General features: G+C 70.3%; 54 protein-coding genes and 5 pseudogenes (1 of these 59 only partly in view). 35 read left to right on the top strand and 24 right to left on the bottom strand.

Annotation, left to right across the window (positions count from 1 at the left end; all coding sequences use genetic code 11):
• On the top strand, positions 1 to 500 hold the 3' end of the coding sequence (locus ACPPVO_RS23980; protein WP_426513398.1) for a hypothetical protein. 526 nt of this gene lie to the left of the window's left edge; 500 of the gene's 1026 nt are visible here — the last part of the coding sequence; its start codon lies off the left edge, out of view; the stop codon is at positions 498 to 500.
• Here ACPPVO_RS23980 and ACPPVO_RS23975 read toward each other — a convergent pair.
• Positions 428 to 805 carry an ArsR/SmtB family transcription factor gene (locus ACPPVO_RS23975; protein WP_426513397.1) on the bottom strand — a complete coding sequence of 126 codons (378 nt, stop codon included), beginning with the start codon at positions 803 to 805 and terminating at the stop codon, positions 428 to 430. The two genes, ACPPVO_RS23980 and ACPPVO_RS23975, sit on opposite strands and share 73 nt — an antisense overlap.
• A gap of 92 nt (positions 806 to 897) precedes the next feature.
• On the opposite strand from ACPPVO_RS23975, the gene ACPPVO_RS23970 reads away from it, so the two are divergent.
• From ACPPVO_RS23970 to ACPPVO_RS23940, 7 genes are all read left to right on the top strand, one after another.
• Positions 898 to 1044: a hypothetical protein gene (locus ACPPVO_RS23970; RefSeq protein ID WP_426513396.1), complete on the top strand. Its 147-nt coding sequence runs from the start codon at positions 898 to 900 to the stop codon at positions 1042 to 1044.
• Positions 1045 to 1110: 66 nt separating this feature from the next.
• Positions 1111 to 1371, top strand: a complete 261-nt coding sequence (locus tag ACPPVO_RS23965; protein WP_426513395.1) for a hypothetical protein — start codon at positions 1111 to 1113, stop codon at positions 1369 to 1371.
• The gene (locus ACPPVO_RS23960) at positions 1368 to 2639 is read left to right on the top strand and encodes a M28 family metallopeptidase (protein ID WP_426513394.1); all 1272 of its coding nucleotides are present in this window, start codon (positions 1368 to 1370) and stop codon (positions 2637 to 2639) included. Before ACPPVO_RS23965 ends, ACPPVO_RS23960 begins: the two co-directional genes overlap by 4 nt.
• A gap of 30 nt (positions 2640 to 2669) precedes the next feature.
• Complete coding sequence (locus tag ACPPVO_RS23955; protein ID WP_426514682.1) at positions 2670 to 2999, top strand: ArsR/SmtB family transcription factor; 330 nt, start codon at positions 2670 to 2672, stop codon at positions 2997 to 2999.
• Complete coding sequence (locus ACPPVO_RS23950) at positions 2996 to 3520, top strand: N-acetyltransferase family protein (protein WP_426513393.1); 525 nt, start codon at positions 2996 to 2998, stop codon at positions 3518 to 3520. The genes ACPPVO_RS23955 and ACPPVO_RS23950 overlap by 4 nt, the downstream gene beginning before the upstream one ends.
• 88 nt (positions 3521 to 3608) lie before the next feature.
• Positions 3609 to 5021 (top strand): FAD-dependent oxidoreductase, encoded by a 1413-nt coding sequence (locus ACPPVO_RS23945; protein WP_426513392.1) that lies wholly within the window; start codon positions 3609 to 3611, stop codon positions 5019 to 5021.
• Between the two features lie 11 nt (positions 5022 to 5032).
• Positions 5033 to 6304, top strand: a complete 1272-nt coding sequence (locus tag ACPPVO_RS23940) for an MFS transporter (protein ID WP_426513391.1) — start codon at positions 5033 to 5035, stop codon at positions 6302 to 6304.
• On the opposite strand, the gene ACPPVO_RS23935 is transcribed toward ACPPVO_RS23940, so the two are convergent.
• Positions 6289 to 6546 (bottom strand): integrase, encoded by a 258-nt coding sequence (locus ACPPVO_RS23935; protein WP_426514681.1) that lies wholly within the window; start codon positions 6544 to 6546, stop codon positions 6289 to 6291. The genes ACPPVO_RS23940 and ACPPVO_RS23935 overlap by 16 nt on opposite strands.
• Here ACPPVO_RS23935 and ACPPVO_RS23930 point away from each other — a divergent pair.
• From ACPPVO_RS23930 to ACPPVO_RS23920, 3 genes are all read left to right on the top strand, one after another.
• A complete protein-coding gene (locus ACPPVO_RS23930; RefSeq protein WP_426514968.1) occupies positions 6478 to 7020 on the top strand; it encodes a hypothetical protein in 543 nt (180 codons plus the stop codon). The two genes, ACPPVO_RS23935 and ACPPVO_RS23930, sit on opposite strands and share 69 nt — an antisense overlap.
• Before the next feature lie 76 nt (positions 7021 to 7096).
• Complete coding sequence (locus ACPPVO_RS23925; RefSeq protein WP_426513390.1) at positions 7097 to 7420, top strand: hypothetical protein; 324 nt, start codon at positions 7097 to 7099, stop codon at positions 7418 to 7420.
• Between the two features lie 296 nt (positions 7421 to 7716).
• Positions 7717 to 7941: an integrase gene (locus ACPPVO_RS23920; protein WP_426513389.1), complete on the top strand. Its 225-nt coding sequence runs from the start codon at positions 7717 to 7719 to the stop codon at positions 7939 to 7941.
• Positions 7942 to 8118: 177 nt separating this feature from the next.
• Here ACPPVO_RS23920 and ACPPVO_RS23915 read toward each other — a convergent pair whose 3' ends face one another.
• On the bottom strand, positions 8119 to 11145 hold the full coding sequence (locus ACPPVO_RS23915; protein WP_426513388.1) for a S8 family serine peptidase: 3027 nt from the start codon (positions 11143 to 11145) through the stop codon (positions 8119 to 8121).
• 203 nt (positions 11146 to 11348) lie between these two features.
• On the opposite strand from ACPPVO_RS23915, the gene ACPPVO_RS23910 reads away from it, so the two are divergent.
• The 4 genes from ACPPVO_RS23910 to ACPPVO_RS23895 all read left to right on the top strand — a co-directional run bounded on the left by ACPPVO_RS23910 (position 11349) and on the right by ACPPVO_RS23895 (position 14204).
• Positions 11349 to 12356, top strand: a complete 1008-nt coding sequence (locus tag ACPPVO_RS23910) for a helix-turn-helix transcriptional regulator (protein ID WP_426513387.1) — start codon at positions 11349 to 11351, stop codon at positions 12354 to 12356.
• A gap of 156 nt (positions 12357 to 12512) precedes the next feature.
• Complete coding sequence (locus ACPPVO_RS23905) at positions 12513 to 12908, top strand: class I SAM-dependent methyltransferase (RefSeq protein ID WP_426513386.1); 396 nt, start codon at positions 12513 to 12515, stop codon at positions 12906 to 12908.
• A 349-nt stretch (positions 12909 to 13257) separates the two neighbouring features.
• The gene (locus ACPPVO_RS23900; protein ID WP_426513385.1) at positions 13258 to 13764 is read left to right on the top strand and encodes a GNAT family N-acetyltransferase; all 507 of its coding nucleotides are present in this window, start codon (positions 13258 to 13260) and stop codon (positions 13762 to 13764) included.
• 116 nt (positions 13765 to 13880) lie between these two features.
• Positions 13881 to 14204 carry a hypothetical protein gene (locus tag ACPPVO_RS23895; protein WP_426513384.1) on the top strand — a complete coding sequence of 108 codons (324 nt, stop codon included), beginning with the start codon at positions 13881 to 13883 and terminating at the stop codon, positions 14202 to 14204.
• A gap of 415 nt (positions 14205 to 14619) precedes the next feature.
• On the opposite strand, the gene ACPPVO_RS23890 is transcribed toward ACPPVO_RS23895, so the two are convergent.
• The 3 genes from ACPPVO_RS23890 to ACPPVO_RS23880 all read right to left on the bottom strand — a co-directional run bounded on the left by ACPPVO_RS23890 (position 14620) and on the right by ACPPVO_RS23880 (position 18987).
• On the bottom strand, positions 14620 to 16116 hold the full coding sequence (locus tag ACPPVO_RS23890; RefSeq protein ID WP_426513383.1) for an RICIN domain-containing protein: 1497 nt from the start codon (positions 16114 to 16116) through the stop codon (positions 14620 to 14622).
• A gap of 19 nt (positions 16117 to 16135) precedes the next feature.
• The gene (locus tag ACPPVO_RS23885; protein WP_426513382.1) at positions 16136 to 17296 is read right to left on the bottom strand and encodes a sugar-binding domain-containing protein; all 1161 of its coding nucleotides are present in this window, start codon (positions 17294 to 17296) and stop codon (positions 16136 to 16138) included.
• A 737-nt stretch (positions 17297 to 18033) separates the two neighbouring features.
• Entirely contained in the window at positions 18034 to 18987 is a 954-nt protein-coding gene (locus tag ACPPVO_RS23880; RefSeq protein WP_426513381.1) for an aldo/keto reductase, read from the bottom strand.
• A gap of 306 nt (positions 18988 to 19293) precedes the next feature.
• On the opposite strand from ACPPVO_RS23880, the gene ACPPVO_RS23875 reads away from it, so the two are divergent.
• The 8 genes from ACPPVO_RS23875 to ACPPVO_RS23840 all read left to right on the top strand — a co-directional run bounded on the left by ACPPVO_RS23875 (position 19294) and on the right by ACPPVO_RS23840 (position 27398).
• Positions 19294 to 20376 (top strand): LacI family DNA-binding transcriptional regulator, encoded by a 1083-nt coding sequence (locus tag ACPPVO_RS23875; protein ID WP_426513380.1) that lies wholly within the window; start codon positions 19294 to 19296, stop codon positions 20374 to 20376.
• A 240-nt stretch (positions 20377 to 20616) separates the two neighbouring features.
• The gene (locus tag ACPPVO_RS23870) at positions 20617 to 21924 is read left to right on the top strand and encodes an ABC transporter substrate-binding protein (protein ID WP_426513379.1); all 1308 of its coding nucleotides are present in this window, start codon (positions 20617 to 20619) and stop codon (positions 21922 to 21924) included.
• A gap of 66 nt (positions 21925 to 21990) precedes the next feature.
• Positions 21991 to 22878 (top strand): carbohydrate ABC transporter permease, encoded by an 888-nt coding sequence (locus ACPPVO_RS23865; protein ID WP_426513378.1) that lies wholly within the window; start codon positions 21991 to 21993, stop codon positions 22876 to 22878.
• The gene (locus ACPPVO_RS23860; RefSeq protein WP_426513377.1) at positions 22875 to 23804 is read left to right on the top strand and encodes a carbohydrate ABC transporter permease; all 930 of its coding nucleotides are present in this window, start codon (positions 22875 to 22877) and stop codon (positions 23802 to 23804) included. Before ACPPVO_RS23865 ends, ACPPVO_RS23860 begins: the two co-directional genes overlap by 4 nt.
• Before the next feature lie 29 nt (positions 23805 to 23833).
• Entirely contained in the window at positions 23834 to 25969 is a 2136-nt protein-coding gene (locus ACPPVO_RS23855; RefSeq protein ID WP_426513376.1) for a beta-galactosidase, read from the top strand.
• A gap of 99 nt (positions 25970 to 26068) precedes the next feature.
• The gene (locus ACPPVO_RS23850; RefSeq protein WP_426513375.1) at positions 26069 to 26308 is read left to right on the top strand and encodes a hypothetical protein; all 240 of its coding nucleotides are present in this window, start codon (positions 26069 to 26071) and stop codon (positions 26306 to 26308) included.
• A gap of 26 nt (positions 26309 to 26334) precedes the next feature.
• Positions 26335 to 26589: a hypothetical protein gene (locus ACPPVO_RS23845; RefSeq protein WP_426513374.1), complete on the top strand. Its 255-nt coding sequence runs from the start codon at positions 26335 to 26337 to the stop codon at positions 26587 to 26589.
• A 239-nt stretch (positions 26590 to 26828) separates the two neighbouring features.
• Positions 26829 to 27398 carry a dihydrofolate reductase family protein gene (locus tag ACPPVO_RS23840; RefSeq protein ID WP_426513373.1) on the top strand — a complete coding sequence of 190 codons (570 nt, stop codon included), beginning with the start codon at positions 26829 to 26831 and terminating at the stop codon, positions 27396 to 27398.
• A 162-nt stretch (positions 27399 to 27560) separates the two neighbouring features.
• Here ACPPVO_RS23840 and ACPPVO_RS23835 read toward each other — a convergent pair.
• The 3 genes and pseudogenes from ACPPVO_RS23835 to ACPPVO_RS23825 form a co-directional block, all read right to left on the bottom strand.
• Positions 27561 to 27722 (bottom strand): annotated as a pseudogene (locus ACPPVO_RS23835) (IS630 family transposase); the annotation flags it as partial.
• 28 nt (positions 27723 to 27750) lie between these two features.
• Positions 27751 to 27813: pseudogene (locus ACPPVO_RS23830) on the bottom strand (hypothetical protein); the annotation flags it as partial.
• 14 nt (positions 27814 to 27827) lie between these two features.
• Complete coding sequence (locus ACPPVO_RS23825) at positions 27828 to 28208, bottom strand: IS5 family transposase (protein ID WP_426513372.1); 381 nt, start codon at positions 28206 to 28208, stop codon at positions 27828 to 27830.
• A 97-nt stretch (positions 28209 to 28305) separates the two neighbouring features.
• On the opposite strand from ACPPVO_RS23825, the gene ACPPVO_RS23820 reads away from it, so the two are divergent.
• Complete coding sequence (locus tag ACPPVO_RS23820; RefSeq protein ID WP_426513371.1) at positions 28306 to 29247, top strand: IS110 family transposase; 942 nt, start codon at positions 28306 to 28308, stop codon at positions 29245 to 29247.
• Positions 29248 to 29747: 500 nt separating this feature from the next.
• On the opposite strand, the gene ACPPVO_RS23815 is transcribed toward ACPPVO_RS23820, so the two are convergent.
• The gene (locus ACPPVO_RS23815) at positions 29748 to 32816 is read right to left on the bottom strand and encodes a DUF4132 domain-containing protein (RefSeq protein ID WP_426513370.1); all 3069 of its coding nucleotides are present in this window, start codon (positions 32814 to 32816) and stop codon (positions 29748 to 29750) included.
• Between the two features lie 261 nt (positions 32817 to 33077).
• Entirely contained in the window at positions 33078 to 33263 is a 186-nt protein-coding gene (locus ACPPVO_RS23810) for a ferredoxin (protein WP_426513369.1), read from the bottom strand.
• Between the two features lie 89 nt (positions 33264 to 33352).
• Here ACPPVO_RS23810 and ACPPVO_RS23805 point away from each other — a divergent pair, with 89 nt between their 5' ends.
• Together ACPPVO_RS23805 and ACPPVO_RS23800 are read left to right on the top strand one after the other, a co-directional pair.
• Positions 33353 to 33883, top strand: coding sequence for an integrase core domain-containing protein (locus tag ACPPVO_RS23805; protein WP_426513368.1), 531 nt, complete (start codon positions 33353 to 33355; stop codon positions 33881 to 33883).
• Between the two features lie 137 nt (positions 33884 to 34020).
• Positions 34021 to 34302 (top strand): helix-turn-helix domain-containing protein, encoded by a 282-nt coding sequence (locus ACPPVO_RS23800; protein ID WP_426514680.1) that lies wholly within the window; start codon positions 34021 to 34023, stop codon positions 34300 to 34302.
• Positions 34303 to 34498: 196 nt separating this feature from the next.
• On the opposite strand, the pseudogene ACPPVO_RS23795 reads toward ACPPVO_RS23800, so the two are convergent.
• The 3 genes and pseudogenes from ACPPVO_RS23795 to ACPPVO_RS23785 all read right to left on the bottom strand — a co-directional run.
• Positions 34499 to 35221: pseudogene (locus tag ACPPVO_RS23795) on the bottom strand (RICIN domain-containing protein); the annotation flags it as partial.
• Between the two features lie 295 nt (positions 35222 to 35516).
• On the bottom strand, positions 35517 to 36335 hold the full coding sequence (locus ACPPVO_RS23790; protein WP_426513367.1) for an alpha/beta fold hydrolase: 819 nt from the start codon (positions 36333 to 36335) through the stop codon (positions 35517 to 35519).
• A gap of 2 nt (positions 36336 to 36337) precedes the next feature.
• Positions 36338 to 36640, bottom strand: coding sequence for a putative quinol monooxygenase (locus ACPPVO_RS23785; RefSeq protein WP_426513366.1), 303 nt, complete (start codon positions 36638 to 36640; stop codon positions 36338 to 36340).
• Positions 36641 to 36721: 81 nt separating this feature from the next.
• Here ACPPVO_RS23785 and ACPPVO_RS23780 point away from each other — a divergent pair, with 81 nt between their 5' ends.
• Positions 36722 to 37321 carry a TetR/AcrR family transcriptional regulator gene (locus ACPPVO_RS23780; protein ID WP_426513365.1) on the top strand — a complete coding sequence of 200 codons (600 nt, stop codon included), beginning with the start codon at positions 36722 to 36724 and terminating at the stop codon, positions 37319 to 37321.
• Positions 37322 to 38001: 680 nt separating this feature from the next.
• Here the strand turns inward: ACPPVO_RS23780 and ACPPVO_RS23775 are convergent.
• Both ACPPVO_RS23775 and ACPPVO_RS23770 read right to left on the bottom strand, forming a co-directional pair.
• Positions 38002 to 38235 carry a hypothetical protein gene (locus tag ACPPVO_RS23775; RefSeq protein WP_426513364.1) on the bottom strand — a complete coding sequence of 78 codons (234 nt, stop codon included), beginning with the start codon at positions 38233 to 38235 and terminating at the stop codon, positions 38002 to 38004.
• A gap of 405 nt (positions 38236 to 38640) precedes the next feature.
• Positions 38641 to 41127, bottom strand: coding sequence for an Hsp70 family protein (locus ACPPVO_RS23770; protein ID WP_426513363.1), 2487 nt, complete (start codon positions 41125 to 41127; stop codon positions 38641 to 38643).
• Positions 41128 to 41277: 150 nt separating this feature from the next.
• On the opposite strand from ACPPVO_RS23770, the gene ACPPVO_RS23765 reads away from it, so the two are divergent.
• Complete coding sequence (locus ACPPVO_RS23765) at positions 41278 to 42246, top strand: LuxR C-terminal-related transcriptional regulator (RefSeq protein ID WP_426513362.1); 969 nt, start codon at positions 41278 to 41280, stop codon at positions 42244 to 42246.
• Between the two features lie 314 nt (positions 42247 to 42560).
• Here the strand turns inward: ACPPVO_RS23765 and ACPPVO_RS23760 are convergent, their stop codons facing one another.
• Positions 42561 to 42746 (bottom strand): hypothetical protein, encoded by a 186-nt coding sequence (locus ACPPVO_RS23760; RefSeq protein ID WP_426513361.1) that lies wholly within the window; start codon positions 42744 to 42746, stop codon positions 42561 to 42563.
• Between the two features lie 337 nt (positions 42747 to 43083).
• Entirely contained in the window at positions 43084 to 43332 is a 249-nt protein-coding gene (locus ACPPVO_RS23755; protein WP_426513360.1) for a hypothetical protein, read from the bottom strand.
• 164 nt (positions 43333 to 43496) lie between these two features.
• On the opposite strand from ACPPVO_RS23755, the gene ACPPVO_RS23750 reads away from it, so the two are divergent.
• Positions 43497 to 43829, top strand: a complete 333-nt coding sequence (locus ACPPVO_RS23750; RefSeq protein ID WP_426513359.1) for a hypothetical protein — start codon at positions 43497 to 43499, stop codon at positions 43827 to 43829.
• 23 nt (positions 43830 to 43852) lie between these two features.
• Positions 43853 to 45958, top strand: coding sequence for a hypothetical protein (locus ACPPVO_RS23745; protein WP_426513358.1), 2106 nt, complete (start codon positions 43853 to 43855; stop codon positions 45956 to 45958).
• Between the two features lie 72 nt (positions 45959 to 46030).
• On the opposite strand, the gene ACPPVO_RS23740 is transcribed toward ACPPVO_RS23745, so the two are convergent.
• From ACPPVO_RS23740 to ACPPVO_RS23730, 3 genes are all read right to left on the bottom strand, one after another.
• A complete protein-coding gene (locus tag ACPPVO_RS23740) occupies positions 46031 to 46696 on the bottom strand; it encodes an ankyrin repeat domain-containing protein (protein ID WP_426513357.1) in 666 nt (221 codons plus the stop codon).
• 358 nt (positions 46697 to 47054) lie between these two features.
• On the bottom strand, positions 47055 to 47321 hold the full coding sequence (locus ACPPVO_RS23735) for a hypothetical protein (protein WP_426513356.1): 267 nt from the start codon (positions 47319 to 47321) through the stop codon (positions 47055 to 47057).
• 114 nt (positions 47322 to 47435) lie between these two features.
• On the bottom strand, positions 47436 to 48092 hold the full coding sequence (locus ACPPVO_RS23730) for a TetR/AcrR family transcriptional regulator (RefSeq protein ID WP_426513355.1): 657 nt from the start codon (positions 48090 to 48092) through the stop codon (positions 47436 to 47438).
• 58 nt (positions 48093 to 48150) lie between these two features.
• On the opposite strand from ACPPVO_RS23730, the gene ACPPVO_RS23725 reads away from it, so the two are divergent.
• From ACPPVO_RS23725 to ACPPVO_RS23715, 3 genes and pseudogenes are all read left to right on the top strand, one after another.
• The gene (locus ACPPVO_RS23725; RefSeq protein ID WP_426513354.1) at positions 48151 to 48981 is read left to right on the top strand and encodes an SDR family NAD(P)-dependent oxidoreductase; all 831 of its coding nucleotides are present in this window, start codon (positions 48151 to 48153) and stop codon (positions 48979 to 48981) included.
• A 120-nt stretch (positions 48982 to 49101) separates the two neighbouring features.
• On the top strand, positions 49102 to 49602 hold the full coding sequence (locus ACPPVO_RS23720; protein ID WP_426513353.1) for a nuclear transport factor 2 family protein: 501 nt from the start codon (positions 49102 to 49104) through the stop codon (positions 49600 to 49602).
• Positions 49603 to 49688: 86 nt separating this feature from the next.
• A pseudogene (locus ACPPVO_RS23715) lies at positions 49689 to 49982 on the top strand (VOC family protein); the annotation flags it as partial.
• Between the two features lie 3 nt (positions 49983 to 49985).
• Here ACPPVO_RS23715 and ACPPVO_RS23710 read toward each other — a convergent pair.
• The 3 genes and pseudogenes from ACPPVO_RS23710 to ACPPVO_RS23700 all read right to left on the bottom strand — a co-directional run.
• Positions 49986 to 50240, bottom strand: a pseudogene (locus tag ACPPVO_RS23710) (transposase); the annotation flags it as partial.
• A 99-nt stretch (positions 50241 to 50339) separates the two neighbouring features.
• Positions 50340 to 53240 (bottom strand): AAA family ATPase, encoded by a 2901-nt coding sequence (locus tag ACPPVO_RS23705; protein WP_426513352.1) that lies wholly within the window; start codon positions 53238 to 53240, stop codon positions 50340 to 50342.
• A 177-nt stretch (positions 53241 to 53417) separates the two neighbouring features.
• Positions 53418 to 54086 (bottom strand): adenylate kinase, encoded by a 669-nt coding sequence (locus tag ACPPVO_RS23700; protein ID WP_426513351.1) that lies wholly within the window; start codon positions 54084 to 54086, stop codon positions 53418 to 53420.
• A gap of 82 nt (positions 54087 to 54168) precedes the next feature.
• Between ACPPVO_RS23700 and ACPPVO_RS23695 the strand changes: the two genes are divergently transcribed.
• Both ACPPVO_RS23695 and ACPPVO_RS23690 read left to right on the top strand, forming a co-directional pair.
• A complete protein-coding gene (locus ACPPVO_RS23695) occupies positions 54169 to 54741 on the top strand; it encodes a hypothetical protein (protein ID WP_426513350.1) in 573 nt (190 codons plus the stop codon).
• Positions 54738 to 55193, top strand: coding sequence for a molybdopterin-dependent oxidoreductase (locus tag ACPPVO_RS23690; protein WP_426513349.1), 456 nt, complete (start codon positions 54738 to 54740; stop codon positions 55191 to 55193). The genes ACPPVO_RS23695 and ACPPVO_RS23690 overlap by 4 nt, the downstream gene beginning before the upstream one ends.
• Positions 55194 to 55547 lie beyond the last annotated feature (354 nt).

Genomic DNA, 55547 nt, shown 5'->3' with positions numbered 1-55547 from the left:
TCATCAACGCGCCGGACCCGCTGCAGGTGGTCGAAGACTGGCGGTATGACGGCCCCGCCGAGCACGGGCGGGTCCTGGTCCGGCTGAAGCTGCGCCGCCCCCACGGCCGCATCACGATCGAACCGATGCCGGTGTTCGCGCACCTGTTCACCGTGCAGATCAGCGACAACCCGGTCGAGCATCGCAGCCTGGGTAGCGTCATGGACGTCACCAAGGAGACCGTCTTGGGCGTCATCGTCGCGACCACCCACTTCCTCAGCGAAGCGATGCCCGACGTCGACGGGTTCGAGCTCGGCGCCCAGCACGAGCAGTACGCCGCCGAGTTCGGCGGCGCCCTCGCCAAGGTCCACGAAGCCGACGGCGCGGTGCATCGGTACCCCTGCCGATGCCCGGCCGCTGACGCCCCGCACCGGCGGGCGACAGCCAGTCAGGCGGCGGCCGGCTCGGTGACGGCGAGCAGCGCCGCCAGCTGGCGCATGATGCCGGGCCGAGCGCGGTAGTACACCCACGTCCCGCGCCGGTCCGCGTCGACCAGCCCCGCCTCGCGCAGCGTGCGCAGGTGATGCGAGATGGTCGGTCCGGACAGCTCGAACGCCGGGGTGAGATCACAGACGCAGATCTCGCCACCGTCGGCGGACGCGATCATTGACATGAGCTGTAGCCGGACCGGATCACCGAGCGCCTTGAACGCCGGGGCGAGCACCGCGGCGGACTCCGCTAGGAGTCGCTGCTGCGCGAGCGGGGTGCAGCACGGCTCGCCCGCGTTGAGGTCGGTGACGGTGAGCACCGCCGCCTGTTTCGACATACATCTAGGTTGACAGATCTCGAATCAACGTGCAACTGTCTGATTAGACAGACGTCGATACAGCCTCGGCGACGGGCTACCAGGAGGTCGTCATGTTCCGCACGCTGCGCCGTCCCCGGCCCGAGGCTGGGGTGAGGTTCTGCGACGGCTGCGCCACGGTGTCCACCGCCGAGCAGCGCGTCAGCGCCCGGGTCGAACGCGCCCGCACCCACCTCACGGCCCTGACCGGACCGCGCTGAACAGCCCAGCCACCGACCCGATTCGTTGACCATCTGCACCATCACCTTCAGCGAAGGAGCACGACCATGAGCGAGACCACCACCACGAGCACCGGCGCGGCCGCGACGACCGGCGGGTTCGCCGGCAACCCGGCCGCCGCGCTGAGCGTCGCGGGGACCGGCGGCTGCTGCGGCAACCCGCCCGCCGCCGCCCTCGCCCTGCCGGAGCCGGCCGCGACCGGGTCGCCGTGCTGCGGCACCCCGGCCGAGGCGACCGCGGAGGGTTCCTGCTGCGGTTCCGCGGCGAAGGCCGACGCGGTCGCCGCCGGCCAGGGCTGCTGCGGATGAGCACCCCGACCCGGCCACCGGCGTCGGCTGCGGTCGCCGCCGACCGGTTGCACGCCGCCCTCGGCCGGATCGCCGGTGGGCGGATGGCCGCGACGGTCGCGGCCCTCGCCGGCGACGCGTTCGCCGGGCGGCGGGTCGGCAGCGCGGGCGGCGCGGCCGCGCGCACCTGGCTGGCCCAGCACCTCGCCGACAACGGCGCCGCGGTGACCCTGGAGCCGTTCACGGTCCCGCACGTCCCCGAGGTCTACACCACACCGACCGTGCACTGGTCCAACGGCGGCGGCGCCGAGCACCGCCTGATGTTCGGGCGGCAGGTCGCCGTGCATCTCGCGTCGGCGGACGAGGCGCTGATCCGCCGCGGCGCGCTCGCCGTCGCCGGGGCCGGCGACCCGGTCGGGCGGTGGCTGGCCGTACCGGACGGGATGACACTGTCCGACGCCTACGCCTACGCCTACGGCCACGCGCACGGCGCCCTCGGGCTACTCCTGGGGCGCGGCGTCGACGCGGACGGCTGGCAGTACACGATGCTCGCCGGGCCGAACCCCGGCCCGCTACCGATCCTCACCCTCGACACCGCCACCCACACCGCCGTCCTCGACGCCGCGAGCGCCGGCACTGGTTGGTTCGCCGGGAACACACCGATCCGGCGCCTGGAGGTGCCCGCGGCGAACGTGCACGGCCGGTGGCGTCGTGCCGCGGGTGACCTGGACGTGCTACTGACCGCGCACTACGACGGTGTCGGCGACCACCCGGGCCTGCGCCAGCCGGCCGCGGCGGACAACGGCAGCGGCGTCGCTGTCGTCCTCGAAGTTGGAAGAGTCCTTGCCGAGGTCCTGCCGGACACGGCCGGGCTGGCGGTGGCGCTGCTCGACGGCGAAGAGGCCGGGGCGCTCGGCTCCGCCCACCACGCCGCCCAGCTCCGCGCCGCCGGCGCCACCCCGCTCGTCATCAACGTCGACGGCGCCGGGAACCTCCACCAGGCGGCCACGGTCGAGGCCGGCGGCCCCGCCGACGCGCTCCTCGCGGCGCTCGACCAGGCCGGCCGGCACACCGGCCTGCCCCTGACCGCCGGGCCGATCGCCTCGGACAACCGCCGCTACGCCGCCGCCGGACTTGCCGCGATCGGGATCGGCGCGGGGATGGCTGGGTACCACAGCCCGGCCGACACCGCGGACCGCGTCGAGACGGCCACACTGACCGCGGTCGCCCGGCTCGTCGTGGCGGCCGGGTTGCTCCTGGCCGCCGACCCGGCTACCGTTTCATCGTAGATCGGCGATACACGATGAAGTTGGTGGATGATGTCGGAGCTCCTCGAGCGGGCGACCGCGGAGACGTACGCGTCGTGGTTCCGCGCGCTCGCGGACCCGTCGCGGGTGCAGATCGTGGAGTACCTGGCCCGGCAGGGCCGGCCGATGAGCGTCGGCGACCTCGTCACGGCGGTCGGTTTGGCGCAGTCGACGGTGTCGCAGCACCTGAAGATCCTCACCGAGGTCCGGTTCGTCCTGGTCGAGCCGGTCGGGACCGCGCGGCACTACCGGATCAACGAGGCGTGCATCGCGTGCTTCCCGTCCGCCGCCGACGTCGTCATGGGCCGGCCGGCGCCGACCCCGACCGGAGCGTGCGAATGACCACCACCCCGACCCGCGCGACAGTGCTCGTGCGGCCGATGACCGCCGGCGACGCCGACCGGGTCCTGGCCATCTACCAGGCCGGGATGGACGGCGGCAACGCCAGCTTCGAAGACACCGCCCCCGACTGGGCGGCATTCAACGCCTCGAAGGCGCGCGAGCACCGCTTCGTCGCCATCGACGACACCGGCATCGTGCTCGGCTGGGTCGCCGTCTCCCAGGTCTCGGCCCGCGCGGTCTACGCCGGGGTGGTGGAGCACTCCGTGTACGTCGACCCGGCGGCGCGAGGTCGCGGCGTTGGTCGGGCGCTGCTCGACGCGCTCATCGCCTCCACCGAGGCCGACGGCATCTGGACCATCCAATCGGGCGTGTTCCCCGAGAACGCCGCCAGCCTCGCCCTGCACCACGCCGCCGGGTTCCGCACCGTCGGCACCCGCGAACGCATCGGCCGACACGCCTCGCAAGGCAACCGCTGGCGCGACGTGGTCTTCATCGAACGCCGAAGCCCGCACGTCAACTAGCTCTACCCCCGCGGCCCATCCGCGGTCTGGGGCGCACTCCGCGCTGTTGATTCGACAATTGTCAAGGCAATCGAAGGAGTTCTCCGATATGACCAATCAGCTCGACGGCCTGCCCATCGTCGTCATCGGCGGCGGCCCGGTCGGCCTCGCCGCCGCCGCCCACCTCACCGAGCGCGGCATCCCGTTCACCGTCCTCGAGGCCGGCATTCAGCCCGCCGCCGCAGTCCGCGCATGGGGCCACGTGCGGCTGTTCTCGCCGTGGCGGTACAACATCGACGCCGCCGCCCGCCGCCTGCTCACCGATGCCGGGTGGATCGAGCCGGACCCGGAGGTGCTGCCGACCGGCACGCAGCTCGCCGCCGACTACCTGCAGCCCCTCGCCGACCTGCCCGCGCTCAAGCCGCACCTGCGCTACGGCGCCCGCGTCGAAGCGGTCACCCGCCTCGGCATGGACCGGCTGCGCACCGCCGGCCGCGACGCCGCGCCGTTCCTCGTCCGCCTCGCCGACGGCACCGACGTGCTCGCCCGCGCGGTCATCGACGCCTCCGGAACCTGGAGCACCCCGAACGTCCTCGGCGCCGCCGGCATCCCCGCAAACGGCGAGCACACCGCCGCCGGGTTCGTCGAGACCGCGTTGCCGGACGTCCTCGGCGCCGACCGCGACCGGTTCGCCGGCCGGCGGACCCTCGTCGTCGGGGCCGGGCACTCCGCCGCCAACACGCTGCTGTTCCTGGCCGAGCTCGCCACGCAGGAGCCGGGCACGTCCGTGGTCTGGGCGATCCGCTCGGCCAGCGCCGCCCGGACGTACGGCGGGGAGACCGCCGATGCGCTGCCGGCCCGCGGCGCGATCGGCACCCGCCTGCGCGAACACGTCGAGCACGGCACCATCGAGCTCGTCACCGGCTTCGCCGTCCAGACCCTCACCACCGCGGACGGCCGGGTCACCGCCTCCGACGGCATCCGGGAAATTACCGCGGACCGGATCGTGTCCGCGACCGGGTTCCGGCCCGACCACACCATTGCGAGCGAACTGCGCCTGGACCTGGACCCGGTCCTCGGCGCCACCCGCGCCCTGGCCCCGCTGATCGACCCGAACGAGCACTCCTGCGGCACCGTCCCGCCGCACGGCGTCGACGAGCTCACCCACCCCGAGCCCGGCTACTACGCCGTCGGAGTGAAGTCCTACGGTCGGGCGCCGACATTCCTGCTCGCGACCGGCTACGAGCAGGCTCGCTCTGTCGTCGCCGCGCTCGCCGGTGACTGGGCCGCCGCCCGCGACGTCCAGCTCGACCTGCCCGAGACCGGCGTCTGCAGCAGCGACGTCCCCCTCGACGACGCCGCGATCACCGGCGGTGGCTGCTGCGGCCCGACACCGGTCGCCACCCCGGCCGGGCGCGGCCTCGCCACCGGGATCAGCGGCGGGCTGCTGACCGCGCCGCTCAGCCTGGTCCCCGTCGTCGGCGCCGGCGAGCAACAGTCCGGCGACGCCTGCTGCGGCTGAGCATCCCGCGGATGAACACCACGACGCCGGGGGCCGCGACCTCAACCGGTCGCGGGCACCGGCTGGCGTCGCACGGCTGGCGGATCGTCGCCGCGTTCGCCGTCACCCAGACCATCGGCTACGGCTGCCTCTACTACACCTTCGCCGTCCTGCTCCACCCCATCGCCGACGACCTGCACACCAGCCCCACCGCAGTCACCGGCGCGTTCACCACCGCCATCCTGGCGTGGGCCGCCGCCGCGATCCCCGTCGGGCGCTGGCTCGACCGCCACGGCGGCCGCGCCCTCATGACCGTCGGCTCGGCCGCCGGAGCGCTGCTACTCGTGGCGTGGTCCCGCATCGAGGCACTCTGGCAGCTCTACGCCGTCTTCGCCGCCCTCGGCGTCGCCATGGCCATGGCCCTCTACGACGCCGCCACCGCCGTCATCGTCACCTGGTTCGACACCGACCGGCGACCCCGCGCGATCCTCGCGATGATCGTCGTAGCCGGGTTCGCCTCGACCATCTTCATGCCGCTCACCGGCCAGCTCGAGCACCGCTACGGCTGGCGCACCACCCTGCTGATCCTCGCTGTCCTCTACGCGGCGCTCGCCGTCCCGCTGCACGCCATCGCGGTCCGCGCGCCCGCCACCCGCCCCGGCCGAACCGCCCCGCCAAGCCCGGCGCAACGGGCCGCGGCGGTCCGCGCGGCTCGCCGCGACGGCCGGTTCTGGTGGCTCGCCGTCGCGTTCATCGCGCACAGCGCCGCGATGAGCACCATGACCGTCCACCTCGTCGGGTTCCTCGTCAGCCGCGGCCACCCCGCCACGTTCGCCGCCACCGCCGCCGGGCTCCTCGGCGTGCTGTCGGTCACCGGCCGGCTGCTGCTCACCGGCGCCCGTCGACGCCTCCCGCTCACCACCATCGTCGCCGCCGTGTTCACCATCCAGGCCATCGCCGCCGCCGCGCTGCCGTTCATCGCGGACACCCGTGCCGGGGCCGTCGCGGGTATCATCGCCTTCGGAATCGGGTTCGGCGTCTCGTCCCTCGCCGCCCCCGCGCTGCTCGCCGACCGGTACGGCACAACCGCCTACGCCACCATCGCCAGCACCCTCAACACGCCAGTCACTCTCGCCAAAGCCGGGGCGCCGCTCGCCGCCGCCGGCCTCACCTCGCTCACCGGCCACACCGGCGCGCTCACCGCCATCGCGGCCGCCTGCACCCTCGCCGCCGTAGGCATCCTCGCCCGCGCTGACGCTGCGCCTGCCGGATACCTCGTCCATGCAGCTCAAGCGGCATGTTGATACTCGTGAAGGACACCGCCGAGTCGGTCTCGTCGGCGTATGTCGAGGCGGGCGATTCGTCCTCGATCCGTGATCGGCGTGGGGACAGCTCGTAGGGGTGCGGCTTGCATCATGGCCTGGTGGGCGCGATGAGCGTTGTAGAACTGCTCATACTGGCGCAGAGCATAGCGTAGGTGCCGTTCGTTCCAGATCAGCGTGCGGTCAAGCAGTACGTGGCGGCAGGACTGCACCCATCTCTCCATGATCGCGTTCATTCTCGGGACCCGAACGCCGCAGCGGACGGTCTGGATGCCGGCGTCGGCGAGGACCTCGTCAATGATGGCGGGGAACTTCCCGTCTCGGTCCCTGATCAGGTAACGCGCCCGGCAGCCCACGTCCTCGAGATCCATCACGAGGTTCTTGATGGCCTGCGCCACCCAGCCCGCGGTCGGATGCGCGGTGGTGCCGAGGATGCGGATACGGCGATTGGCGTGCTCGATGACGGCGAGAATGTACTGGCGCTGCCCGGTCAGGGTGACGGTCTCGATGAAGTCGCAGGCGAGCAGCGTTTCGGCTTGGGAGCGCAGGAAGTCGGCCCAGGTCGTGCTGCTTCGCTGGGGCGCGGGGTCGATGCCCGCGGTCTTGAGGATCTCCCAGACGGTGGAGGGGGCGACCTTGATACCGAGGGTGGCGAGCTCGCCACCCTCGCCGGTACCCCCAGTTCGGGTTCTCCCTGACCAGGCGCAGGACGAGGGCGCGTATGGAGCGGACCGTGGGTGGGCGTGCGGGCCGCTTGGGTCGGCAGGTGCGCGCGTGACGCTGATGCATCAGGTCGCGGTGCCAGCGCAGGACGGTGTCCGGTCGCACCAGCAGCCGCAGTCGGTGCAGTACCTGGCGGGGCAGGGGCGCGAGAAGAGCGGCGAGGAAAACCCGGTCCTCGGCTGCGAACTTCACCCGGTCAGCGCCGAGTTGCCGCTGCAGGACGGTGATCTGATGCCGCAGCGCCAGAATCTCCACGTCCTTGTCCCGGTCCCCCACCGGCAGCAGCCGCAGCGCGGCGAACGCGTTCGTGACAGTCAGATAAGCCAGGCGCAGCAGCACGAGAGAGCATCCTGCCGCGTTCCACTCCGGTCTTGACGGCCGCGCGACGAGTTGACCAGGAGGAGGTAGACAGGCCCCGCCACCTGCACCGACGGCATTCTCGGCAGGCGCAAGGTCGATCCGCGCGGGAGGTCAGGCTAGATGTTCGCAGGCGGTGTAGGCGGCCTGGTATTCCGGGGTGCGAGGGTCGAGCCCGGTCGCCGGGACAGCAAGTTCCCTGGGTTGTTCGACGCCGTTCTCAAGGATGCGGGTGTCGAGGTCGTACTCAGCGAGATCCGGATGCCGCGCATGAACGCGATCATGGAGCGGTGGGTCCGACCTGCCGTCGTGAGGTGCTGGACCGGACGCTGATCTGGAACCAGCGGCACCTGCTGCACGCCCTGCACGAGTACGAACGCTTCTACAACGAACACAGGCCCCACCAGGGCATCGTCAACGCCCGCCCACTGCACCCCTTGCCCGCACCGATCGGCGATCCGGAACGGATCGCCCGCCTCAACATACGAAGACGCGATCATCTCGGCGGCATCCTCCATGAATACGAACATGCCGCCTGACCTGCCCGGATGACATTCTCGGCAAGCGCAGGGCCCTGGCGCACGCGATGTCCTTCGACCGGGTCCGCGTGTTCGACAGCCTCTTCCCGGACGCCGCGCCGGCCGCCACCGCCGCCCTCGCATGACAGTTGGGGCGGGACCCTCGCGGATCCCGCCCCATCACTGTCCTATGTGGAGTTACGACCAGGACGACCGGTCCGTGGAGACCAGCTGCCCCGGAATAACCTGACCCTTCGTGTACAGCTCGGTGTAGGCCCAGTACTCGCCGTCCTCGGGCAGTGGCGCGTCCGGGCGCAGCGTGAACCCGGACGACACGCCGCGCTGCACGGTGGCGGGCAGGTTCAGCGTGGCCGGCAGGTACTTCCCGGTGCGGCTGAGGACGACGTGACCGAGCCGGTAGTTCACGACGGGGCCACCGGACCACCGCGCGAACACGTACGCCGTGTACTTGCCGGGCTCCGGCAGGAACACGTACGCCTGCTCCGAGCTCTTCCAATCCCAGATGCTCTTGTACACGAGCTTGTCGCCCTTGTACAGGTAGAGATCCAGGTTGGTGTCCGGGTCGTCGTCGGCGGTCTCCACCACGATCCCGGCCGCGTTCGCCGGCACCGTGAAGGTGTGCGCCTGCACGCCGGCGGCGTGCGGGTCGAAGACCCCACCGTCGACCCCGGCGGGCATCGAGTACGAGTCCCACGCCATCTTCGTGTAACCCGTCGAGCGCCCGGCCAGCGGTCCGGTGAAGCCCGGCTGCTGGTAGCCGTAGGCGCCGCTGGCCATCCGCCCGAACTGCTCGCCCTCGTCACCGTACGGCTCCGGGGTGATGCCCCACGGGCGGGCGGCGACCGGAATCCGTACACTGTGGACGGTTCCGCGCCAGGTGATCGCCCCGGCCACGTACCGGTCCCACGGGGCGCTGCCCCGGCGCAGGGTGACAGTCACCGTGGCGGTCTTGCCCGGGGCCACCGTCACCGTGTCCGGCGTCACCGTCACCCGCATGCCGGCGAGGCCGCCGACGGAGGCGCGGTACGTCTCCGACTTGGCGCCGACGTTGGTGAGCGTACGGGTCACCGTCACCGGTGCCGTCCCGTCGTACTCGTGCAGCAGGACCGACGGCAGGTTGAGCTCCCGGCCGTCCGGCTGCGCGGTCTGGCTGAACGAGACCAGGTCCGCCGGGTCCGGTTCGATCACCAGCCCGGGGTCGGCGGCGCGCGTCAGGTCGACCAGGCCGCTGCCCTGGTACAGCGGATCGGTGGTGCCCACGGTGTCGGTCGCGGTGGTACGCAACGCCGAGGCGAGCGCGCCGGGCGACCAGTCCGGGTGCTCGGCGCGCAGCACCGCCGCCGCACCGGCCACATACGGCGCCGCCATCGAGGTACCCGAGTACGCGTCGTACTGGCGCCCGAAGTCGCCCACCGGGGACACCGCCGCGACGATGTCGGCGCCCGGCGCGACCAGATCCGGCTTGAACACACCCGGAGCCACGTGGTTCGGCCCCTTCGACGAGAAGTCCGCGACGCTGGGCAGGCCGGGCAGGCTGGAACCGTCGCCACCCGACGCCAGCCGCGCGGTCCCGTCGGTTGGGTGGCGCATCAGGTAGTTGAAGAGCGTGCCGGCCTGCTGCGCGGTGTTCAGGTACAGCACCGGGAAGTCGTAGACGTAGTTGACCCGGAAGTTGCCCTGCGGGTCGAACAGCAGCATCGCCGCCGCACCCTTCGCCTTCACCTCGGCGGCCTCGCTGAACGGGTCCTCCAGGGCGCACGCCACCACGAAGCCCTTCACCTTCGCCGCGTCCAGGCTGCCCGGTTCGCAGTACGCCGCACCATTCGCCAACGAGCCGGCCTGGTCACCGAAGACCAGCGGGCGGCCCTTTCCGCCCGGCAGCGGGTCGAGGCTGGCGCCGACGAGCGTCGTACCGTCGCCCAGCCGCAGCGTGCCCTCGTCGGCCTTCGTCACCGCCGCGCCGACCGTGGTGATCCACGGCGCCGCGTTGCTGATCGACCCGGTCATGCCGTCGTTGCCGGCCGCCGCCGATACGAAGATTCCGGCCAGCGTGGCGTTGAGGAAGGCCTGGCCGACCGGGGTGTTCGCGTCCCAGTCGCCGAACGTGACGCCGATCGAGTAGTTGAGTACCTGGACGCCGTCGCCGATGGCGGCGTCGATGGCGCTGATGATGTCGCCGTCGTACCCGTACCCGCCCCAGAGCACCTTGTACACGGCGATCTGCGCGTCCGGCGCGACACCGGAGACCGAGCCGAAGTCGCGGCCGGCGATGGTGACGTTCGAGACCGGCAGCCCGGCGGCGGTCGACGCGGTGTGGGTACCGTGTCCCTCCACGTCGAGCGGGGAGAGGACCTCGCCGTCCGGCAGCGCGCCGCCGGTGCTCGCGAGATACGTATCGGCGAAGTACCGGGCGCCGAGGATCTTGCCGTTGCAGAACTCGGCCACGAACCGCACGCCGGTCTGGCAGGTACCGTGCCAGTCCGCCGGTGCCGCCATCTGCTTGGCGAACGAGGGGCTCGTCGGCCAGATCCCGGTGTCCAGCACCCCGATCACGACGCCCGCGCCCGTACCGCGGCCCGATGCCGGCGCGGCCGGCTTCGCGTCCGCAGATGCGCTGGGCGTCGCCGTCGTACCGGCGGTACCCGCGCTCGTGGCGACCACCCGGGCCGCGGTGACGGCACGGACCCGCTTGTCCGCCTTAAGCGCCGCGACCTGCTTCGTGGTCAGCTTCGCCGAGAAGCCGTTGAACGCCGTGGTGTAGACCTCGCCGGCCGTGACGCCGGCGGCCGCGGTCACCGAGCCCCGTTGGGCGTCGAGGTGCCGGCGGTACGCCTTCGCCGCCGCCGAGTTCGCGTCCAGCCGCTTGCCCGGCTCGGGCCGGGTACGGGCGAGCCCCGCGACGCCGCCCGGGTACGTCGTCACCGGAGCCTCGGCCAGCTCGACGATGTACGCACCCGTGCCATTCTTGTCCACAGTGGGCCCTGGGGCGGCCTGGGCGGCGCTGGACGGGTGGCGGGCCGCGCCGTCGGTCAGGGTGGCCCGGTCGTGGCTGCCCCAGTCGAAGCCGCCGGTACCGGCCGGGTCCGACCCCGGCGGTGCCGCCGAAGCCGGTCGCGCGTGACCGACCGTACCGGCGGCGAACGCGAAGACCAGCAGGGCTACCGCCAGTCTTCGCCGACCGTTCTTGCTCGCCCTCGTACCCACCGGGCTCCCTCCTCAGTTGCCTGTCGCGTGCCGTGCTGCCCTCAGTCTTCTGTCGCGAATGGCGCCGGCAAGGGTTTCGGGATCGCGTCTTCGCGCACCTGCGCATGTGAGAACCTGAGGCGGCCGCGTAGGTTACCGGCGGCGACACGGCCGTCATCGGTGGCGAACGCGCCCGCAACGCGGCTCCGCTACGATTCGGCTCGATGATCGATACGCAGTCCAGCCAACGACTCAGGGCGTTGGGCATCGGGCCGATGCACGAACAGGCCTACCTGTACCTCATCAGCCAGGGCCGCAGCCGCACCGCCCGCGACGTGGCCGACGCGCTCGGGGCTTCGCTCCGGGTGACCCGCGATGTGCTGCGCGGTCTGGAAGACCGCGCGCTGGTGACCCGCACCCTCACCCGCCCGCCGAGCTACGCGGCGGGCGCTCCGGAGTTGGCGCTGGAGACGCTCATCAGCCGCCGCACCGAGGACCTCGCACAGGTTCGGCTCTACGCCAAGGAGTTGCAGGGCGAGTTCCGCAGCGTCGCGGAGAGCGGCGCCGCAGCCGACCTCATCGAGGTCATCGTCGGCCGCGAGCAGCAGTTGCGGCACTACCTACACCTCATGCACAACACCGCGGCCACGCTCGACGCGTTGACGATGCCGCCGTATGTGGCCGGCGATGACGGCTCGGACTTCCTGTCCGCGGAGAGCGCCACCATCCGGCGGGGCATCCGCGTCCGCTCCGTCTACGAAGGCCGAGGGCTGACGGACGCGGTCACGCTCACCATCGTGGAGCGCAGCATCCGCATCGGCGAGGAGGTACGCGTGACCGACCGGCTGCCGATGAAGCTGTCGCTGTTCGACCGGCGCACCGGGTTCGTACCGCTCAACATCGACGATCCGGGGCTCGGTGCCCTCGTCGTGCACTCCTCGCCGCTACTGGACGCGCTCATCGCGCTGTTCGACAGCATCTGGAGCCGGGCGACCGCGCTGCGCCCGGGCGCCACGGGCTGGGTCGCCGACGGGATCGACGAGCGCTCCCGTCAGGTACTCAACCTGATGTCGGCCGGCCTCAAGGACGAGTCGATCGCCCGAGCGCTGAACATGAGCCGCCGCACGGTACAGAAGCACGTGACGAACACCATGACCCTGCTCGGCGCGCGTACCCGGTTCCAAGCCGCGTTGCTCGCCCGCGAGCGGGGCTGGATCGGGGAACCCGGTTGACGCCGGTGAGGTATCCGTTCGTGCCGAGGTCCAACCGGTTCCTGCGCCCCGGCCAGTACTGGGCGATCCCGCTGCGGGACGGGCGGGTCGCCTGCGGCCGGGTCATGCGGGTACCCGCGTTCGGGCCGACGGATCGGGTGGGGGCACGACCACGTGATGCGCCGGGCGAAGGAGGAGGTGCAAGCGGGTAGGACCGCGGCGGGAGGGAACGCGGCGGCAGCGATCGTGCCGCACTGCTCGGACGCGCGGGAGCTGCCCTTCGACGACGGCGTGTTCGACGCCGTCTACCTGGTAACCGCGCTCGGGGAGATACCGGAGCCGGCCCGGGTGCTCAGCGCGGCGGCGCGGGTACTGAAGCCGGGCGGGCGGCTGGTGGTCGGCGACATCAGCGGCATGACAGAGCACGCCTCCAACCTGCGGATCGCCGACATGACGGTGGTTGACAGCAGCGAGTTCGCTCTGGCAGTGTCGGCGCCGACCACGCGCTGGGGCGCGGGCACACTGCATGAGGGAATGACGCCAGTGATCCGGGTAGGCCGAGCGGCCGCCTGAACTCTGCCGCGCGACCGGACGACCGTCGCGCTGGCCGAATCACCGTTGGGGCGGTCCGACAATTTCTCGCCCAGTTCTCTCATGTCTCGAGGTTCACGTTGAACATGGATGTCCGCATCCAGCAGTCCGTCGTCGCCAACCTGTCCAGCCGGCCCGCCCCCACCGAGGTGGGGCCGTTCGTGATCGGGCTGGATCCTGGCACTACCAGTCCCAACATCAACTACGCGACGCCGCGTCCCGGCGCTGCCATACGGCGGCCGATGTCACCGCCCTGGTGGCCGCCTTCCGTGCGGCCGACCGCAGACCCCGCCTGGAGTACGTCACCAGTTGCGCACCTGGTCTGGAGGCCATGCTGGTCGCCACCGGGTTCACGGTGGAAGCGCGGCACACCTACCTGGTCTGCCTGCCCGACACGCTGAAGACGCCACCGACGCCTGGCGGTTTCGGCCTGAGCGAACCGGCCACCGAAATTCAGCGTGCTGCCTTGGTGAGCGCGCAGAACAACGCCTTCGGCGGCGAGCCGGTGCCATCCGAGGCGGATGTGGCTCGGCTTCGGCGCCTACAGACCGCTGGCGGTGTCGCCGTCATGGCCGTCACCGACAACGGCACATGCGCCGGAGGCGGTCAGGCGGTTCCGCCGAATGACGCGGTGAGCGAGGTGGCCGGCATCGCCGTGCGCACGCCCTACCGCCGCCAAGGGCTCGCGAGCGCTATCACCGCCGGAATAACCCGGCGGCTGTTCGCCACCGGCGCGGAGATCGCTTGGTTGGAAGCCTCCGGCGAGGACTCCTGGCGGGTGTACGAGCGGGTCGGCTACCGCCCCGCCGGTCAACGGCTCTACATCGCCGTGAACTGAGGTCCAACACAGAGGCCCGGGCCGAGGTTCACGACCAAGGCCCGGGCCGCAGCCTGCCGGCGCGTTCAGCGTTCGACTGGACAACGATGTGGACCGCGTCGATGTGGACCGCCTGCATGGTGCGCCAGGTCTGCCGTTCCGCCGGACTGACCGACACCGGCGTGGACGTGGGCGTCCGAGTCGACGCCATCAACGGCTCGATTCCAAACACGTTGCAGGCCGAACAGGACACATTCAAGCGGATGGCGATCCGCGACAACGTCGTGCCCTGGAAGGGCGAGGCATACCAACGCACCACGCACGTCTCAGCACCGGAATTGAGGAAGGACCTCACCGGCATGGTGCGCACCCTATTCGGCCAGCTATTTAATGCGGTCCACAGGCCTCGGCTCGGTCGTTCCGTAGCCCAGCTGCACCGACAAGGCGATCACGGAACATAGCGATGACCTATCTGCTCAGTCCCATGCGACGGGCCACGGCGGTGTCGCGCCGCCGACTGTCCAGCGCGCTACGCGACCTGGAACGCTTGGACGAGGCGGTCGTGGAGTTCGCGATCCAGCCGGTCTACGCGGCAACTGCTGGGCCCTCAGCAGCCCGTCCGCCCTGCAGGAGCGGGCCTACCTATCGACCTCACGGCCACCGGCCGTGCCGCTGACCGTCGACAACGATCACCGACAGGCGCCGAACGCTCATCGCGGCAAGTGCGGGCGTTATGCGGAAACGGGCATGCGGACACGCACCGGGTCACGCCGGGCCGCGGCCGACTCGGGCGCACAAACCGTGCCCCCGAGTCGGCGCGACTATCGGCAGCCTGTTACCGGCGGCCGGGTTTGACATTCACTTCTGCTTCTTTTGTCAGGCGGGTATGAACTGCCATTGCTGGTTGGTGCCGCCGTTGGTGGTCCATTGCACGACCTGTGCGCCGTCGCTGGTGGAGGCCGCGTAGACGTCGGCTGCGAGTGCGCTGCTGCGGTTGATGATGGTGTAGTAGCCGTCGCCGGTGGGTCGTAGGTACCACTGCTGGTTGGTGCCGCCGTTGGCTGTCCATTGCTGCAGTTGCAGGCCTTGTGTGCTGCTGCCGGCGTTGACGTCGAGCGCCTTTCCGGAGGTGGTGTAGCGCAGGGTGTAGGTGTCTTGTGTGGTGCTGATCGTCCAGGTGGGGGTGCCGCTCTGCTGGACGGTTTTGGCGCCGTCGGCGGTGGAGTTGCCGGCGATGGCGAGGGGTTTGCCGCTGTTGCGGTTGACGATGCGGTAGGTGCCCGGTGCGGGCCCGGTGCCACCGCTGCCAGCGAGGTTCAAGTACTCGACCGCGTCGGTGAAGACCGGGCTGCCGGACTTCGTGGTCGACAGTTGCAGGTACACGAGGCTACCGGTGGCCGGGGCGGTGAAGGTCACCGGTTGGGTGATCCGGGAGCCGAGCGGGACGGTCAGGGTGCTGCTGCCGGACGCGACGACGGTGCCGGTCGGGCTGTCGAGCCGGGCGGTCCAGGTGAAGCCGACCGCGGTGTTGGTGAAGTCGTCGTTGAAGACGGTGATGTTGCGGGTCACCGTGGCGTTGCGGGCGTAGCTGGGCACGGCCTGCGGCAGTGGGAAGGTGCCGTTGGAGTCCGAGGCGCCGGAGGCTGACCAGTACGGGAGGTCGACCGCGGCGACCGGGTTGAACGCCGCCTGGACGCGCTGGATCTGCGGGTTGCTCCACGGGTCGGGGAGGTTGTCGGCGCCGTAGATGGGGTGGCCGCCCTCCTCCGGGGTGAAGTCGGTGGACCGCACGCCGGGCACGACGCTGGCCCAGGCCGACAGCAGGGTGTACGGGCGCAGGTCGCTGGCGTTCTTGCCGCGCTTGGCCAGGGTTGCCGTGGCGAACCACATGAAGCCCTGCTTGTTGTTGCAGGCCGGCCAGATGAACTCGCCCTCGCCGTCGGGCCGCCCGTTCACGCTGACCAGGCCCTCCCCGTACCTGCCGAAGCCGTCGACGTAGTGCGGGATCACCGCGAAGTTGGCGTACGTCATCCCGGGATACAGGCTGACATTGTTGCCGACGCCCACCTCGACAATGACCGGCCGGGTGCCGTCGGCGCCGTTCATCGCCGTGTACAGGTCCTTCTCGAACTGTTCGGAATCCTGGCCGCTCTGGTTCGGCTCGTTGTTCTGACTCCAGCGGATGACCGCGGGGTGGTTGCGGTCGCGCAGGACCAGCGCACGGGCGTGGTTGACCATGTTGTCGTGCCCGGCGATCCAATCCTGCCCGGACTGGGAGCCGCGGATCGCGACCTCGTCGATGACCATCAGGCCCATCTCGTCGGCGACATCCAGCATGTACGGGCTCGCGGGCTCCTGGTGGACGCGGATCACGTTGTAGTTGAGGCGCTGGTTAGTTGTCCACCGTCTGGGGCCAGCCGCCGTTGCCGGACGACGGCGGCCGGAAGCCGGGCAGGGTGTCGTACGCGTCGCCCTTCCCGCCGTTGTCGATCCGGTCGTAGTCGGCGCCCTGGAGGTTGTCGCCGCGGAAGTTCACGCGCACGCCGTTGAGGTAGTAGTACTCGCCGTTCTGGGTGGCCTCGCGGAACCCGAAGCGGTACGTGGCGTCGCTGGTGTGCCCGTCGTCGGCGACGGCATGCACCGCCAGCCCGTGCAGCTGCGCCCGGTACCCCGACCGGTACGGCACGTTGGGCCACCAGTACGAGGTGCTGTCGAGGTTCCACGCGACCGGCCCGACGGTCACGGTCGCGGTCGAGTGGGCCGCCACGGTGACCGTACGGCTGGGCAGGTCCGGGTAGCTGAAAGCCGTTCCGTTGTTGGACGACAGTGAGCCGGTCAACGTCACCGACCGGGAACTGGCCGACGTGTTACGCACCGACACGTCGTAGCTCAACGTCTTGTTCGCCACCGACGTGCGCACGAATGTGTCGCTGACGTACACCGCCGGGTACACCCGCAGGAACGCCGAACGGTAGATCCCCTGGGGGACCGCCTCGGACCACTCGGCGGCGTCGGGCACCAGGTACCGGCCGTTGGATGCCTTCAACGCGCCGCGGCCCTTCACGTTCACCGTGATCGTGTGGGTGGTGCCGGGTGCTGCGTATGCGCTGATGTCGAAGTTCGACGGGGTGAACGCCGTGGTCTGGGTGGCGACCGCGCGGCCGTCGACCGACAGTGTGGCCTGGTGGTTGACGGCGCCGAACTCGATCCAGGTCGACTGTGGCTGCCCCGAGTCGGGCACGGTGATGCTGCGGGAGTACACCGCCTCGTTCACGTCGGTGAAGCCCTGCTTGTACCAGCCGCCGCCGGGCACCGCGATCGTGGTCGCCGCCCGGCCCGCGGGCGTGAAGGTCCACGTCCCGCTGAGGTCGACCGAGGCGATCGCGGCGTTCCCGGCCGCGACACCGTCGGCACCGGCGGCCGCCACGCCCCCCGTCGCGGCCAGGGCCGGCCCGTGGGCCGCCAGGGTCAGGCCGCCGAGGACCACGGCTGCGGCCAGCCCCCCGGCGGCAGCCGGCAACCAGCCGCGCCGGCGGACGTTCGAACGAAGCATGCCAACCTCCTGTGACTCTCCGACAGCTCCGCAACACCGGGTCAGGGCACAGTCTCAAGGCCGATGCCCGAACCGTTTCGACAAATCTGTCGGCGTCGCCGTCCACCCGGAAGGGCGGTTACGGCCCGGATACATAGGTATGCATTAATGGGCATATCGAGCGTGAAGTCAAGGTTTCAAAACCGTTACTTTCCTGCTCCTGATGCGTCGCAGGCTCCGAGTGGCCGCCGATGATTACGACCCTTCCGGAGGAGTAAGTTTCGCGCTCAGGCATTCCGTGTCGCCGACCTACCGACGCGGCGCCGATCAAGTAGCGAACCGATTCGCCCCTGCGGCGCCCAGCTGCGTGACACGTCGAAGGCGTGGACCGCCCTGCGATCCTCGGCGAAGTCGGCGGGCGGCCCGGCCGACCTGTTCGGTTCGAGAGTGGGGTTGGGGTGTTGAAAAGGAACATGCTGCGCCAGCGCCGCGGGCGGGTGGCGGGCTCTTGACCGCAAGCGTCTGATTGCGTAGACATGATAGCGCAGTCAAAGTAAACCTGGCAGCGCAGTCATACAGGACCGTGGCCGACCCGGTTCCCGCTGGTCGACTACCGCCGGTCAATGGCTCGTTCGACGCGGCCGCCGCGCCCGGAGGCCCGGTGGAGGCGCTGGTCGACTTCGCGATCGGGGCGGCGCCGGCGACGAAGCCCTCACCCGCAAGGGATGGTGGACCCAACCGGTGCGGGTCCGCCAGGGTTATCCGATCCACAGTTCCCGTGGCGGCGTCAACGCCTCGAGTTCGTCCCACAGTGCCGTGGGGATCGCATGGTTCAGCAGTGCCGCGGTCTCGGCCACCCGGGCCGGCGTGGAGATGCCCACGACCGTGGAGTCGATGCGTGGATCCCTCGTCGAGAACTGCAGGGCGGCCGCGGCCAGCGGCACGCCGTACCGCTGGCAGGCGGCCTGCATCGCGTTCGCGGTGCCGCCCATCGATATGTCGCCCAACCCGTAGGCGTACCTTGGTTGCGTCCCGGGCCCTTTCGCGAGCATGCCGCCGCCGTAGGGTGCCGCGTTGATGACGCCCATGCCGCGCGACCCGGCCGCGCCGATCACGGCCTCCGCGGAGCGGTCGAGCAGGGTGTACCGGTTGTGGGTCAGGAGCACGTCGAACGCTCCCGTTGCGACGTACTTCGCCATCTCGGCCAGGTTGCCGCCGGCAACTCCGATGTACGAGGCGAGGCCCCGATCGCGCAGTTCGACCAGCGCCTCCACCGGACCTCCGGGCGCGGCGGCCGCGTCGAACGGCATCACCTCGGGGTCGTGCAGGTGCAACAACTCGAAGTGGTCGAGCCCCAGGCGCTCGAGACTCTCCTCGGCGGAGCGGCGAACCCGCGCGCCGGAGTAGTCGCCGGTCCGCCGATCGCCATCGACCTTGGTCGCGAGGACAAATCCAGGCGGCAGCCCGCCGCGGCGCCGGATGGCCTCGCCGATCCGCCGCTCGCTGTCGCCGTCGGAGTAGGCGTTGGAAGTGTCCAGGAAGTTGAACGGACCGTCGAAGACGGCCTCCACGGCGGCGACGGCCTGCTCGGCGCTGACCTCGTAGCCGTAGAGGTGCGGCATGCTGCCCAGCGGACTGCCGCCGACGCAGACCGAGGTGACCTCGAGGCCGGTCGATCCAAGGTTTCGAGTATTCGTCCAGGAACCTGTCATGGCTGTGGCCTTCCGTTCCGGCGTCGGCGAACCGGAACGTATCACCAGGGGCCGAAAGTTGATCTAAACTCGGGGGCTGTTGCCGGGGTCGCGGCGGCCGGAACGATCTGCGGCGGTGGATGATAGACCTCGCACGGCTCCCCCGATCACCGCTTCGCCAGCGTTACGGGCGGGTTACGGGCGCTTGACGGCGAGCGTCTGGTTGCGTAGACATGACAGCGCAGTCATACAGGACTGTGGCCGACGACGGGAGAGGCCGTGACGCGACTGGCGAGGCCGGGTGGAAGCGCTCCGACGCCGCGCAGCGTGGACGTCGCGCGGCTGGCCGGCGTCTCCCAGAAGACGGTGTCCAGGGTCCTCAACGACGAGCCGTATGTCTCGGCCGACGTGCGCCGGCGGGTCCTGGACGCCGCCGAGGAGCTCGGCTACCGGCGCAACCAGGCGGCCCGGGCGCTGGCCTCCGGGCGGACCCGGTCGATCGGCGTGGTGACGCTCGGCAGCGCCTTGTACGGGCCGGCGTCGCTGCTCGTGGGCATCGAGCGGGCGGTCCGGGAGGTGGGCTACACGCTGCGGGTGGCCGCCACGATCGAGGGCGACCCGGGCGGCATCGCGGGCGCCCTGGCGTCGCTGCTGGACCAGGGCGTGGACGGCGTCGTCATCTCCGAGCCGATCGACGAGGGCGTCGGCCTCATCAGCGTCGACGTGCCGGTCCTGGTCCTCGGCGCGCCGCCCACCTTCGCCGCGCCGCAGGTGGTGACCGCCAGAGTCGGCGCGGGCCTGCTCGCGCGGGCCGCGACCGAGCATCTGCTGCAGTTGGGGCACGCGACCGTCCATCACCTGGCCGGCCCGCAGCGGTGGTATTCGGCACGGGACCGTGTCGCCGGCTGGCGCGAGGCGCTGCGAGCCCACGGCGCGGACGAGCCGCCGGTCGTCGAGGGCGACTGGTCGGCCGCGTCCGGCTACGCGGCGGGCCGGGAACTGGCCGGCGACGGCACCGTGACCGCGGTGTTCGCCGCGAACGACGACATGGCGATCGGTTTCATCCGCGCGCAGCTCGAGGCCGGGCGCCGGGTGCCCGAGGACATCAGCGTCGTCGGGTTCGACGACATCCCGGTCGCCGCCTACGTCACTCCCCCGCTCACCACCGTGCGGCAGCCGTTCGACGAGGTCGCGCGGCAGGGCCTCGCGCGGCTGGTACACGTCATCGAGAAGCCGGACGTCGAGCTTCCACCGGCGGCCGACCAACCGGTCGAGCTCGTCGTCCGCGCCTCGACGGCGCCACCACCGCCCCGGCCGATCCCGGGACGTGGCCGCCGAGCGATCCCCCACGCCCACGGTGGCCCGCACGGTCGGCCCGCCGGCAGCGAAGTCCCATCCACCCAGCCCTGATCAGCGTCGATCTGTCCACCTACGGCGGCACGTCACCCGAGGCCCGCACCGGCCGCCGCTGACGAGCGGCGGTAGCACCCGCGCGGACGCGCACCTCTCTCGATACCCCCTGTCCCCAGCACGCCGTTGCCCGGCGCGCCGGTACCCCCTGCCCTTTGACGGGAGTTCACCATGGCCACATCGTCCCCACAGATCCCGGTAAGCCGCCGAACCTTGCTCGCCTCGGCCGGAGCGGTGTCGTTGAGTGCCGCGCTGGCCGCGTGCGGCGACGACGGCAAGGGCGGCGGTACCTCCGCCACCACGGCGGTGAGCCAGGCCGACATCGACAAGGCGATGTCAACCGCGACCGAGCTGACGTTCTGGACCTGGGTTCCGGACATCGCGCAAGAGGTGGCGCTGTTCGAGCAGAAGTACCCGGCCGTCAAGGTCAAGGTGGTCAACGCCGGTCAGGGCGCCCCGGAGTACACCAAGCTGCGCACGGCCTTACAGGCCGGCACCGGTGCTCCCGACGTGGCGCAGATCGAGTTCCAGTACATCCCGACCTTCACCATCACCGACAGCCTGCTGGACCTGCGCCCGTACGGCGCGGCGGCGCTGAAGGACAAGTTCGTGGACTGGACGTGGGCGCAGGTCAGCGGGCCCAACGGCGAGGTCTGGGCGATCCCGCAGGACACCGGTCCGATGGGCATGCTGTACCGCCAGGACATCTTCGACCAGTACGGCATTCAGGTCCCGAAGACCTGGGACGAGTTCGCCGCCGCGGCCCGCAAGCTCCATGCCGCCAACCCGGAGGTCTACCTGACCAACTTCTCGTCGAGTCAGCCCGCCGCCTGGCACGGGCTGCTGTGGCAGGCGGGCGGCAAGCCCTACGTGAAGTCCGGCAAGAGCACCATCGCCATCCACGTCAACGACGCGCCGTCCAAGAAGCTCGCCGCGTACTGGGGCGGGCTGGCCAAGGAGGGCGTCGTCGGGATCGAGCCGGACTTCACCGATCCGTGGTTTGCCGCGCTCAACAGCGGCAAGTACGCCACCTGGCTCACCGCGGCCTGGGGACCGGTCTTCCTCTCCGGCTCGGCGAAGTCCACCTCGGGCAAGTGGCGCGCTGCCCCACTGCCGCAGTGGGACGCGTCCATGCCGCAGTCGGGCAACTGGGGCGGTTCGACGAGCGCGGTCATCAAGTCGACCAAGAACCCGATCGCGGCGGCGGTGTTCGCCCAGTTCCTCAACACCGACCCGGACAGCGCCAGGCTGTTCGCCACCAAGCAGTTCTTCTTCCCGGCGACGAAGGCGCTGCTCGCCGACCCCGCCTACGTCGGTGACACTCCCGCCTTCTACGGCGGCCAGAAGGTCAACGAGGTCTTCGCCGGGATCAGCAGCACCGTCAACACCGCGTTCCAGTGGCCCCCGTTCCTCGACCGGGTGGAGGCGGACTTCAAAGAGACCGTCGGCAAGTCCCTCACCGATAAGACCGACGCCGTCACCGCGCTCGACGAGTGGCAGACCCGGATCACCACCTTCGCCAAGGGCCAGGGCTTCACCGTCCAGTAGCAGCCGGCGGGTTCCGCGGCCGGCGCCGGCCGCGGCACCCGGCACCCTCGACCGAAAGGCCCGACGATGACTGCCATCACCGCACGGTCTTCCCGGCGCACGGCCGGGCCGCTGTTCGTCGCCCCGTTCCTGCTGCTGTTCGTGCTGCTCTTCCTCGCCCCGCTCGGCTACGCCGCCTACCTGAGCCTCTTCGAGCACAAGCTCATCGGAGGCACGACGTTCGTCGGGCTGGACAACTACGTCACCGCCGTCAAGGACCCGCAGCTGATCCACGGCGTGCTACGGGTCGCGACCTTCTTCCTGATCCAGGTGCCGGTGATGCTAGTCCTGGCGCTGCTCTTCGCGCTCGCGCTGGACAGCGGCCTGGTGCGGCTGGCGCGCGTGGTCCGGCTGGGCATCTTCGTGCCCTACGCCGTACCGAGTGTGGTCGCCTCGCTCATGTGGGGCTACCTCTACGGGCCGGACTACGGCCCGTTCGCCCAGCTGAGCAAGGCGTTGCACGTGCCGGTCCCGCACTTCCTCAGCAGCGGCTGGATGCTCGGCAGCCTGGGGAACATCGTGACGTGGGAGTTCGTCGGGTACAACATGATCATTCTCTACGCCGCACTGCGCGCCATACCGCACGAGCTCTACGAGGCGGCGGCGGTCGACGGCGCCGGCGCGTGGCGGATCGCCTGGTCCATCAAGCTTCCCGCGCTGCGGCCGGCGCTCATGCTCACCCTGGTGTTCTCGGTCATCGGCAGCTTCCAGCTGTTCAACGAGCCGAACCTGCTGCAGCGCCTCGCCCCCGCGGTCATCGACAGTGCCTACACCGCCAACCTGTACGCCTACTCCCTCGCCTTCATCAGCCAGCAGATCAACTATGCGGCCGCGGTGTCCTTCCTCCTCGGGCTGGTCATCGTCATCGTCTCCTACGCCGTCCTGCTCACCGTGAACCGCAGGAGGACCTCATGACCACCACCGCCCCGGCCGCTCCGACCGCCGCGGCGACCGGCCGGGCACGCACCGCCACGCGGCGCCGCTGGCCGGCCAGGCGGCGCAGCACCCCGCTGACCATCGCCATGTTCGCCGCCCTGGCGTACTTCCTGCTGCCGCTGTTCTGGTTGGCGGTGGCCTCGACGAAGAGCACGCAGGACCTGTTCAGCACGTTCGGGCTGTGGTTCTCCCGGTCACCACAACTGCTGTCGAACATCCGGGCGACGCTGACCCACGACCACGGGGTCTTCCTGCACTGGATGCTCAACACCATGCTGTACGCGGTCGTCAGCGCGGTCGGGGCCGCGCTGCTGGCGGCCGCCGCCGGGTACGGGTTCGCCAAGTTCCGGTTCCGTGGCGACCGCGCCGGATTCAACCTGGTGCTCGGCGCCATCATGGTGCCGACCACCGCCTTGGCGATACCGACGTACCTGCTGTTCGCGAAGGTCGGCCTGGTCAACACGCCCTGGGCCGTGATCCTGCCCTCGCTGGTCAGCCCCTTCGGCCTGTACCTCATGCGCATCTATGCGCAGGACGCCGTCCCGGACAGTCTCATCGAGGCCGCCCGCCTCGACGGTGCCGGCGAGGCCCAGATCTTCGTCCGGATCGCCCTGCGGCTGCTGGCTCCCGGGCTGGTGACCGTGGTGCTCTTCACCCTCGTCACGACCTGGAACAATTACTTCCTCCCGCTCATCATGCTCAGCGACCCCAGCCTGTACCCGATCACCGTCGGCCTCTCCTCCTGGGCCTCCCAGACCGCAGGGGGCGGATCCGGCGCGAACAGCGAGACGGTCGTGCTCGTGGTGACCGGATCCATGCTCTCGATCGTCCCGCTCGTCACGGCCTTCCTGCTGCTGCAGCGGTACTGGCAGAGCGAGCTGGCCACCGGCAGCGTCAAGCAATGACCGACCGCTCCACCTCGGAGGTTCCCCCCATGGCGGTGCTCCCCGCCCGCGTCCTGTTCGGCGCCGCGTACTACGTCGAGTACCAGCCCTACGAACGGCTCAAGACCGACCTCGACCTGATGGTCGACGCCCGCTTCACCGTCATCCGGGTCGGCGAGTCGGTCTGGTCGACCTGGGAACCGGAGAACGGACGGTTCAACCTCGAGTGGCTCCAGCCGGTGCTCGACGGTTCACACGAACGCGGCATCTCCGTCATCCTCGGCACGCCCACCTACGCCGTGCCGCCGTGGCTCGCCCGGCAGTACCCGGAGATCGCCGGCGAGCGGGCCACCGGGCAGCGCATCGGATGGGGCGCGCGGCAGGAGGTCGACTTCACCCACCCGGGCTTCCGGTTCCACGCCGAGCGGGTCATCCGGCAGATCGTCGGCCGGTACGCCGGCCACCCCGCGGTCATCGGGTTCCAGGTGGACAACGAACCCGGCAACGAACTGCTGCACAACCACGGCGTCTTCCAGCGATTCGTGGACCACCTGCGCACCACCTACGGCGACGTCGAGACCCTCAACCGCGAATGGGGCCTGGTCTACTGGTCCCACCGCCTCTCCACCTGGGCGGACCTGTGGACCCCGGACGGCAACGCCCAGCCCCAGTACGACGTCGCCTGGCGGGCGTTCCAGGCCCGCCAGACGACCGAGTTCATCGGCTGGCAGGCCGGCATCGTCCGGGAGTACGCGCGCGGCGACCAGTTCGTCACCACGTGCATCTCCTACGGCCGGCCCGCGGTGCACGACGACGAGCTGACCGAACACCTCGACGTCGCCGCCGGCAACCCGTACTACGTCATGCAGGACGCCCTGGCGCTGCCGGACCGCGACCACGACGACGTCGAACAGCACTGGAAGACCACCGGGGTGTGGGCGCTGTACCAGACCGCGGACCGGATGTTCTCGTCGCGCCAGGCGCCGTTCCTGGTCACCGAGACCAACGCCATGTCCATCGGCATGCCGTGGGACAACCGGTCGGCGTACGACGGCCAGTGGCGGCAGGCGGCCTGGGCGCTCGTCGCGCGCGGGGCGCAGATGATCGAGTACTGGCACTGGCACACGCTGCACTTCGGCGCGGAGACCTACTGGGGCGGGATCCTTCCGCACAGCGGCCGGCCGGGCCGCACGTACGCGGAGCTGTCCCGCCTCGGCGCGGAACTGGACGCCGCCGGCGCGCTCGTCGCCGCCCTCGAACCCGACGCCGACATCACGATGGTCTACTCGATGCCGAGCAAGTGGCTCATGCAGAAGTACCCGCCGCTGTCGGCCGCGGACGGTGGACCGGACGCCGCGGCGTACCACGGCATCTTCGATCCCTTCTATCGCGGCGCATTCGACGCCGGCCGGCAGGTGCGCATCGTCCACGCCGCGCAGTTGCACGACCCGAGCGGTGAGCGGGCCGGCCCGACGCCGGAGTCGGCCGCGCGACGGCATCCGGTCCTGGTCGTCGCGGCGCTGTACGTCGCCGACGACGCGACGCTCGACTGGCTCGCCGACTACGCGGCCGCCGGCGGCCACCTCGTGCTCGGCCCGCGGACCGGCTACGCCGACCACGAGGCCCGCGCGCGACACGAGCCGGCGCCCGGACGGCTCGTCGAGGCCGCCGGAGTCCGCTACGAGGAGTTCAGCAACCTGGTGCGCGACGTCCCGGTCCGTGCCGCCCCGGGCCGGCCGCTCGACCTGCCGGAGCGGGCGGCGGCGACGCGCTGGGCCGACGGCCTCACCGTCGTGGACGCCGAGGTGCTCGTCGAGTACCACGATCCGCACTTCGGCCGCTGGCCGGCGGTCACCACCCGCCGCCACGGCGCGGGCCGGGTCACCTGCGTCGGCACGGTACCCGGACGCGACCTCGCCCAGGCCCTCGCCGCATGGCTCGCGCCGGTGCCGACCGGCGGATGGCACCGCCTCCCGGCCTCCGTCACGGCCACCACCGCCACCTCCCCGGACGGGCGCCGGGTCCACGTCGTGCACAACTGGAGCTGGGAACCCGTCGCGGTCGAGGCGCCGGTGCCGCTGACCGACGCCCTGACCGGTGCCACGGTCGCGCCGGGCACGGCGGTGCACCTCGGCGCGTGGGACGTGCGCGTCTTCGCGTCGGCCGGAACCGAAGCTTCTGGCTGACACCGCACCTGGCGGGACGAGCGCGTGCCGCCTACCAGGCCGCGAAGACCGATCTGCTGGCACGCCTGAACGCCGCCCAACCATCCCGCGAGGACTGACATGATCGAGAAACTGCAAGCCAACTACGGCTTCCACCGCATGCCGTTCGGCCGGGACCTGGCACCAGGCATGCTTCTGATCGGGGTCCGCGGCATCCACGAGGAGATCGGCGGCGCGTTCGGTCAAGCCCCCTCGCACCTGAGCTCCCGGTTGATCACCCAGACCGGCAAAGCCCTGCTCGCCGAACGCGAGGAACGCAGCCGCACCCCGTCCTCGTCCTCGACTAGGCGCACCTGCTGACCGACGAACAGCTCGAAACGATCCGGATGCTGACCAACCAGGGCATGGGCCAGGACTCCCCACTGGCCTGCCTGCTCGTCGGGCAGCCGACCCTGCGCCGGACCATGAAGCTCGCCGTCCTGGCCGCGCTGGAGCAACGGACCGCGTTGCGTTACACCATGCCCGGCATGACCGCGACTGAGACTGGCAGCTACATCGCACACCACGTCAAGCTCGTCGGCCGCCCCGACCAACTCTTCACCGAGGACGCGCTGAACAACGTTTGCGACGTTCGTCGTTGACCCTGAGCCGGCGGTAGGGCGGCGTGACACCGTGCATCGAAGTCGAGCGTTATGGGCGCCGTCCGGTTGCGAACCTAAACGCCCCGAGCGCCGAATCGGTCGCGCGCTCGGTCTGCGGTCTGGTTCGCATCACGACGGTGTCGAGTAGGTGCGATCGGGGCACCGATGAGAAATGGCGCCGGCAGTCGTCTAGATATGGATCGGTGAACGCGGGGCGCGCATCAAGGGAGAGCAACGAGATGAGACCACTTCGATACTCGATCAACGTCACGCTCGATGGCTGCTGCCATCACGAGGCAGGGCTCCCGCCGGACGAGGAGTCGATGCGCCACTGGACCGCTGAGATGGAACGAGCCGATGCCCTGCTGTTCGGCCGGGTGACCTACGAGATGATGGAGTCGGCGTGGCGGAAGCCGGCCACGGGCACGTGGCCTGACTGGATGGGTGAGTGGCAGATCCCATTCGCCGAGACCATCGACCGGGCGAAGAAGTACGTCGTGTCGAGCACGCTGAGCGGGGTCGATTGGAATGCCGAGCTGGTGCGAGGCGACTTGGGGCAAGCGGTTCAGCAGCTCAAGCAGGAGCCAGGCGAGGGCCTGTGGGTGGGCGGCGTGACGCTCCCCCTGGCGTTGGCAGAACTGGGACTGATCGACGAGTACGAGTTCCTTGTGCAGCCGGTCCTTGCCGGACACGGGCCGACGTTGCTCGCCGGTCTGCGCGAGCGCATCCAGCTCGAGCTCGTGCACCGCCATGCGTTCCGGTCGGGGGCGATCGCCCTGCGATACCGACCCACGCGAGCTCCGGATTGACGTGATCTGTCCTGGCACGTTGGCCGCTGCCATGCGACGGAACGACGGCTCGGGGTCGCGTTGCCCCGCGCCGGCCGTGCCCCCGAACGCGCGGACATATCGACAGGAGACATCGCCCCGAGGTGCCGGTAGCGGACGGGGCAAACGTTGCCTGACGTGGCACTAGTGTCCTGCGCCGGAAATTCGTCGGCAAAATCGGGCGAGTGATTCCAGGATCTCTTCTGCGGTTTTAGTCCAGATGAACGGTCGTGGATCGCTGTTCCAAGTGGCGATCCACGACCGGATGTCCGCCTCGAGTGACTGGACGCTGGTATGCGTGGATCGTGTCGAGCAGGTGGGTGAAGCGGGTGCAATCGTTGACATTGCCGCCGGTGAGCACGAAGCCCAAGGCTCGTCCGGCACCGTCACAGACCAGGTGGATCTTTGTGGTCAGTCCACCTCGGGATCGTCCGATGGCGTGAGCCGGTTCCGGCCCGCTGTCCGGTTCGCCGAGTTTTCGCCGCCCCCTTTGCCGCCGCCGGCGGTGTGCTGATGCGCTCGCACGATCGTCGAGTCCACCGACACCAGCCAGTCGATATCCCCGGCCGCGTCAGCGTCGGCGTGCATCCCGGCCAGCATCCGCGCGAACGTCCCGTCCAGCGCCCACCGCCGGAACCGGGTATACACCGACTGCCACGACCCGTACCGGTCCGGCACATCACGCCACGGCGCACCCGAGCGCACCTTCCACACAATCCCGTTGAGGACCCGCCGGTCGTCCTGCCGCGGCCGGCCACCCGTCACAGCCGACGGCAAATACGACGACAACAACTCCCACTCAACATCCGTGAGCTCATACCGACGGATTGGGCTTCCCCCCGGGATGTGGACACCGGGTTATGCCGCGATCTGTTGCAGGGTAGTCGATGTGAACCGGGACGGCTACCGCGCCCTGCAACGATTCGCGCGCCGCTTTCCACAGGCGACCTGGGCCATCGAAGGCGCCGCAGGTCTCGGCGCGCCGCTGCGCGACCGGCTCGCCGCCGACGGCGTCGAGGCCCTGGACGTGCCGGCGAAACTGGCCCGCCGGGTGCGGATGCTGTCCACCGGCCACGGCCGCAAGACCGACGAAGCCGACGCTCTGTCAGTGGGCATCGCCGCGCTGACCGCGACCCGCCTCAACAGCACCCAGACCGACGAGACCATCACCGCGCTGCGGGCCCTCACCGAGCACCGCGACGACCTCGTCCGCGCCAGGACGCAGACCGTCAACCGGCTCCACGCACTCCTCGCGCACCTTGTCCCGGCCGGCGTGGCACGAAACCTCACCGCCGATGCCGCCGCCGCAGCGCTGGCCACCGTGCGTCCTCGCGCGGTCCTGGCCCGGACCCTGCCACAGCTCGCCGTCGAGCTCCTCACCGAACTACGCCGCCTCGACCGGCGCATCGCCAGCGCCACAGAGACCGTCGCCGCAGCGGTCGCCGCGTCCGGCAGCACCCTGACCGATCTTTACGGCATCGGCGATCTCCTCGCCGCGAAGATCCTGTCCCGCACCGGCGCTATCTCGCGGTTCCGCTCACCCGCAGCGTTCGCGTCGTTTGCGGGCGTCGCACCGATCGAAGTGTCATCCGGCGACGTGCAACGCCACCGGCTATCCCGCGCAGGCGACCGGCAACTCAACTACGCCCTGCACGTCATGGCGATCACCCAGATCCGACGCGACACCGCCGGCCGCGTCTACTACCAGGGCAAACGCGCCGCAGGGAAGAGTCACAAGGAAGCGCTGCGCTGCCTGAAACGCCGACTCGCAGACGTCCTCTACCGAACCATGATCAGAGACACGGAAACCTCTCTGTCGCCGACCACTTGACACAGAGAGGTGCCGTTAAGTTGACAGACCCGGGTCACGCGGCAGGTCCTGGCGCGCCGTGACGGCCACCGCCGGTGATGCCGCACCGCCGGCGTGCCGCGGGTGCTTGCTTCGACGCCGAGACCACGCCGTCGACCGCGGGAATCGCCGCGTTCTCCGCGCCGGTACCGCGGATGCCCGGCAGGACGTCGCCCGCCGGCCGGCGGTAGGTCTCCGGCGCCACATCGCCGCGCGCGGCCGGCGCAAACCGCACGGCCGGGCCGCGACCGCCGAGGGACTCGGCGGTCTCATTGAGGTTGAGCCGTTCTCACGGAGGTGAGCCATTCATCGGTTCTTCTCATGCAATGAGCCACCGAGGGGCCGCCAGGTGCTCCAGGGGGCGAGAGAATGCCGAGTGGGGCCCGTTGAGGAACATCGGAAGGGAAACTGGCGCTGAAACCTCGTCGGGTGCCGGGACGGTCGGGGCGACACCGGCTCCCCCGATCAGCTGATGGCGATCACTACTCGGCGAGCCATCGCACGTCGCGGATCACCTCCGAGACGCCGGCCGGGTCCAGGGCGGTGATGTCGCCGCGAATGTGATTCAGGTGCTGGGGGGCGTCCGGCTCCTGCCAGTGGTAGCCCGGCCCGAACCCGAGCTCGATCGTGACGTCACCGGGCCAGTCGCGCAGCAGTGAGCTGTGGCCGTCGCCGAAGCGCCAGCCGCGGGCGGTCAGCGCGTACAGCTTGCGGCCCTCGACCTCGCGGCCGACGGCGGCGTCCAGGTCCAGATCGGTGATCTCGAACAGCTCCCGGCCGACTTGCGGGAACGGCTGGATGATCACGTAGTCGGCGAAGATCTCCGCCCAGGCCGCCCGGTCGGCGGCGAAGTGCCACGGGTGCGCCACGCCGATCGTCGCGGCTGGGTCGAGCGTCCAGGTCTTGTCGTCGAGGTCGGCGAAGGTGCGGTCCTCGGCCGCGCGGAAGGCGGTTACCGCCCGGCCCTGCTCGTCGAAGGCGGCCCACAGCAGCCGACGCGTCACCTGCCAGTGCAGCGGGTGCTCGACGAAGAATCGCTGGAAGTTCGCGCCGGTCCAGCGCCGGCCCGAGCCCATCGCCTCTTCGAGGGCCCGGGTGCGTTCCCCGGCGATGGTCTTGACGTCCTTCTTCAGCTCGGTGAATCGGCGCTGGGCGGCCGGCGCGAGCTCGGCGTCGTCCGCGGCGGCCGGGCGGGGCAGCCGGGCGAGGCGGGCGCCCTTCTGGTCGGTGATGGCCGGCTGAAACTGCTCGTCGAAGCCGACGGTGAACCGGCGCGGACCGTAGTCGAGCACCACGCGCCCGTCGGCGTCGAGGCCGAGGTCGGGCACGATGCGGTCGGCGAGTTCTTCGGGCCGCACGCGGCGGGCCGCGGCCACGTCGTTGAGGCGTTCCTCGGCGAACCGCCGGAACCCGGCGGTCTTGGCCTTGCGGGCCAGCCGGCCGAGCTGGGTGAGCCCGAGGTCGGTGCCGATCGCGGCGAGCACGTCCATGCCGGTACGGACCCGCATGCTCGAGGTCGCCCAGGCCGGGAAGAGCGCGACCAGCGGCGGCACGGTGCTGTCGTCGCCGAGCACGGCGAGCGCCACCATCGCCAGGTTGCTCTTCGCTGGGTACTGCGCGGCCTGCCACTGCTCGAAGACGGCCCATGCGAAGGCGGCGAGGCTGCCCGGCTCGCAGGCCGTGCGTACCTCACTGATCTCCGGATGCGGCTCGGCGATCTTCGACACGGCGAGCAGCGCGCACAGGTTGCGTACCGCGTCGGAGGCCAGCGAGTCGCCACCGGTCGTGCGCACCGCGGGCAGGGTCGGCAGGACCAGCCACTCCGGCAGGTCGGGAACCCGCATCGGCTTGCCGTCGGCACGCCGCGGCGGCCCGGCCAGAACCGGCGGCGTCGCAGCCGAGTGGTCCGCCGCGGGTGACTGCTCCACCGGGCCGATGATCGCCTCCACCCGCGCCCGCGGGTCGCCGTCGAGTGACGGCAGGGTGTCGGCGACCGCCTGCGGATAGGCGAGCACGTGATTGCGCAGCAGCTCGGCGACGGCTTCGTCGGTGGCCCTGGCGGCCAGCACCCGCAGCGCCAGCCGCGGGTCGCGCTTGGCCGCGGTCAGCAGCGCCGGCCGGAAGTACTTGCGCTCGACGCGGTCCACGACCAGCCCCAGCGCCTCCTCGGTCGGGATCGAGGCCAGCGCGGTGATCGCCCGTTTCACCTCGTCAGAGCTGTCGAGCTCGTCCTTTTTCCAGCTCTTGTCGTAGGCGTCCAGTACCGTCGCCCAGGCCGCGCCGATCCCCGCGCCGCCGCCGGCCACGATCTGCTCGGCCCGTGCCCGCGCCGGGGCCGGCAGTCGGTCCGCGACGGCCGGCAGCAGCCGCGGATCGGCCAGCACGTGCAGGCCCAGCACGGCGGTATACAGCGGGCCCTCCCGCTCCGCCTCCAGCTCGGTGAGGACGCGCAGCGTCCGCACCGGGAAGCGGGTCAGCGCCTTCGTCTTCAGCACCAGGCCGGGGCGCCGCCGCGACCCCTCGAGGGTCTCCCGCAGCATCAGCCGGAACGCGTCGTCGGTGGGGACCTCGGCGAGCAGTTGGACGGCGTCCGCGTTGAGCCGCTCCCGGTGGCTCCACCGGTCGTCGTGGAGCCTGAACACGCCGCGGTAGAAGGGGTCGCCCAGGACGGCGATGGCCGCATCCGGCCCGATGCCGTCGAGGATGGTGCCCACCACACCGCGGTCCTTGTACCCGAGGAGGCTGTCGTTAATGTTGCCGCGAAGCTGGTTCAGATGCTCGATCGTGCTGGCCGCGGCGACCAGGATCCCGCTCAGGTTCCGGTGATCGCCCCAGCTGAAGTCCTCCCCGCGGTCCGGTGCGCCCGGCCAGCCGGCCGCGGTCGCCGCGCAGTCCTCGTCGACCCAGGCGATCTGCGTCGGCACCAGGTATGACGTCAGGATCCGCCCGACCGGCGACGTACGGTACCCGGCCAGGATCTCGCAGGCCCGTTCGTACTCGTCGTCAGGGGCGGCCGTCAGCAGGGCCCGCAGCGCGCGCGCCACCCGCGTCAGGTCCTGCAGGTCGTCGCCGCGCCACAGCCGCTCGTAGTTCTTCTCCGGGGCCGGGTCGATCACCCACAGCGCGCCGTCGGCGACCAGCCGGCTCATCTCCCCGGTGGCCCGGACCGCGAACTCGAGCCCGAACTGGTGCACCCACGCATGCACCAGCCGCCGGCCCATCTCGTGGATGCGGGCGCCGACCAGCAGGGCGGCCACGGCGGCCGCCCGGGGGTCCGGCTCGTCGCCGGGACCACCGGGCGCCCGCCAGCTGTCCAGGTGACCCTCCCCGGCCGCGAGCAGCTCCGGGTCGAAGATCACCGTCCGCTCCCGGACCCTTTGCATGGTCTTCACGACGTCCGGGTCCGTCAGCCAGGTGCGCAACTCGTCGACGGCGTCGGCGGAAACCTCCTGGCCGGGCACGGTCAGCCCGCTCCGGCGGGGACGCAGGCCGTCACGCCACGCCTCGGGCAGCGTCCAGGAAGCCTCGTCCGGCAGCACGAACTTACGCATCGGCTTCTCCCCAGGTCGATCTTCAACGCTGGGAAGGCTAGCCGACCGGTACGACAAGAAATCGAGGATGGGTTCTCCCGCTACCGTCCAGGTGATGGCTGCCGCCTGCCCGAAGGGCGATGGCAGCATGGTGCTGTGCCGGCATAGCGGATGCTCGTCACGCCAACTCGGCCCAAGATGCGCAGCTGCAGGCGGCGAACCTATTTGAGGCGGAACTGCGCCATGCGGGCACGGGTGCCTCGGCATCACCCGTCGGAGCAATTAGGTCCGGTGGATCTCGATGACGGACGCCGGGCAGCGGGTCGCGACCTCGTGCACCGCCTCCTCGTGCTCCTCGGCCGGGTGCTCGGCGAGCAGGACGACCACGCCGTCGTCGTCGCGCTGGTCGAACACCGCGGCGGCGACCAGCGCGCAGACCCCGGACCCGATGCACTTGTCCGCGTTCACCTCGACCCTAGCCCCGCCGGGCCGGCCCGACCTGGACGCAGTTCCTCACCACCCAGGCCAAGGGCATCCTGGCCTGCGACTTCCTACACGTGGACACGATCGGGTTGACCCGGATCTACGTATTGTTCCTGATGGAGGTCGATACGAGGCGGGTCCACGTCCTTGGCGCCACGACGAACCCGACCGGTGTGCGGGTCGCCCAGCAGGCCCGCAACCTGATAATGGAACTCGGAGAACGGGCCGAGCAGTTCCGATGCTTGATCCGCGACCGGGACACCAAGTACACCGCCGTGTTCGACCAGGTGTTCACCGCCGAGGGCATCAAGATCGTGCGGACGCCACCCCGGGCGCCGCGGGCGAACGCCTACGCCGAACGATGGGTGCGTACGGTGCGCCGCGAGTGCCTGGACCGGATCCTGATCTACAACCCGCGGCACCTGCTCACCACCCTGACGGAATACGTCGCGCACTACAACGAACACCGACTACATCAGGGACGCGACCAGCGCCCGCCAGCCCTCGAGACATTGCCGACACCGGTCACCGACCTCACCACGGTCCGGGTCCGCTGCCGGAAAGTCCTCAATGGACTGATAAACGAGTATTCGCAGGCAGCGTAGCCAAACCGGGTTTCCGGACGGTACAGGATGCGCGTACCCAGCTGGCGCACGCGCTGGAGGCGTTCGCGCAACTCGGAGCGCGACCTTGGGCGGCCCGCACCCATACCGAACTGGAGGCGACCGGACTGCCCGCGCCGGTGGCCACCGAGCGCACCGGCACCACGCTCACGCCGCAGGATCTCCAGATCGCCCGGCTCGCCGGACGCGGACTGTCCAACAAGGACATCGCCGCGCAGCTGTTCCTGAGCTCCAAGACGATCGCGTACCACCTGAACAAGGCGTACCCAAAGCCGAACTCGGCAGCCGTGGGGAGTTGGCCTCGCTCAATTTGTAAGGTTCCACGGCGCATCCGGCGCGACGCCGACCCACCGCGGCCCTCAGCGCCTGCCTGTCCTTTGCGGGACGCCGACCGGGCGTGACAGGATTTTGCACCTCGCATTCATGTTCCGACTGGATGAGATGAAGGGCAAGTGGCTGCGATTCACACCGCGACCGGCGCCATCGACAGCGCCGAGCTGGGCAGGACCCTCGCCCACGAGCACGTGTTCGTACTCGGGGCGGAGTACCAGCAGAACTATCACGACTGGGACGAGGACGCCCGCGCGGCCGAGGCGGGGCGTCGAGGCAGCGGCCGGACGCCGGGTTCTTCAGCGTGCCGTTGGCCTGGGGTTGCCATTGCTGCGAGGCGGCGGTGCCGCAGGTCCAGACCCGGACCGGGCTGCCGTCGGTGGTGCCGTTGGCGTCGAGGCATTTGCCGGCGTAGCCCCAGCTGGCGACGGTGCCGTTCGGTTGCAGCATCCAGGTCTGGTTCGCGTTGTGATCCAGCAGCCCGCAGGTCTGGTTGACCACGGACGAGCCGTCAGCCGCGGCGGTCGCGCCGGCGCAGCGGGCGTTCTGGGACAGCATGAGCTCGCCGCGGTTGGTCGGCATCCAGACCTGGCTCCAGGTGCCGGTGCAGTCCCACAAGTGCGGGACCGCGCCACCAAGGCCGCTGATGTTGTAGCTGTCGATGTCGAGGCAGCGCCCGGAGGCCGGGTTGCGCAGGGTGCCGTCGGGTTGGCGCATCCACCGCTGGTTCGTGGCCTGGGTGCAGGACCAGAGCCGGATGCTGGCGCCGTTGGCGGTGCCGTAGGCCTCGATGTCGAGGCACTTGCCGGTCGCGGTGTTCTGCAGATACTGCACGCCGGGGGACGGCGAGAACCGAAGCCACTGCTGCGAGGCGCTGCCGAAACACGGCGCGACTGTCAGCGGAGTCGGGTCCGCGGCGCCGCTGCCGTTCGCGGCGAGGGACTGCCCGCCTGCGGTGTTCGTGCCGCCGCCGGCCAGCCCGACCGCCATCTGCGAGCCGGCTTCGAGCGGCTCGATGGTGAACTCTGGCCGTTGCCCATAGAGGACCTGGGTGCCGTCGGTGTTCTTCTTCGCGTCGCCGGACATGCTCCGGTGGTAGATGGTCTTGGTGACGGTCTGGTGCTGCGGGTCGGTGCCCTGGGTGACGGTGACGGTCGGATAGCCGCGCCAGTCCGGCCACGCCCAATACCGCCGCACACCCGAAGGGCCGCAACCCGGGCGACGTAGCGGCCGGGCTGGGGTGTGGGATGCCGCCGCCGGGGCATCCCACACCCCCCCAGCTGTGTCACGCCCGCAGGAAGCGGGCCACCTCGAGGGCGATCGTCTTGGGCGCCTGGAGGTAGAGCAGGTGGTTGACGTCAGAGATGTCGGCATCGGCGCACTGCGGGAACCGCTGGTGGATGAGCTCGCGGCCGTCGTCGAAGAACGCCCCGCTGCGGGTCCCCAGGATCGACAGGACGGGCGCCCGCACCGCAGCGGCGCGCTGCGCGCTGAACGTCCAGTCCTCCAGCGACGGCCGCTCGGCGCGGTAGAAGAACTCGCCGTCGCGCAGGGCCTGTTCGAACGCGTCCGGGCCGATGGTCGCGAGGAGTTCCCGCCAGTGCTCGGCGTCTAGCCCGGTGAAAGTCGCAGTGACCGCGCCGGCCACGTCGCCGGCGCGGTAGCGGTCCATCACAGGCGCCATCTGCCCGAGGTACCGGTTCGAGCTGGGGACCTCCCGCAGCGTCGGCTCCACGAGGATCAGGCTGCGGACGCGGTCCGGCGCCGCGAGCGCCGCCTCGATCGCGACCGTCCCGCCGTAGGAGTAGCCCAGGATGTGGGCGGACGGCAGGCCGAGGGCGTCGAGCAGGCCCAGGACGTCGGCCGCGTGCTGCTCGATACTGACCGGCTCGCCCCGCCAGGGCTTGCCGTCGCGGCCGGTGCTGGCGCCCATCCCCCGCCGGTGGTAGCGCACGAGCGTCAGCCCGCGCACGTGCCGGTGCATTGCGGTTGCGAGGGGCCGGAGCCCATCGGCGAGGTTCGAGCCGTGGATGAGCAGGATCGGCTCCCCGTCACCGCTCACGTCGACCTCGATGTCGGCGTCGTCGATGCGCGTCGTCGGCATGGTCACTCACCCGGGAGCAGGCTGGCGACGACGTCGATGCGTTGGACCGTGGGCGGCCCGACGAACAGCTCCTCCCCCGCCCTGAGCAGCGCCTCCAGGTTGGCGTCGAGGTGAGCTTGGCGGTCCTCGTCGTTGGCGAACGCGTCAAAGATGGCGAACGTCGTCGGTGCGAGCCGGAGCCCGAACCACACGACCGCCTTGCCCTCCGCCCGGACGATCTCCACCACCGACTGCAACCGGGCCTCGAACTCGGCCGCCCTGTCCGGCTTGGCCTCGATGTGCACCAGCAGTCCTACGTTGACCATGTCAGCTCCCCGCACTTCTGTAGTGATCGTTCGAGAACGGAACGTACCACACTTCTGTAGTGATCGCTGTAGAATGGCGGCATGGCAATGGGGCGGCCCCGGTCGTTCGACCGCGACGAGGCGCTGGAGCGGGCGATGGCCGTGTTCTGGGAGCACGGCTACGACGCCACGTCGATCGCTATGCTCACCGCTGCGGTCGGCATTGGGGCGCCGAGCCTCTACGCCGCGTTCGGCGACAAGCGATCCCTGTTCCTGGAGGCCCTCGCGCGGTACATGCACACGTACGCGGCCTTCACCCAGCGCGCGCTGACCGACAAGCCCGACGCCCGCGCCGCCGTCGAACGGCTGCTGCGCGACGCCGCGGCCGCCTACACCAGGCTGGACCGACCACGCGGCTGCCTGCTCATCACCGCCGCCACCAACTGTTCGCCCCAGTCCGCCGATATCGCGGCCCACCTCCGCGAACAGCGAGCGGCCGGCGCCCGCGCACTCGAGGCCAAGATCGCCAGCGCCGCGCAAGCCGGGGAACTCCCAGCCGGGACCGACCCCGGCGCCCTGGCGACCTTCTACGGCGCCGTCCTGCAGGGCATGTCGGCCCAGGCCCGCGACGGCGCCACCACGGCCGACCTGCACCGCATCGCCGACCACGCGTTGCTCGCCTGGCCCGCCCCGGCGCGGTAGAGCCCTGCATCACATCCGCCGGTCGATCTGGCTCGCCGGTGCCGACGAGGTCGACTTTCCCAAGGCTGCGCAGGTATTTCGGCTGCTCCGTCAGCGCTTCGATCCGTGTCGGAGCGCGGATGGCCAAGGAGGTCGTGCACGGGATGACGAGCCCGTCGGCCGGCGACGCGCTCGCCGTGCTGACCCACGATCCCCGCCGGGTCACGTCGGCCCCAACCGACCAACCTCCCGCCCCAGGCCCCGGCCGCACCCACCTCGCCGTCCGGCAGCCTCGGACTGCACACCCAACCCCTACCGCTGGGTCGTCGGCGTCGCCGTACCCGTCACCGCCGCCGTCCGTGCCCCCAACGACCGCTACGCCCACCCCGTCGGCGCCGCCCACCTCATCGCCGTCCTCAGCCGCCTCCGCGACGGCTACCTCACCGGTCCCGACACCCCCACCACCCCGGTCGAACACCCCGCCGCCTGGAGCCTGCGCGAGCTACGGACCATCCGCACCGACCCTGTGCTTGCCGAAAACGTCATCCACGCTGGTCAGGACCGATGTCGGCCCACCAGGGGTCTTGGCCCGTCCGAGTGTGCCCGTCCTCATGCATGGCACGCCCATTGCGAGATAATGGTCCGCCGTGTTGCTACAACTGGCGTACCTCGGCGTGACGAACGCACTCGCGATCCTGCGCTTACTGGCGATGAGCGACCGGGACAAGGACGCTGAGATCCTCGCCCTGCGCCACCAGCTCATGGTGCTGCAACGCCAGTTGGGCAACGAGCGGGCGCCGTTCGACCCGAGCGATCGGGCGTTCCTGGCAGCACCGCTGCACCAACTGCCCATCGACGTGCTCCATCGACTGCGGCTCCTCGTCCGCCCCGACACCGTCCTGCGCTGGCACCGCGACCTCATCACCCGTCGCCATGCAGCCGCCTCCCGACCCAGGCGCCCCGGCCGGCCACGCACGCTACGGTCCATCCGTGTCCTGGTACTCCGCCCGGCGCGGGACAACCCCAGCTGCAGCTACCGACGTCTGCACGGCGAACTGCTCGTACCGGGAGTCAAGGCCGCCGCGTCCACGGTCTGGGCGATCCTCAACGAGGCCGGGACCGATCCGGCACCCCCAGCGGTCCTCCAGTACCTGGGCGGACTACCCCCACCGATCACCGATCCGAACCAGATAACCAGGCTCCACGTCCGACGACACGATCGACTCGGCGGCATCCTCCACGAGCACGAACATGCCGCTTCAACTGCCCGGATGAGATTTCGGCAAGCACAGGGCGGCAGCGCCGGGCCTGCTCCGTCCGGCGCCGCCGGGGGACCTCCGTCAGACTGGGATGTTCATTTTGTACGCGAAGCTGCCCGCGCCGACGCTGAAGACGGCGACGGATGCGCCGGACAGCTCGCCCGTGCTGGTGAACCGGTACTCGCCGAGGATGCCGTGGTAGGTCTTCGCGGCGAGGTAGTCGGCGACCTGCCGGCGAGTGGTGGCGCCCTTGCCGATCGCGTCGAGCAGGAAGTTCGCGCTGTCGTAGGAGCTGGCGATGTACCACTCGGGGCCGATGCCGGGCGAAAGCTGCATCTTGTCGCGGAAGTTGCCGTCGGGCGCGGGTAGGCAGGTGCATGCCAGGAAGATGTCGCCCTTGGTGGCGGCCACGCCGCTGGCGAAGGTCCGGTCGAACAGGTCTCCGTTGGCGACGATCGGGCCGGCGAAGCCCGCCTTGCGCACCGAGTTGACGAACGCGACCCCGTCGGCGAGTTGCCCGCTGAAGAACACCGCCTCGGCCTTGCTGCCGGCGATGGTAGTGGCGAGCGTAGCGAAGTTGTAGCCCGTGGGGAACTCGAAGCTGCCGGCGAGGTACGCCCCGGCCGCGGCGAGGGCGCCGGCGCGCAGGTCCTTTCCGGCGGCCCCCTGGTCGGTCACGACGTAGATCGACTGTTTGTGCTGCTGCTCGCCGAGGTACTTGACGGCGGCGGCGGCCACGCCCCTGTTCGTCGCGATCGAGCGGTGGAACATCTGCCAGTTGCGCCCGGACAGCTCGGTGCGGCTCGCGCTCGGGGTGATGAACGGCACCTGGGCCTCCTCCAGCTTCGGCCCCGCGGCGAGGACGTCCTCGGTGAAGATCGGGCCGACGACGCCGAGCACGTGGGCGTCGAGCTCGCCGGCGGCGAGGTTGACAGCGGCGGACCCGGCCGCGCTCTGTGTGTCGACGGGCATCAGCTCGACGCGGCAGCCGGGATGGGCCGTGCCGTACTCCTCGACCGCCACCCGCACAGCCTCCTTCGCGGCCGTGCCCTGCTCGGATTGGCTGCCGGTCAGGGGGCCGATGAAGGCGATCGCCGGGTTGCTGCACGGGACGCTGGCGCCTTTGCTGTTGCCGATGCCCCGCGCCAGGATCGCGACGGTTCCCGCCGCCCCGAGCACCGCCACGACGATCGCGATAGCGGCCCGCCGTCCACGGGCCGCCGGGCGCGGTGGCGGCCCTGCTACCGGGCCCGCCGGGGGCTGGGCGTAGTGGGCCGCGGGCGGGACCGTCGGGAAGGCCGACGGCGGGGTCCGGTCGGCGCCGAACTGCCCGGTTCCCGGGGAGACGGGCGCGGCCACCGGCGAGACGGGCCCCGGCGACACCGGCACGGCGGGGCTTGCCGACACGGGCGAAGATGCGGGCACCGGCGGGACCACGGTGACCGGACCGGTGACGGGGGCAGTGGCCGGGCCGGTGACGGGGAAGGTGGCTGGTGCGGCGACGACCGGGGCGTGCAGGCTGCCGCCGGCCACCGCCAGCTCGGGCTGCTCGAAAGCGGTCGGTGCGATGCCCAGTGCGCGGTGCAGCAGCGTCGCAGCGAGCGGGATCCGGCTCGACCCGCCGACCAGGAACACGCTCGCGAGCTCGTCCGGGGCGATGCCGGACACCCGCAGGGCGGTCCGGGTGGCCGCGACCGTCCGGTCGAGCACCGGCCGGGCCAGCTCCTCGAGCTGCTCGCGGCCCAGCGGCACGTCGGTCTCCAGCAGCGGCAGGTGGATGCTCGTCGTCGCCGACCGGGACAGCATCTCCTTCGCGTCGCGGACGTCCTGCCAGAGCTGGCGGTTGGCTCGCAGCTCGACCGGCCCGCCCGGCCGGCTCAGCCGCGCCCACGCCTCGGGCGCCCGTGACGAGTACACCGCGCCGAGGTAGCTCACGATCGCCGCGTCGATGTCCAGGCCGCCGGCGTCGGTGAGGCCCTCCTCGGCGAGCACCGTGAAGCCGTCGCCGGTGCGGCGCACCACGGAGGCGTCGAACGTGCCCGCCCCGAGGTCGTAGACCAGGACGCACCGGCCGGCGGGGATGTCGTTGCCGAGCTCGTGCACGAAGTACGACGCCGCCGCGACCGGCTCGGCGACGAGCGTGACGGCACCGAGCCCGGCCCGCTCGGCCGCCTCGAGCAGCACCGCGCGCCGCCGCGGCCCCCACCCCGCCGGGAAGGTCAGCACGACCGGCCCGGCACCGCCGGTGACCCGGGCGGCCTCCCCAGCGGCCCGGCGCAGGACGGCGGCGACCAGCTCGGTGACGGCGACCTCGCGGTCGCCCAGCAGCACCACGCCTTCGTCGATGTGCCGCTTAGGGTTGGGCTCCAGCCACTCGGGCCGGGACCGGCCCAGGTAGAGCGCGTCCCGCCCGGTCAACAACTGCCCGCCGGCATCGACACAGACCGCCGACGGAAGGACCGGCGTCTCCCCGAACAGGACCGGACCGACCCGCCCGCCCGCCCGGGCCACCATCGCGACCGTGCTGGACGTCCCGAAGTCGATGCCGAGCCATCGCCCATCGTGCATTCCGCAGACGATAGCCGTCTGCCTCACGTCGTCGGGACCGGCGTCGCCGTCGGGGCATCCGCCGGGGCTGGTTCACGGATCCGCAGCAGGCGGAGAGCGACCGTCACGTCCTACTCATCCGGGTCTCACTGTTCGGCGACCGAACACGCGTTGCGGGAGGAGTTCGCGACGGCCCAGCGCAGAGCCCGGGGTCCGCTGGTCCTGCTCAGCCCGACCACGACGCTGGGAAATCCGGCGGCGGCGAGGTTGTTGCACCGCGCGGACCGAGAGCGCCTGTGGGATCTGATCGCCCCGGTGCTCACTGGCGGGGCGCCGGCTGCCCGGGGGCTGCGCTTGGTCGACGGTTCGTCGCTCGGTATTCGGTGGAAGCCGGTCGGGGACCGCGACCGGGTGGCCGGTGTGCTGGTCTGGCTGCGGCCGGTGTCGGCTGGCCCGGTCGTGGGCGAGGCGATGCCGCCGTCGGGGCTGGTGAGCCTGACCGCGGTGGAGCGTGCGGTGGCCGAGCTTGTGGCTGAGGGGTTGACCAATCGTGTGGTGGCGCAGCGGCTAGGGCTGTCGGCGTCGACCGTGCAGTCGTGCCTTCGCCGGGTCTTTGTCAAACTCGGGGTCCGGTCGCGGGTGCAGTTGGCCCGGACGCTCGAGCGCTTCGCGGCGAAGGCGCGGATGTTCGCCGCTCTCGACGAGGTCAAGTGCCGTATCGAGCGTGACCTGCAGGATGGGGTGCAGCAGCGGCTGGCCGGGCTGGGTCTGTCGCTGGGCCTGGCACGTGCTTCGGTTGCGCCCGAGCGTGCCGAGCTCGCCGACGATCTTGCCAAGATCGCTCATGGGCTGGTTGAGGCGACGGAGAGTCTCCGGGAGATTCACCGGGGTGTCTATCCGGCGACCATTGCCGGCAGGGGTCTGCGGCCGGCGATCCAGGCGTTGGCTCGCCGCTCACCAATACCGGTGCAGCTCGATCTGAAGGTCGGCGGGAGGCTCCCGCACTCGGTCGAGGTCAGTGTGTACTACCTCGTCTGTGAGGCGTTGGCGTACGTGGCCAAGCACACGAAGGCCAGTGTCGTCGACGTCTGCGTCGCGTCGTCGGGCGCCGGTCAACTACCTTCCGCATTTCGGTGCTGACGGCCTCTCCGCTGAGGTCGATAGCAACGTGTACGTCGCGGTGCGCGACACGCAGGGGCCGGGCATCCGTGTGTACGACCCGCAGGGGCACGAGTTGGCCCGCATCCCGACCGGCAACCTGCTTCCCACGAGAGCGGTGTTCGGCACCGGCCACGAGGCGAACGTCCTGTATGTCACGCCCGGCAAGGGGCTCTACCGCATCGTGCTCAACAACCGCGGCTACCAACTGCCGGCGGCTGAGCAAGGAGGAACGACGACCAGTGCGGCCGCGGTGTCCGGTCGGGCGTGGTGGCGGTTGGCGGCGGCTGTACCCGTCACAAGATGGCCTCGTCGAGGGGGAGGCACACCTCCAGGTGAGTGCCGCAGCCGGGCGGACTGTCCAGCGTCAGCGTGCCGCCCAGGGCCTCCACCCGGTCGGTCAGGCCGATGAGGCCCGAGCCGTGCCGGAGGTCCGCGCCGCCGACGCCGCGACCGACGCCCCACGATGATTGGTCGGCCACTGGTCGAAAAAGGTCGCGCTGGTTTGGTGCCGGGCACGGAACGTACCTCCGCGGCGTGAGCCGCCCACGCGTACGCGGACGCCGAGGCAACCTGTGCTCACGATCCCCTCGCGACGACGTGGCACCGTTGCCGGTACTGTCGGCGGTGGCCGCTGGGCCGTCGTGGTAACGGGCTCAGCCGGCGGTCTCGCGGCAGGGCTCAGCACGTTCGCCGCGGAGGGCCCTGCGCGGTGCATGTCATGATCGCGTCACGCGGCGTAGCGACGATGGCGGGACGCTCGATCCGGGTGTCGGGTCGGGCGCCCCGCGCTGGCCGTGCTGGCCTGCCGCGTAGTGGCTACGTCGGGTTCTGTGGCAGGTGGAGCAGGTCGGCAATCCTCGGCAGGATCGCTGTCGCGTCGCCGAGGTGGGCACTCAGGACCGTGTAGAGCAAGATCTGCTGGACCGCGGTGGGCGTGTCGGCGGTGCAGCGGATCATCCAGGTGGGGTCGCCGTCGTCGTTGCGGTACGCGAGTCGCGCCTCGTGGCGCGTATGGTCGATGCTGGCGAGGATGGGCGTAGGTGGTGATGCCGTCGACGGTGTCACCGGCGACGTAGTCGAATTCGTCCAGTTCCCGCGTCAGAGCCTCGAACAGGTCGTCGGTGCCCGCCGTTCCGTTCGTGCCGGCGAGGTAGGTCTACATGCAACTCCTTCCGGTCGTCGATGCAGGCAAGCATCGGTCGCGACGAATGGAGCGAGCACTTCGCCGAATGAGCAAGTCGGTCAGCGCGGCCCGGTGGCGCACCGTCCGGACCACGACAGGCCGGTGCGTGCCCCCCGTGCCGGGATCGGCGAGCGTGCCGCAGCAGCCCTTGAACGCGGGCGTGGCGCGCGGCGAGGGCGGCAAGGCGCTCGGTACGCACGGGCCTGTACGGCAGGGCATGGTGCATGCGGATCTCACGGCAGTCCAGCAGTACCATGTTCACCGTGAACGCCTGCGGGATTCCATCCCTGGTGATGCGGTCGAGGATGGCTTCGGCGAGCGTGGGGCAGGCATGGGCGCCGTCGCGGCGGCCGGCGCTCCTGAGCCCCTGCGGCGTTGACGAGCCGGGCTAACCTACTCGTCATGTTCGATAAGCGCCGGGGTCTGCTGCTTGTCATCCGCGTTGTAGTAGTAAGCGCCCTCATTGCTGGGTACGTCGTGTTGGTTTCGCATCCAGACCACGCCGCCGCCATTCAGGCCATCACGGCCCTGCTGGCCCTGGCCGTTCCGGCCGTGCCTTGGCTGCGGCATCACTTTCGGCACAGGCCGGAGCCTTCCCCGACGCTAGCCGACCGCGCCGTCGACCAGCTAGCCAAGGCCGTGCGGGCACGCGCCGAATCCGAAGTGGAGCAGCGCGGGCTGCACTTTCCGACGCCCATTCCGCTGCGCTGGGAGTGGTCGAATCGCAGGCTCGGCTCATCAAAGGACGTCGCGGTGAGCCAGGTTTGGACGGCGCAACGCACGGCTGCGTTGCCTGGGCTGAGCAAAGCCGGGCCGGGCGAGGTCGACAGCGGGGATCTGGCGGATCTGCTCCAGGTCTACGGCGCCGTGGACTCGGGGCGGGTGGTGCTGCTCGGCGACGCCGGGGCGGGCAAGACCAGCGCCGCGCTGCTGCTTGTGCTCAGCGCGCTGGCCCACCGCGACAGCCTGCTCGATCCGGTCGACCGGACCCGCACGCCGGTGCCGGTGATACTGGGGCTTCATGACTGGAACCCGGGCGAGCAGGACCCCCTGTCCTGGGCCGCATCCCGGTTGCTTCGCGACTATCCCTTTCTGCGTGCGGCGGAGTTCGGACCGGGCGTGGTCCAAGAGCTGCTGGCTGCCGGCCGCGTCGCCCTCATCCTGGACAGCCTCGACGCTGTGCCGCAGCGGCTGCGCCCGGCCGTCCTGCAAAAGCTGAACGCGCTGACGGCGCAGCGAATCGTGCTACTCAGCCGCGGCGACGAGATGGGCGACGCGGCCGCCAGCCGGGGAATCCTATTCGGAGCGGCGACCCTAGAGCTCAAGCCAGCCGCGGCGACACAGGCCGCCGACTATCTGGAAAGCTGCCAGGCCGGCCCCCCGCGGCCCACCTGGCAACGGCTGCTTCGGCGCCTGCGCGCCGGATCTCACGACGGCCTCAGCCAGGCCCTGGAAAACCCCTTGATGCTCAGCCTGGTTCGCGACCTTTACGGACGCGAAGACCAGCTCGGCGAACTGCTCAACTCACGCCGCCGGCGCAACCGCAGAGCAGCCGAAGACTACCTGCTCGACACCATCCTGCCCAACGCCTACGGCCAGGATCCCGACACCGACGGCCCGCCGCCGCGGTACACCGTCGACCAGGCACGCCGCTGGCTCGGCCGGCTCGCCTGCCGGCTCGGCGAGACCGACGATCGCGACCTGGCCTGGTGGCGCCTCCCCCGCTGGTTACCCAACCTCGTCCAGCTCGCCATGACGCTCACCATCTCGGGGCTGATCGGCACCATCATCGCAGGGTCGATCGGCATGATCGTCAGCGGCGACCCCTCCCCGATAGCGTCGGGCATCGTCTTCGGGCTGCTTTTCGGCATGCCCACCGGTCTGCTCACGCACCGAGGCGGCGACCTGATGTTCGGCAGGACCTCGGACGAGCCTCGCGCGTGGGCCTTCAACCGACTGCGCTCGCTGGCCACCCCGAGTGCCATCCTGGGGTGGCTGTTCCTGGCCGGTGCGCAGTTCGCCCTCACGCGGCTGCGGTTCACCTACCTTCCGGTGCCCGGCGAGGATATACCCAGCCCGATCCACACGCTGGTGACCGCCTCGGCCCTCACCCTGGCGCTGATGCTCGCGTTTGCGGGGGCCAGGCCCACCGGCACCGACGTGAGCACCGTGGATCCGTCGACCTGCTGGAAGCGCGATCTCGGCTGCGGCTTGCTGGTCGGGGCAGTGATAGGGCTGGGCGGGATCCTCATCACCGGCGTACCCTCGGCGCGCGAGCTCGCCTACCATCTGGCGTTCGGCCTGGGATTCGGCGTGACGATGTCTCGGGTGTGGCGGGCGTTTCTGGTCTTCATCTGGCTACGCGCCATCGGCGACGGTCCGCTGCGGATGATGCGCTTCCTCGAGGATGCCCGGGCCAAGCATGTCTTGCGCGCCGTCGGCCCGCGATACCAGTTCCGGCACACACGCCTGCAAGACCGCCTCGCCATGCAAGCGGCGCCCGATTAAATTGATTTGGCTGGGTAGGCGGCGGGAGTCTCACCCGCCGCTTCCCACAGATCCGTGCATAACAGTCTTCCGCTAGACGGCTCTTGTCGTTCTGGTCATCTGGCGGCCGGTTTCGCCCATGCCCCAGCGCGCACTCATTTGCCGCCGTTGGTGCGCGGGCGGCGACCAACGTACGTCACCAGCTGTGCTGCTCCAGTAGCGCGGCGCCTTCGACCCATTCGATTCGGTACTTCTTGGCTTGGTGCAGTCCCATGGCGGCGTCGATCGTCGGCCTTGCTTCCCGCGTGCTGCGATGTTGGGGTCGGCGCCTCGTTCCAGCAAGTGTTGCAGGACTCGGAAGCAGGTCGCGTGCTGTTCGGGCGTCCACGGCGTGGTCCCGGTGGACGCCGCGTACCAGAGCGCCGTGCGTCCGCTGCTGTCGACTGCGTTGAGTGGGCAGCCGGCAGTGAGAAGGCTGTCAACAACCTCCACCCGGGCATCGCCGCTGCCGACTCGGCCATGAGCCACTGCATGCAGTGGCGTGCTCCGGAATGTCGTGAGGGCTCCGGCGTCCGCGTCGCCGGCAACCAGCGCCGCGACGACCTCGGCATGGCCCATCCCCGCGGCGATATGCAACGGCGTGTACATCCGGGAGTCGCGGGCGTCCACGACAGTGCCCTCGGCGATCAACTGAGCGACCCGCTGCGCATCGCCCGCCTGGGCGGCAAGGTGCAGCGGGCCCCTTCGCAGCGCGTCCATGCCTGCACAGTAGTAATCGCCACGTGCCAGATCCTCCGCCGAGTGGATCGGCGGCAGTGCGCAGACCGCACATCTGCCGCCGAGCGCGTGCGGCCACGCGACCAGGCCTGGCCGTTGTTCATTATCGAGCTGGCCGCGGGCGTCGCAGCTGCAATGCCGTAGCGTCGGGTCGTACTTCGTCCACCGCTCCGCCTATGACGGTCCCCTGAGCAAGCGGGTCGTCCGGCTGCCCGACCCGACGGTGCTCGCCTGGTTCCAGCGGATGTGGAACCGCCCTGCGCCCCGCGAATGGATTCCGGCCGAACTGGGGCGCGTGTACGGGTTCGCCACGATATTCGAAGCGGTACATGACCATGCTCTACCGCAGCCGGGAACCACCGACGAGCTGCGGGCGCTGCTGCACGAGCATCTCTACGTCGAGGGCGCGCAAGCCCCGGATCCTTTTTACACGCCCGCCTTCGCCCATTAGCTGCATGGTCTGCAGGGCCGGACGTGCATGCACCGCGTCCAAGAGGGTAACCAAGCCTGCTGGAAGCCGAACGTCAAGCTCGTCGAGCGGATAAACGCGTTCATGGAGATGCTTCGCCAGCGTCGAGGGGATGTCGATCGAGGTGCGGCGGGTCACCGAGTTCGAGGACATCGAGCCCTAACTGACCAGGTAGCGCAGCGGCACATCCGGGCGGGGCCGCGCGTCCAGAGCGACGAGGACGTGCGGCCGTTCGGAGGAACACCGCGTGCTCTAGCGGGCCAGGCGGTCCAGCAGCTCGCCGAGCAGTGCGCGTTCGCCGGGGGTGAGGTCGCCCGGGTCGTTGTCGACCAGCGCACGCAACGTCAGTGCGGCGTTCGCACGGGTCGCGGGGGCGTCGGCGGAGGGCGTGTGCAGGACTCCGGCCAGCGCGGCCTCGCGGACGCGTTCGGACAGCCCGAAGTCCGGCTCGGGCTGGCTGATCAAGGTGAGCGTGATGCCGACGTTGGCGGCGAGCACCTGTTCGGCGGCGTCGGCCGCTGGCACCTTGAGCAGGCCCTGGGCGGCGGCGCCGGTGAACCGGTCGCGCAACGCGGCGTGCGCGGGAGCGGTGACGGCGCAGGGCTTTCCCGGCTCGGCGCGGCCGTAAAGCAGCCCGTAGAACGACGGGTGCTCCAGCCCGAACCGCACGTGCCTGTCCCAGCCCTCGCGCAGGTCGTCCAGCGGGTCGCCAGAGCTCTCGACCGCCGTGTACTGGGTGAAGCCGTGGTTCACCACGGCGTCGATCAGGCCCTGCTTGCTGCCGAAGTGGTGGTACAGCGTCGGGGCCTGCACCCCGGCGCTTTCGCACACCGCCCTCGTGGACACCGTGCCGCCGCGCTCCAGCATCTCTGCCGCGGCGAGCAGGAGTCGATCCCGCGCGTTCTGCATGCTTGCTATAGTAGCTTATATAGCGCTACATTGCTCGCTATAGCGAGAGGAGAAGTTCATGAGGACTTGGTTCATCACTGGTGGGACCCCCGGAGGGTTCGGCCTGGTCTATGCCGAGGCTGCACTGGAACAGGGCGACCAGGTGGTCGTGACCGCGCGTCGGCCCTCTGAACTGCAGGAATGGGCCGAACCGCACGGCGACCGTGTGCTGGTTCTCCAGCTCGACGTCACCGATGCCGACCAGGTGCGTGCGGCGGTCAAGACGGCAGAGGAGCGGTTCGGCGGGATCGACGTGCTCGTCAACAATGCGGGCCGTGGCTGGTTCGGCTCGGTCGAGGGGGCCCCTGACGAGACGATCCGCCGCACGTTCGACCTCAACCTGTTCGCCGTGGTCGAGGTGATGCGCGCGGTCCTGCCAGGTATGCGGGCACGCGGCGACGGCTGGATCGTGAACATGTCGTCGGTGGCAGGCCTCGTCGGCGCACAGGGGTTCGGCTACTACGCAGCGGCGAAGTTCGCGCTCGAAGGACTGTCGGAGACACTGCGCCAGGAAGTTGAGCCGTTCGGTGTGCGCGTGCTCGTCGTAGAGCCGGGAGCCTTCCGCACCAAGGCCTTCGCCGGCTTCCAGGACGAGCCCGTCAACGAGACCGTCGACGCCTACGTGCCGATGGTCGAGGGCGTCAAGGCGGCGTTCGTGGACCATAACGGCAAGCAAGCGGGTGACCCTGTTCGTGGAGTGCAGGCCGTGATCAGCGCGATGAACGCGTCCGTTCCGCCGCAACGGATCGTGCTCGGCAACTCTGGCTACGACGTCGTTGTTGCGATGCACGAGAACGCACTCGCGGAACTGCGCGCGAATGAGAAGCTCTCACGCAGTGCGGACTTCTAGGCCTGTCGCCAGAAGTTGTGTCTGTAACTCGCGGCAGTTGACCTTGCAGTGAACGTGAGGAGCCTTGCCGGGTGGGTTTGAGTTACCACACAGAACCGACCCGACGAAGCCTTCATCAGCGTGGGCACCGCGCATGTCTATGCCGACTTCACCCCTGGTCGGCACCTCGAGCTGGTCACCGCGCTGCACTGCCCTTGGCGGGTCGCCGTCCGCATCGTCATCTGGCTTGCTGAGGTGCTACAGGGACGTACCAGGACGCGCCCGCGTCCTGGCACCCGAGAAGACCGGAGAACAGAAATGGACTACATCACCCTTCCCAAGGCCGTTGAGAACTTCATTGCGGCCACCAACGCGCACGACGCGAACGCGTTGGCCGCAGTCTTCAGCGACGGGGCCACCGTGCGCGATGACGGGAAAACCTGGGCCGGCGAGGCCGAGATTCGCGAGTGGATCCAGGGGCACCTGATCAACCCCAAGATCGTGCTCACGCCGACCTCGTTCGCGGGCGACCGGCTGGTGGCCTCCGGGGACGGTGAGTTCCCCGGCGGGCCTCTGTCCTTTGCGTTCGTGTTCGGCATCAAGGACGACCAGGTCACCGACGTCGCGATCGACCCCGTCTGATTCGTCACCGGCCGGGGCGGCCCGAGGGCTGCCCCGGCCGGTGAACAGGGGAGCAGTCATGGGCACCATGAACGAACTGATCAACCATTGAGGATGCACCGTCGCTCACCAACGACGGGCGTCCCAAGCGCCGAGTGGTCGTCCGTCCGCCCGGCGCACAGACGGGCATCCTTCTTGCTCGGGCGGACGGGGAACGCCAAACCGCGGCGGTAGGGAGTCAGGTCGCGGGCCGAGCCGGATTCTTTCTCCGCGTCGATGACTTCGACGCCTCGTACCGGAGAATGTCCGCGGCCGGCGTCACGTTCGTACGAGAGCCGCGCGTCGAATCGTACGGCCGAGTCGCGGTCTTCCTCGACGTCGCCGGTAACCGGTGGGACCTCGGCCAGCAGCAGCTCGTGCAACTGCTGCCACACCCCGGCGCGGTTCCACTCCTCCAGACGTCGCCAGCACGTCATCCCGGACCGGAACCCGAGTTCCTGGGGTAGGAACTCCCACTGGATCCCGGTATGCAGCACGAACAGAATCCCGAACAGCACCTGCCGATCCGGTATCCGGTTCCGCCCGGGACGCCGCGGATCGCGTGGGACATGTCTGGGCAGCAACGGCTCGATCCGCTGCCACGACCCATCAGGCACGATCCACGACGGCTGCTGCTCACCACGCCGCACAGCTCAGCATGATAGACGATCGTCCACAAAGGACGCTACCGGACCATAGACCATCGTTGTTAGGAACTCTTAGCTGTCTTTACCTTCGGCGGGGGACGCTGGCTGTGGTGCGTGCTCGTCGCCGCTTGGAGTGAGCGTCTCCAGCGCATCGCGTAGGGCGGCGCGTGAGGTGATGCCGAGCTTCGGGAAGATCCGGTGCAGGTGGCCGCCGACGGTGCGGTGGGACAGGTGCAGCTGTTGGCCGATTTGCTTGTTGGTCAGGCCGGTGGCGGCCATCGTGGCGATCTGTCGTTCCTGCGCGGTGAGTGCGGCGCTGGTGTCCGGTCCGGTGATTGTGGTGATCCCGGTGGCGCGCAGTTCGTTGTGGGCGCGGGTTGCCCAGGGTCGGGCGCCGAGCCGGTCGAAGGTGCCCAGGGCGGCGCGGAGGTGCAGGCGGGCGCGGGTGGTATCCCGGGTGCGGCGGAGCCGTTGTCCGTAGGCGAGCTGGATGCGGGCCTGTTCGAAGGGCCACCGGTCGGCCTCGGGCAGGGACAGCGCGGCCTCGAACAGCGGGCCGGCCTGGTCGTCGTCGGCGGCCAGGGCTGCGGCCCCGGCGGTGATCAACGCTGTGTGAGTGGAGATACGGTCGATGCCGGCCTGTTGGGCGGCGGCAACGTGCGCGCGGGCCTGGTCCGTCCGCCCGGTGCGGACGGCTGCCTCGACCAGGTCCAGCAGTGTCCAGCGGCCCGGGAGGCCGGAGTTCGGCGCGTCGGCCGGGTTGACCCGCGACGCATGCGCATACGCCGCTTCGTAGTCACCCCGGCTTAACGCTATGAATGTGCGGGTGTGCCCGGCGGACTCTTCGGTCATCCCGACGCGGCGCGGCGCGGCCCAGGTCGTGATCTCGTCGAGGGTCCGGGCGAGCCCCAGGTTCCCGCGGGCGGCTGCGATGTATGTCAAATGCACTCGATGCTGACCCGAAAGAAGGTGGTAGCCGTGCGCCGCTGCCAGGTCGAGCCCCTCCTGCGTCAGGTCCTCGGCCTCGTCCCACTGCCCTCGGTGATACGAGTCGATGCAGAGCAGGAGCAACCCGGCAATGACCATGGTGATCGCTCCGCCGTCACGTTCCTGTTCGACCATGCGCCGGACCAGGTACCGGTAGTCGGACAGCGCATCTACCCCGACGGCCGCGTAGGCCAGCGGCACGACCTGCCAGGGCGCCGCGTCGGTGGGCAGAGCCGGGAAGGCGCGGGCGAGGGCGTCCCGGACCGTGTCAGCGGTGCGGGCGGGGTCCACGAAGGCGTCGTAGCACAGCTGAAACGGGGCTACCTCCTGGGAGGCGAACCGTGCCATCGCGGATTTGAGGAGTTCCCACGGCTCCGGCCGGGCGCCGTAGACGCCGACGAGCAGCAGCGTGAACAGGATCCCGTAGGAGTCCCAGTCGTCGGCTCTGGGGGCGTCGCCGACGTAGTCCAGCGCCCGGGCCAGCAACCGGTGGGCGGCATCCATATCGCCGTCGACAGCCGCGAGGAGGTGGGCCGTGACGGCGAAGACCAGTCCGGTCGGCGTGTCGGGCGCCTGTCCGGCGTCGGCCAACAACCGGGGCACCTGGTCGAATTGACCCGTCATATTGGCGAGGAAAGCGGCCTCGACCAGCCGCCGGCACCGATCGGCCGGATGCGGGCTGAGTTCACCGGCGCGTACCAGCGCGACCACCGCGGCGGACGCGCCGTGCCTCCGGTCGCAAACGGTCGCATTGTCCGACGATGGAGTCGCCGCGCTAGACGGGGCGCCGCGCTGCCACGCGGCCAGGGCGGCCTGGTCCAGCGCGCTCGCCACAACCTCGTCCGGTCCGGTCGCGGCCTCTGCCAGATGCCACGCCCGACGGGACGGGTCGTCGGTCAGGGCCGCGGCCAGGGCGCGGTGCGCCGCCCGGCGCTCACGCTGCGACGACAGTTGCACGATCGCCGAGCGGATCAGCGGATAGCGAAACGACACAACGCCGGCGTCCGCATCCACGCGGACCAGGTTCGCCTGGTCCGCCGGGGCGAGGTCGTCAACGTCCATGCGGCCTTGTGCGGCGGTTCGGATGGTGGCCAGACTGCCGTAGGCTTCCAGCGCGGCAAGCAGCAGGAGCTTTCGGGCCGGTGCGGGCAGCGCCCGCATCTGGGCGGCAAAGACTGCCTTGAGCCGTCTGTTCAGGGGCAGGAAAGCGGGTAGCGCGTCTTGGCCGCGGCGCTGCTGGTCGGTTAGCGATGCGGGTAGTTCCCGCAGCGCGAGCGGGTTGCCGGGCGCCTCGGCCAGCAACCGCTGGCGTACCTGAGGCGGCAGGTCCGGGTACTGCGCGTCCAACAGCGCCGCCGCCGGCTGTTCCGCCAGCGGCCCGATCTCGTGCTCGAGCAGCCCGACCTGGTCGAAAATGCCGTCAGCATCGGTGCGGGCGGCGGCGAGAAACATGATCGGGTCATCGCCGATGCGGCGAACGCTGAACCCCAGCACCGTGGCGCTGGCGCGGTCGATCCACGGCACGGCGTCGATCAGCACCAGGAGCGGGCGCTCGGCGGCCGCTTCGCGCAGCAAGGCCCGCACGGCCGTCGCGACGGCCAATGGGTCCGGCGACGATCCCGCCGTGAGACCAAGGATCTGGTGGAGAACGACGCGCTGATGACCGGCGAGCCGATCGACATGGTCACTCAGCGGGTAGATCAGCTGGTGCAACGCCGAGAAGCGGATCTCGGTCTCGAACTGCGCTCCGGAGGCGCGCAGCACCTGCATGCCGGCCGCCTCCGCCCGCGCCGCGGCCACATCCAGCAGCGCGGTCTTACCGACCCCGAGCTCGCCGCGCAAGAGCAGGCCTGGCCCGACGTCGCTGCGCCCGGCGAGCAATGCGTCGATCAACTCGAGCTCGTGGGTGCGGCCCAGCAGGTCGACTACAGGCTGTGATCCTGCCGGATGCCGGGTCTGGTGATGTGTGTATGCACCGATCGCCACGCGAGGATCCCTTGTTCTTGGCGCCTAGGACGCTGAGCAGCTATTGCGCTGCCTGCCGGTGCCGTGAACCGTCGTCCCGCGTCCCCGCAGGGAAGGCGGGACCGAAAACACCTTTACGTAGAGTCTGCCACTCTCCCTACCCAGAGTTGCGTGAGCTGCCTCAGCGAGCGTAATCAGTTAGGGAATGGGCACACCGCGCGCCATAGAGTGCGACTGCGCACTAACCCATGGGCTCATCGTGCCCGCCACTCGGTTCCGGCGGAAGAATGTCGGCCATGCCGGCTCCTCGAGCCGCTCGGTCACGCGGGCGGTGACCTCGTCGGGGGTTCCCGTGCCGTCGACGCTGACCAGGATGCCCCGCGCCGCGTAGCCGTCCACCACGGGCTGCGTCACCTCGTGGTAGAGCTTCAGGCGCCGGCGGATCACCCGCTCGGTGTCGTCGGCGCGGTGCTCGGCGGCGGCCCGGGCGAGCATCCGGCGTACCGCTTCCTCGTCGTCGACGCGCAGGTGCAGCGCGGCGTGGGCGGTCATCCCCAGCTCGGCCGCGACCCGGAACGCCGCGCGGGCCTGCGCCCGGGTGCGCGGGTAGCCGTCGAGGACGTACCCGACGCCGGCGGCCTTCGCGTCGGCCATCGCCTCGCCCACCATGTCCCGCACGATCGGGTCCGGCACCAGCGCGCCCGCGTCCATCCTGGCGCGCACGGCCTTGCCCAGCGGCGTGCCCCGCCGCACATGGTCGCGCAGCAGGTCGCCGGTGGCGATGTGCGGTACGCCGAAATGCGCGGCGATCCGGGCGGCCTGGGTGCCCTTCCCGGCCCCTGGTGGCGCGATCAACAACAGTCGCATAGTCGTCCCTTCTCCTGTGACGCGCACCGGATGCGGTGCCTTTTGAATCCTGCGGCGGCCCGCGCCAGCCGACATGCGTCAGATGACTTCTAAGGTGCGCACTACACCCCGCCCGGCGGATCCGCTCGGCCCCGTCGATCGGATCATCGCCGAGGCCGAAGTGACCCGGGCCACCTTGTGTCGGCACTTCCCCAGCATGGGCATGGTGCCGGTCGACGACCTTTTCGCCGCCCTGTCGGCCTCAGCCTGGAAGTGCCTTTCGGCCGGCACCGGTGCGCACGGTCCACGCATCTACCAGCGGGCTCTGACCCCGATCAGGGTTTCGTGGCAGCCCGGCTGCGGCGGCTACTGGGTCGTGGCCCGCCGCCACCCCACACCGGCGAGCTGCCCTACGGCCGAGCACCTCGGGGATCACCTCCCCGGCCCGGCGGATCACCACCGTGTCGCCGATGAGCATGCCCTTGCGCAAGGCCTCTTCCGCGTTGTGCAGGGTGGCCTGCCGGACGGTGACGTTGACGACGAACGCACGAAATCGACACGGCGCCTATCCCGAAATCGGGACGTCCGTGCAGGTCCGGCCGGGCCACCGATCAACAGTGACCGGCCGGAACCCGAGGTCTACTCGATGTCCGAGAACAGGCCCGTGATCTCGTGACATCCTGGCTCGACGACAGTATCCAGCACATCGACCCAGCACAGTGGACGCTGCGAGTCGGCCCGACCACATTCGACCTCACCGCCCTGCACGACCTTCCGCACGAGCGGTTCACCGCCGTGCTCGACTGCACCAGCGGCTGGTACACCGAACAGCAATGGGACGGCGTGCGGCTCAGCGTCCTGCTCGCCGCGGCGGGAGTACCCCGCAACGGCTGGCGCACCGTCGAGGCCCGCTCAGCAACCGGCTACAGTCGCTGGTTCGGCGCCGCCACGCTCACCAACGTCTGGCTGGTGACCGGCATCGCCGGCCGGCCATTGTCATACGGCCACGGCTTCCCTGCCCGCATCGTCGCACCCGGCCGCCGCGGCTTCTGGTGGGTCAAATGGGTCACGTCCATCCAGCCGTCAGCGCGACCGCCCTGGGCCCAGCCGGTGTTCCCACTCACCTGAGCCGGCCGCCCGGACCGTGGTCCCAGAGCAACCGCAAGAGCCGGCACATCCATCCGCTGCGTGGTCACCGCCGTTGGTACCTTTAGCCCGCCGTCCAGCGCGGCCGGATCGGGCAGCTCATCGGCGCGAACGGCAGCACCGGCAGGACCAGGCCGCTCCCGCCGGAACTCCAGCACCTTGAACCAGGCCGGCAGTTCATCGACCGGGACGGCGCTCAGCCGATGTGGCTGCGGTGTGACCTGCCAGTATGCAGCGAAATGCGTCATCGCCTGCTGCTCGAAGCTCACGCGCGTCTCACCTCCGAAGCCGCCCGACCGCGCCAACCCGAGGCGCCACCATGAGGCGGTGGTGGAA

The organism is Dactylosporangium sp. McL0621, from assembly GCF_049995355.1.
In the GTDB taxonomy this organism is placed as follows: domain Bacteria; phylum Actinomycetota; class Actinomycetes; order Mycobacteriales; family Micromonosporaceae; genus Dactylosporangium.
The sequence above is the reverse complement of the archived record's forward strand: the minus strand, read 5'-3'. Positions and strand labels throughout refer to the sequence as shown.

Bases quoted from the DNA above. Each gene is read 5' to 3' on its own strand.
- ACPPVO_RS23975 (WP_426513397.1), bottom strand. From the start codon at position 805: ATGTCGAAACAGGCGGCGGTGCTCACCGTCACCGACCTCAACGCGGGC.
- ACPPVO_RS23970 (WP_426513396.1), top strand. From the start codon at position 898: ATGTTCCGCACGCTGCGCCGTCCCCGGCCCGAGGCTGGGGTGAGGTTC.
- ACPPVO_RS23965 (WP_426513395.1), top strand. From the start codon at position 1,111: ATGAGCGAGACCACCACCACGAGCACCGGCGCGGCCGCGACGACCGGC.
- ACPPVO_RS23960 (WP_426513394.1), top strand. From the start codon at position 1,368: ATGAGCACCCCGACCCGGCCACCGGCGTCGGCTGCGGTCGCCGCCGAC.
- ACPPVO_RS23955 (WP_426514682.1), top strand. From the start codon at position 2,670: ATGTCGGAGCTCCTCGAGCGGGCGACCGCGGAGACGTACGCGTCGTGG.
- ACPPVO_RS23950 (WP_426513393.1), top strand. From the start codon at position 2,996: ATGACCACCACCCCGACCCGCGCGACAGTGCTCGTGCGGCCGATGACC.
- ACPPVO_RS23945 (WP_426513392.1), top strand. From the start codon at position 3,609: ATGACCAATCAGCTCGACGGCCTGCCCATCGTCGTCATCGGCGGCGGC.
- ACPPVO_RS23940 (WP_426513391.1), top strand. From the start codon at position 5,033: ATGAACACCACGACGCCGGGGGCCGCGACCTCAACCGGTCGCGGGCAC.
- ACPPVO_RS23935 (WP_426514681.1), bottom strand. From the start codon at position 6,546: ATGGAGAGATGGGTGCAGTCCTGCCGCCACGTACTGCTTGACCGCACG.
- ACPPVO_RS23910 (WP_426513387.1), top strand. From the start codon at position 11,349: ATGATCGATACGCAGTCCAGCCAACGACTCAGGGCGTTGGGCATCGGG.
- ACPPVO_RS23905 (WP_426513386.1), top strand. From the start codon at position 12,513: ATGCGCCGGGCGAAGGAGGAGGTGCAAGCGGGTAGGACCGCGGCGGGA.
- ACPPVO_RS23900 (WP_426513385.1), top strand. From the start codon at position 13,258: ATGCTGGTCGCCACCGGGTTCACGGTGGAAGCGCGGCACACCTACCTG.
- ACPPVO_RS23895 (WP_426513384.1), top strand. From the start codon at position 13,881: ATGGTGCGCCAGGTCTGCCGTTCCGCCGGACTGACCGACACCGGCGTG.
- ACPPVO_RS23885 (WP_426513382.1), bottom strand. From the start codon at position 17,296: ATGCTTCGTTCGAACGTCCGCCGGCGCGGCTGGTTGCCGGCTGCCGCC.
- ACPPVO_RS23880 (WP_426513381.1), bottom strand. From the start codon at position 18,987: ATGACAGGTTCCTGGACGAATACTCGAAACCTTGGATCGACCGGCCTC.
- ACPPVO_RS23865 (WP_426513378.1), top strand. From the start codon at position 21,991: ATGACTGCCATCACCGCACGGTCTTCCCGGCGCACGGCCGGGCCGCTG.
- ACPPVO_RS23860 (WP_426513377.1), top strand. From the start codon at position 22,875: ATGACCACCACCGCCCCGGCCGCTCCGACCGCCGCGGCGACCGGCCGG.
- ACPPVO_RS23855 (WP_426513376.1), top strand. From the start codon at position 23,834: ATGGCGGTGCTCCCCGCCCGCGTCCTGTTCGGCGCCGCGTACTACGTC.
- ACPPVO_RS23850 (WP_426513375.1), top strand. From the start codon at position 26,069: ATGATCGAGAAACTGCAAGCCAACTACGGCTTCCACCGCATGCCGTTC.
- ACPPVO_RS23845 (WP_426513374.1), top strand. From the start codon at position 26,335: ATGCTGACCAACCAGGGCATGGGCCAGGACTCCCCACTGGCCTGCCTG.
- ACPPVO_RS23840 (WP_426513373.1), top strand. From the start codon at position 26,829: ATGAGACCACTTCGATACTCGATCAACGTCACGCTCGATGGCTGCTGC.
- ACPPVO_RS23815 (WP_426513370.1), bottom strand. From the start codon at position 32,816: ATGCGTAAGTTCGTGCTGCCGGACGAGGCTTCCTGGACGCTGCCCGAG.
- ACPPVO_RS23790 (WP_426513367.1), bottom strand. From the start codon at position 36,335: ATGCCGACGACGCGCATCGACGACGCCGACATCGAGGTCGACGTGAGC.
- ACPPVO_RS23785 (WP_426513366.1), bottom strand. From the start codon at position 36,640: ATGGTCAACGTAGGACTGCTGGTGCACATCGAGGCCAAGCCGGACAGG.
- ACPPVO_RS23780 (WP_426513365.1), top strand. From the start codon at position 36,722: ATGGCAATGGGGCGGCCCCGGTCGTTCGACCGCGACGAGGCGCTGGAG.
- ACPPVO_RS23775 (WP_426513364.1), bottom strand. From the start codon at position 38,235: ATGGCGACGGGTGATGAGGTCGCGGTGCCAGCGCAGGACGGTGTCGGG.
- ACPPVO_RS23770 (WP_426513363.1), bottom strand. From the start codon at position 41,127: ATGCACGATGGGCGATGGCTCGGCATCGACTTCGGGACGTCCAGCACG.
- ACPPVO_RS23750 (WP_426513359.1), top strand. From the start codon at position 43,497: ATGAGCAAGTCGGTCAGCGCGGCCCGGTGGCGCACCGTCCGGACCACG.
- ACPPVO_RS23745 (WP_426513358.1), top strand. From the start codon at position 43,853: ATGTTCGATAAGCGCCGGGGTCTGCTGCTTGTCATCCGCGTTGTAGTA.
- ACPPVO_RS23740 (WP_426513357.1), bottom strand. From the start codon at position 46,696: ATGGACGCGCTGCGAAGGGGCCCGCTGCACCTTGCCGCCCAGGCGGGC.
- ACPPVO_RS23730 (WP_426513355.1), bottom strand. From the start codon at position 48,092: ATGCAGAACGCGCGGGATCGACTCCTGCTCGCCGCGGCAGAGATGCTG.
- ACPPVO_RS23725 (WP_426513354.1), top strand. From the start codon at position 48,151: ATGAGGACTTGGTTCATCACTGGTGGGACCCCCGGAGGGTTCGGCCTG.
- ACPPVO_RS23700 (WP_426513351.1), bottom strand. From the start codon at position 54,086: ATGCGACTGTTGTTGATCGCGCCACCAGGGGCCGGGAAGGGCACCCAG.
- ACPPVO_RS23695 (WP_426513350.1), top strand. From the start codon at position 54,169: ATGACTTCTAAGGTGCGCACTACACCCCGCCCGGCGGATCCGCTCGGC.